The sequence below is a fragment of the Psychrobacter proteolyticus genome, assembly GCF_039762275.1.
Lineage (GTDB): Bacteria > Pseudomonadota > Gammaproteobacteria > Pseudomonadales > Moraxellaceae > Psychrobacter > Psychrobacter proteolyticus_C.
In genome coordinates this window covers 115,343-173,013 of the sequence record NZ_JBDLOB010000002.1, presented here as the reverse complement: position 1 = coordinate 173,013, position 57,671 = coordinate 115,343, and the positions used below count along the sequence as shown (strand labels likewise).

Sequence of the window (57,671 nt, the reverse complement as noted above, 5' to 3'; positions counted from 1 at the left end):
TGTTCACTAACCAGTGATCGGCGTAGTGTTTAGAGATGTAGTATTCTTTTAGGTCTGCAATACCTGGGTTTTCATCCCATTTGTCAGTTTCTAATGAGAAGACCGAACTCAGCATAATATAACGTTTAATACCTTTATCTTGTGCAGCCTGCATTGTTTTTACAGCACCGTGCAAGTCAACTTCTAGGACGTTTTTACCACCAGACCCTGCAACAAAGTAAACAGCCTCAATGTCCTGATCCAGTTGTTTTTCAATAGAGTCTTTACTTGCTGTAATGTCTAAATCTAGCTGGGTGTAATTGTCATTATCAAATAACTTTTCTTTCTGACGAGTCGTGCCAATAACTTGATGCTCATCAGCCAATAACTGCTTAACCAGATCACCGCCCACTCGACCACTTGCACCAACGACTAAAATTTTCATAATCATTCCTATTTTTATTTAAATTCTATTGTTTGAATTATTCAGTAAGTTTATTTATCTTAAAAACCGAATATAGAGTAACAAAGATAGGTAGCACGCTTCGTTATAAAGCGTGCTGATTGGATAGTGTTTGGTTGTAGAGTGTATACAGTTTGCAAGGAAGCAAACGTTGGCTAGATAATGTTATTTAATAGAAGACAGGATGGGTAGGCGTCAGATAGAACGATAAAAAACACTAACGAACCAAGCGATTGAGACCGTCGGCAAAGGCTTTTTTATCTCGATCACCGTAGGGTTTTTGCCCGCTCATTTCTTGCAATTCTAGGACACCAGTACCGCGCATGGTATCCATAAAGTCGCGCATATTTAGCTTTTGCTTGATGTTGTTTTTGTCGTAGACCACGCCGCGCGTCGTCAATACCATACCACCTTTATCCAAAATGTCATTGGCTAAAGGGATATCGCTAGTGATAGCCAAGTCACCAGCTTGTATCTGCTCAACGATATAATCATCAGCTTTGTCGAATCCTGACGGCACGACAGTCATAACAAGTAAGGGCGACTTACGTAGCTTAATCGGCTGATTGGCCACAAATATAGCCATGGTCTTGGTACGTTCAGCCGTCTTAATAATCAAGTCTTTGGCAATCAATGGTACCGAATCTGCATCCACCCATATCTGCATTATTTTTTGGCCTTCTCAGTTTTTGCTGAAGGAGCAGTCAGGCTATCTGCTTGGCTAACTTTAGTGTCTCGTTCATCAGCTGTGGCATCATTTTGAACACTGTTTTTAGCATTACTCTTAGCATCGACATCTGCTTTACTAGGCTGAGTATCTACACTTGCATATTCTTTATCTAGACCAACCTTGTTTGGCAAGATAGCAACCAATTTTGCCATAGCAGGCTCTAAATCAGTCACGTCATTAGGCATCAAGGTGATATGAGCAATCTTGCGATCGTCACGCTCAGCCTTATGATAGCTATGATAATGAGCGCCATCGATATTTAGCACTGCACTGATATCAGGATATTGACCCAGTACATTCACCATAATTGCAGGATGCACGTTGTCTGTATCGCCTAATGGCAAGTTAACCACGGCACGGATATGGTTCTCAAACTGACTGGTGATAGCGCCTTCGATACTCCAGTGCCCAGAGTTGTGTACCCGTGGCGCAATCTCATTCGCCAATATCGCGTTATGACCGCGAGCATCCTTGGTGACGAATAATTCAAGCGCCATAACGCCGACATAGTCCAAATGGTTCATGACTTTGGTAATGGCGTCTGTTGCTTGTTGAAACAGATGACTCGTACCAACAGCAGGTGCTTGAGTTTTGGCCAAAATACCATGGTGATGGTGGTTTTCGACCAAATCGTAACAGCGTACCTGACCGTTTTGCGCTCTTGCTGCAATGATAGAGACTTCACGGCTAAAGTTAATAAAACCTTCAGCGATTAATGGCGCAGGTGTTGGCGTGAGTGACCCTTTACCGCTGACAGCGTCCTTTAAATCTAGCCAAGCAGCCTTAATGTCACTGTCCTGCTTGATAACGAACTGTCCTTTGCCATCGTAACCACCTCGGCTGGTTTTTAGAACGATAGGCAGTCCTAACTCTTTACAAGCGTGCTTAAGCTCAGCTTCAGAATTTACTTCCATAAATGGCACGGTTGCGATATCAAGCGTGTTGAACATCTGCTTTTCTTTTAGACGATCTTGGGCAATATCAAGCGCAATCAGCGGTGGGAACATCCCTTGCTTGCTGCCAGATTTTGACAAGCTAACCAATTGCTCGACCGTAGACGTTGGCGTGTTTTCAAATTCTAACGTAAAGACATCCGCTGCTGCGATAAAGTCTTCTAGTTGGTCGCTATGAAAGACACGACCGTATAAGCTGGCAGGGCATTCTGGATTGTCTTCTAAGAATACGCATTGGTAACCCAATGGCATGGCGGCTTCGGCAAGCATCATACCAAGCTGACCACCGCCTAAAATACCGATGGTACGAATGGTTTGGGTAACAGGATAAGCGTTTGCTGTAGTCATGGCAGGCTCTTTGAATAAAAGTGAATAAGGTGTTTGGTATATAAAAATCTAAAACTCAATGGGTGAAAATAGGAAAAGGTGCACTGTATGCACCTTATCTCTAATCGGAATTGCTTAAAAATATACATTGATAGCTTCAATCGTTAAGCTATAAATATAACAGACGCTGCTATAAAAGTAGGTCGACTTATATCTACCTAAGGATTGATAATACCTGGTGTTGGGCTAGCAAGAATAGTCTCAGTCTGAGACTGGCGCATCTGATCGAGCTTAGTAGCAATCGTATCATCATGCAATGCCAGTACTTGAATTGCAAGTAGGGCAGCGTTATAAGCACCAGCAGCACCAATCGCCAAAGTACCAACAGCGACGCCTTTTGGCATTTGTACGATAGACAGTAGACTATCCCAACCGCTCAGCATAGATGACTTTACAGGGACACCAAAGACAGGTAGCGGCGTTTGACTGGCACACATGCCTGGCAGATGAGCGGCACCACCTGCACCAGCGATGATCACTTGTAGACCATTATCTTTTGCGCTTTTGGCATAATCAAATAATCTGTCAGGCGTACGGTGTGCAGAGACAACTTCACAATCAAAAGCAATGTCAAAGTCTGCAAGCAATTGCACAGCAGCACTCATAGTTGCCCAGTCAGACTGCGAACCCATGATAATGCCGACTTTTGGCTGACCAGCAGGGGAGGTGATTGGACCGTTCTGGTTAGCAGCAGTATTCGTGGTGCTCATGATTGGATATCCTCAAAAAGACCATCATACAAAAATTTTGCTACACTCGTAAAGCCAAGTTTGACTTTTAATACTGGTATGGCGCTAATTGCAGTGATATCACGATTTTATATATGTTTTTCATCGTGATAATGCTGAATAAAGTGATTGACCGTCAATGGTAATGGCTTTTCGGTATCCAGTTGATAGCATGTTAGATAGCCGCTATCTACTGCAGCAGAGTAGTCAGTACAGGCAACTTGTGGACTGAGTGGCTCAGGTGTGCCAGTGAGCCAATAGTGCCCGACGAACACAGGTTTATGAGTTTTTAATGCAAACTCAATATTTTCAGCCAATGCATCAGGCGGAATTTGTGCCAATGCGGACGATGGAGCACGAGACACTTCACGCAGGGTACGTGTATTTAACTCATCTAGCCACCAGCGTACTCGTACTCGTGTACGCTCGGTACCTTCTTTATCTACCATCACAATACCATCAGGTAAGCCCGTTTCAACCCCTTTTAACACTCGCTCCAAAGCGTCAAAGGCGACGGTATCTTCTTTAGCCGTTGCGATTAGACCTGCTGGAGTCAGACAGTTATCATCAGTCAGAAGGGGCTTTAGTATTGCCATGCTATCTGTATCCCAGCAAGCATGCACAAAACAGGCGTAGTCGGTCTCGATCCATAATGGGATTTCATATAAACGCTGCAACCAGTACTCGTGTTGCTCTGAGCCGAATGGTATCTCTGCCAAAAATGCCTCGTGTTGGCGTCTATGGATATCATTGTGCGAACGTAAATACTGGCTAGTATTATCAGGATCACGCGTGGCATAGGCCAATGCATTATATTCATGGTTGCCCATCACTGCATCGGCTACATCGGCATCTAGCATTGCAAAGACAGTCTCTAGCGTAGCTAGTTGCTGCGAACCACGATCGATCAAATCACCGATAAACAAGGCCCTGTGACCTTTTGGCGGCACGAAATGCTGACCGTTATGCTCATAGCCTAACTGATGCAGCAGACCGACCAGTTTGTCTGCATAACCATGTATATCACCGATAATATCTATAATCATAATGTATTACTAAATCTCAAATGTAGAAGTGTACCCTGCGCAAAATAGAGTTTATAAAGTATAGCTGTGTTTAAAGTGATAGCTTTACTATACGTAAAAATGTCTAAAATCCTGGTGATAGCAACGCATTGATAAAGTGCGGTAGTACTTTTGGTTCCAATACGATCGTGGCAATAACGCCAAACGCACCGCCCCACATATGAGCCATGTGGTTGATGTTTGAACCACCGCGTCGATCAGCATAGATACTATAAAATATATAAGCCACGGCAAATAGTATCGCAGGAATAGGAACTACGGCAAAAAGATAAATTCTCTCCCATGGTGCTAGCAAAATAAAAGCAAATAGCACAGCTGATACGCCGCCTGATGCGCCTAAACTCAAATAACTGGCGTTGTTCTTATTTTTCACGTAACTTGGAATCATCGCAACAATAATTGCCAACACATAAAAGACCACAAAACCGTAGCCGAATAAAAACGGCTGATATAGTCCTTCGATAGCACGCCCAAAGAAATACAAAGTAAACATGTTGAAGAGCAAATGCATACTATCAGCATGAATAAAGCCGTGGGTCACAAAGCGATCCCATTGCCCATTGTTGACTGCTGGCGGGTAAAAAATCAATCGATTAAATAGCGTCTTGTTTTGCCAAGCCAATAAGCTGACAATAACGGTAATAATGATAATAAGCGTCGTATGGTTTAACAAAGGAAAATCCTTAGGCCGTGCCTGATATGTGACAATGTTACAAATGACAAGCTACAAATGACAATATTCAAAGCCTAAGCGTTACGGCTGAGTAAAAAATAAGTTTGACGTCTGATCCGTATTAAGTACTAACCATTAGCAATAGACTAATACTAACAGCAGTTGCGATAACGCAAATACCTATTGTGTGACAAAACGATGCTTTTTTATGCGGTTATAGTGAATAATGTAGCAGTGTACCATGCAACATAAGTGAAAATTTTAGAGCGGGGTTAGAGACGAGAGTAGTGTTCATTCATCCGCGCTGCTATTAATCTTTTAGACAAAGAAGCAAAATACACAAGTGATATGGACAAAAATAAAATAAGTGCTTAGTTTTTGCACATTCAAATAAGGCTGATAGAGGCAGTGAAGTATGAACATTATTGACCAGCTAGAAAAAACGGTAACCCCAGCTATAATGGGTAATGATGACAGCAATAATGTCGCCTATGTCAGTCTACTTGAGCAATTTTATGCTGTTTTGGCTGCGCGCCTAGCTGTGCCACAGGTTTACTCACAGCTGCTGCGTACTGATCAAGTAATTACTAGCAGTAATAATGAAAGCCCTTTATTTGGACAAATATGGCAAGATAAAAGCCTGCAAGAGACTATCGTCCAAGAATTGTCAGCCACCCATCACATTGATGAGCAGACAACTGAGCAATTACTAATTAGTGCCGCGCCATTGGCATATCGTGAGTTAAAAGTATTGGCCAATGGGCAGTTTTTGCCAGCATTCTTACAAGAGAAGCAGGCTGCTTTACGTCCATATTTACCTATCTGGGCAGCCGCTGTGATTACTGCTACTCAAGGCGTTAGTCAGCAAATACAAACAGACTTTGGTTCAGATGATGACTATGTGCTAGTACATGTGCCAGTAAGTGACGATATATCGAATAGACTTGATGACGCTACTTTAGATACTGGCATAGCTGGCATAGTCGCACCAATAACAAATAATGATGCAGAAAGTATAGAGCAAATATCAACTGCTGAGCGTACAAACACTGAAGCATTAGATGACAATACGATTGCCAGTAGTGATGCTATTCATGCCAATCCAGCAGCCTATCATCTGGCAGAAAACAGTAACTTGAAGCATGCACAAGTACGCACTCGCAATCAACGAAATGATCTACTAATACGTGTGTTTTTATTAATAGTAGCTCTAGCTGCGCTTGCACTAGCAGCATGGGCATTGTTAGTGAAACCCAATAATGAAATACCAGTAGAAACTGTGGCCACAGTACCTGTTGAACCACCGCCAGCACCCGTGCCTCCTGTACCAACAACGACTCCTGTTGAGATTATTGTCGGTGTAGATAACGGCGGCAACTTGTACACTTGTAGCGCGACCGTTGGCGATGCTGCACTGCAAAGCACGTTACAACAGGCGCTTAATACAAGCTTTGGTGAGCAGGCGAGTATTTGTGAATTGAACATACAGGATGGAGTAGCAACCACAATCGCTAATATGCCTGCGGAGACACTGCCCAATGTCTTGACGATGCTTAGATCAACACCATTTGCACGTTTACATGTGCAAAACGACCGTCTCACTCTGGAGGCACCAGACAATATGCTGCTGCAAAAACTGGTCACAGAAATACGAAGCTTAGTACCAGCGATGGTGGTCGAGAGTACAGCGCCACTGCCGTTGCCTGATAATAGCAACATTGGTGATGCTACGAACAACATGGCAAACGCAAATAATCAGTTTGTAGATGATGGGGCGGGGATTAATAATCAATACAACAATAATGGGGTAAATAGTAACTCTGGCGAATACCAAGCATCGGATGATGATACTGGAGATCGTGTGATACCAACTCCTTTGCCTAACAATAATAGCTTTAATAACGCGCCCAACAATCTGCCTACCAATGGCGCGAGTAATATTCCCAACAACTTTCCTTCGAATAATCAAACGACCAGACCGCCAGGACCTTTTTCACCTTCAGAAGTGGATGAGATGGCAAACACGGTTATCGTTGCTGAACCAGCGCAAGTGAGGTAGTTTTTTATCAGGCACGTTTCTTTATATGACGTGCCTTTTTATATGGCCTATGATTTCAAGTAGCTTGGCTACAGTTACGTGTGCCAACCGAAACATTACTTACTGTATCATTTGCACAACAACGCACAGACTGTGAATAGCAGCTTAAGAATTTTATAATAATCAAAACCAAATAAAGTAGTTTGATGGATTTATCGCTATCATGATTACCTAATACTATAACGATTGAATACAAAAGAATGATATAAACAAAAATTAAGGGGAGAGCCATATTATGGATATTATTAGCCATTTGACACGCACCGTCAGCCCAGCCGTATTGGAAGATGACCGTAGCCCAGCTAAGAAAAATCTACTAGAACAGTTTTATGCCATTTTTGCTGCTCGTCTTGCAGACAACGATACTTTTAGTCGCTTTGCTAATGAAAATATTGCCCGTGACGACAATGCTTTTTATGACCGTGTATGGACAGAAGGGGCACACCGCGACCAAATTTCTCGTGAATTAGCAGGCAAGCATAATGTCGATGCAGCCGCTTCACGTGGTCTGATTGCGATGGCAGCGCCATTGGCTTTTCATGAGATCAAAAGCTTGGCTGGTACTACGCCTGTTCCACAATTTTTGAATGACAACTTGAACAGTTACCAGCATCATATCCCTGCATGGGCGGGTACTGTTTTGTCTGCTAGTGCAGTCGCTGCCACTTCTACTACGGCTGGCACACCGATTTCTGATACCACCAGCACAGCGCCATTGCAAAAAGAAGAAGAGCCAAAAGAGAGCTTTATGAAAGCGCTGCTACCTATTATTGGTTTGATTATCCTAGGTGCATTGGCTTGGGCACTACTCAGAGGCTGTCAAGAAAACCCTGAACCTGTAGCAACACCAGCGGCTACAGTGCAGCAAGGGGCACAAGGTAATGAGGCATTAGCGGTTGCCGGCGCGATTGAGCCTGCATCACTGAGCATCGCAACTGGTGAAAATAGCGAGCTGTATGCTTGTCGTATGAGCGTGGGTGATGAGACACTACAAACTAATGTTATGAACGCTTTGACGGGTGCATTTGGTGACGAAGCCAATAAATGTCGTGCTGACGTTGATGATAACTTTGCAGTAGATATGCCAGCATCTGCTCAGCTGGCAACGATATTACCAATTATCAAAAATGTACCGAATGCGAGCATGATTATCAAAGGCGATAATATTACTGTCAATGCTCCTGATAAAGCCGCGTTGGACAAGTTGGTTGCTGATTTACAAGCAGCTGCTCCTGCTATGACCGTGCAAGCTGAAGGTCCATTAGACCTACAAGGCGAGATTGACGATAGTCTGGCTGCTGCAGATGTGGCGATGACTAATCTAGGTGATAACCCAGATCCACGTGATGTTGCTCGCGCTTTGAGTATTCAGGTGATTAACTTCCAAGTAGATGAAGCGGTTATACCTGAAGTCAATAAGGCGCTGCTAGACCGTGCTGCAGAAATTATCAATAACGTACCTGATATGAAGCTGATGATCGTCGGTCATACGGATAGTCAAGCCTCTGATACCTATAATATGGAGCTGTCTCAGGAGCGTGCTGAGTCAGTGAAAGCGTATCTAGTGTCTAAAGGGGTTGATGCCAGTAAACTAACGACTAAAGGCATGGGCGAATCAGAACCAATCGCAGATAATTCAACCGAACAAGGTCGCTTCCGCAATCGTCGTATCGAATTTATGGTCAATGACGAAGTGGTCAGCGCCAATGATGGCATGATGATAAACGGTGATTCGCTAGATCCAGATATGAACCCATTAGATAGTAACAATGATGATTTGTTACCAGATGGCGATGACGCTACCCAAGGTACTGCGGTAGACCCAAGCAATTAATCTACATGTTCTTATTTTGATTATAGTAGCCGAATGACAAAAACCGCATCTTATAAAGGTGCGGTTTTTTCGTATGCTGCTTGATGATAGTTAAGTAAGCTATTACTTATACAGAGTAGGATCTGTTGATTCTTTAGCCGTCTGAGCATCAGCTTGCGCATTAAAAAAAGTCTGAGTAACATTTTTCTTGGCTTGCTGCCAGTATTCAAATTGCTGGCAAGTAGATCCAAGATCGCCTTGCCATGTTGGGATGTTGCCGCGCATGGTTTTGATACGTTGTTGGTTAGGGTAAGGCAGATCTTGCGCAGCTTTAGCCGCCTCATGAGCAGCCACACGGTCGTTGCACACGAGAGCAATATCACAACCAGCATCAATTGCCGCTTTTACTCGAGCACTGACATCACCAGCCGCCTTTGCACCTGCCATCGATAAATCATCAGAGAAAAGTACCCCGTCAAATTTAAGCTCATCTCGAATGATATCTTGTAGCCAAATTTTGGAGAATCCTGCTGGCTTGTCGTCTACTTGCGAAAATATCACATGTGCTGGCATAAGAGCGTCCAGACTATGTAGCGTTTGAGCAAAAGGTTGCATGTCGCTATTGATGATTTCATCTAAGCTACGCGTGTCAATGGCTTCTGATACGTGCGAGTCAGGAGCGATGGCACCATGACCAGGGAAGTGTTTACCAGTGGTTGCCATACCAGCTGCCTTCATACCACGCATGAACTGTGTTGCAAGCGCAGTGATGGCTTGCGGCTCGTGATGAAAGCTGCGATCACCGATGACTTGGCTAATACCATCTCTATCCAGTACGGGTGCAAAGCTCAAATCGATTCCTACAGCTAGCACTTCAGCCGCCATTAGATAACCGCAATCGTAGGCGCAGCTGAGTGCTTGGCTCGGGTCTTGATTGAATAGCTCACCCAATCGACCCATAGCAGGTAGGGGCGTGAAACCTTCACGTAGCCTTGCGACTCGTCCACCTTCTTGGTCCACACCGATAAGTATATCCTGATTGTGATAACGTATATCGTCGCATAGTGCTCTGACTTGGGCCGCATCTGTGACGTTACGACCAAACAATATTACTCCGCCGACCTGTGCTTGTTTAATCAAGCTGACATCTTCAGCGGTCAAAGCGGTACTATCGATATCTATCATTAAAACGCCGTACATCGTGTGTTCCTTATTATTTTATATATGGTTATATTATGAGGGTGACTGATTATCTATGGCTATCTTATTATGACAGTTATTATTAACTGAGCATAATGTGGCAGATTATTGGGGTCAAATCAATTTGCTAATAGCCATTAGATTCAGTCATCAAATCAATGTTGATAGCCCTCAATTACTATGTATGATAAAAGTGATAGAAAGTTTGGTATGTACAGACGTAGCGTGTAAGATTGCTTATACAGTTTGAGACAGTTCAGTATTTATGCGCGTGATAATATTGATTGATTTTTGACTATATATCAGTATTTAATGATGCATAAAGTATAAGAATAAAAAACACAGTATTTATAGGTCATAACAGATTCGAGCATTTCTAATTCTGATGAATTACCCAATACTACTAACTTCAAATAACTAGGTACATATGATGAAAAAACAACCAGCACAGTGGTTACTCAGTGCAGCGTCAGTGGGCATCGCCGGTATTATCTTAACTCAAAGCTACGGTACTGCAGTCGCCGAGACCAATACGGGAAGTTTTGTTCAGACCCCTGAGCAAAAGGTCACCACCCGTCAAGTAGCCGCCTTGCTGGATCGCAGTCATTATCTCAATCAACCTTTGGATAGTAAGACTGGTAGCGAAATCCTATCGATGTATATCGATAGCCTTGACCCAAACCATACGTTGTTTTTGCAATCCGATGTCGATGAGCTGAAGAAAAAACATGCTGAAGACTTTGGTGCTCGCCTAAAACAAGGTGATCTATCTGCAGGGGTAGAGGTGTTTGATCGTTACCGCAAACGCTCAAATGAGTACTTTGCGATGGCCACCAAGATGCTCAAAACAGACATTGATTTGACAGGTAACGACACAATCATTCTTGATCGCGAAAAACTCGGCCATTTTAAAACCAAAAAAGAGCAGCGCGATTACTGGGAACGTCAGCTAAAGTTCCAGTTGATGAGCATTACCCTCGGTCAAGAAGACGAAAAAGCCAAAGAGAAAGTATTTTTAAGCAATCCAGATATCACACGTGGGCAAGACTTGGTACGTAACGATGAGCGTACACCAAATGAGATTTTGCAAAATCGTTTGTCGCGTCAACAAGAGCAGTTTAAGCGTCTTAAAGATGATGAAATCATGGAAACTATCTTAAATACGGCGATGCTGACCTATGATCCGCATAGTAATTACTATGCACCAATTCAAGCGACGGAACTGCAAATCCAGTCTAGTCTTCAGTTGGAAGGTATTGGTGTCTCTATTCGTCCAGATCGCAAAAATCCAGACTATACTCGTATTGTGACTTTGGTCGATGGTGGTCCAGCCGCTAAGTCGGGTCAAATCAAGCCCAATGACTTGATCGTTGGTATTGCAAAAGATGGCGAAACCATGACGGACGTGGTTGGTTGGTCAACGCGTGAAATTGTTAGCTTGATTCGTGGTAAACGCGGTACATCGGTCACACTGAAACTACGTCAACCTAACACCCCAGATGCTAGCGCCCGTACGGTCACGGTAGTACGTGATATCATCCAGCAAGAAGAGTCAGGTGTCACTCAGCGAGTGGTAGAAGTGCAGCGTCCTAATATTGATAAGACACCAAAACGTATTGGCGTACTTGAGATACCAAGCTTTTATTTAAACTATCGTGCGCGCCGTAATGGTGAAGACTATCGTAGCGTCAGTATCGATACTGAAAAAGCATTAAAAGAGTTGAATAAACAAAATATCGATGGCCTAGTGGTTGATTTGCGCAATAATCCTGGTGGCTCATTAGATGAAGTTGCTAAGATGCTAGGTTTCTTTATCAAGAGTGGACCACTAGTACAGATTCGTGATAATCGCGGCAATATTCAAGTATACCGTGACAACGATGGTGGCGAGCAGCTATATGATGGCAAGATGGCGGTCATTACCAATTTAGCATCCGCCTCAGCCAGTGAAATTTTTGCCGCTGCTATTCAAGACTATGGTCGCGGATTAGTGGTTGGTAGTACGACGACTGGTAAAGGCTCGGCGCAGATTCAGCTCGATAGCTTAGCTTTAGGCTCTGCTACCTTAACTCAGCGTAAATTTTATCGTGTTACTGGCGGTAGTACGCAGAATAAAGGTGTCGTACCAGATGTTGAGCTAGTCAATATCTATGATGATGCAACCTTTGGCGAGCGCGCTCAGAAAAAAGCATTACCTTGGGACACTATCAGAACAGCGCCGTATAAGCCTGAAGGGAAGTTTACCAGTGATACATTAGCGACGCTCAATCAGCAGTCTAAGATTCGCCAACAAAAAGACCCACAGTTTACTTATCTGTCGACGCTAAATGATATTCGTAACATGGATGATGAAAAGAAACCTGTTCGATTAGATATCAATAGCCGCCGAGCCAAAATGCAGCTAATTGAAAAACGCTCATTAGAAGCAGAAAACAAACGCCTTATCGCAACTGGCGAGCGTCCGTACTCTAACTGGAACACTTATCAAGCAGCGATGGACGCAAAATTTGAAGAACGTAGCCGTATGAAAGCCGCTGAACGTCCAGAATTACCAGAGGATGAAGCGTTCATTAATGAGGCAGCTTACCTTATGCTCAGCGCGGAACCTAAGACAATGCTTAGCCCTGAAGAGAAGCTATAATGTGAAGTTATTATAACGTTACGTAATCTATGTAAGCATATGCTTACATAGATTGACGTTTAGACCTCTTACCAACGAAGGGTCAATCTGCGACTATAACTGTACGGCACGATTGAACGAAACGGTTCATTGATACTAGGGATTGGTATCTTAAAGGTCGCACTAGGGATAAGTAGTTTGCTGATTAAGGATGATAAGGCTGGATGCCTGTCAGTTATGAGATGCCCCGGGATTAGGTATCACGTAACGCTAACATGGATGGTTGGTAATAAAAGCCGCATGACGCTTGTCGTTATGCGGCTTTGTTACGTCTGGAGACTAATAATTTTTGTGGCGGATTTTCTAAGTAGATAGTATTCAAGTTGAGTAGCACTGTATACGGAATTAGTATTCAGTTCATAGATGAGCACATCTACATTAATTCAAAACTTACCATGAGATAAACATAAAAAAAGGCCAGTAACCTGATCGGCTACTGGCCTTTTAGGTTAGATGATAAATTTAATAACTTATCATCTAACTATTTTCACTGCACTCTAGAAGAGATTAGTGCTCAACGCCACCTGCACCATGTACATGGCCATGGTTTAGTTCGTCTTCAGTTGCTGCACGTACTTCTTGGATTTCAACATCAAATGTCAAACGCTTGCCAGCCAATGGATGGTTTGCATCAACAGTAACTTCTTGATCGTTTACAGCAGTTACGGTAACCAACATTACTTGGCCGCCAGCTTCTGACTGGAACTGCATACCAGGCTGAATGTCATCAACGCCTTGGAAGTTGTCACGTGGTACGTGCTGTACTGCTTGCTCTTGGTATTCGCCGTAGCCATCAGCAGGTTCAACGACTGCATTAACTTTTTCGCCAGCAGACTTACCTTCTAATTGTGCTTCTAGGCCTGGGATAATGTTGCTGTGACCATGTAGATAAGCAAGTGGCTGACCTTCTGGTGACTGGTCAAGGATATTGCCTTCGTCGTCTTTTAATGTGTAATTGAATTTGACGGCAGTGTCTTTTGCGATAGTAGTCATAAAATATCCTAAATATATCTATGTAAAAAATTAAATACGGTTGCAATAAACCTAAAAAAGCCAATCTGCAAGCCAAAAGGCCACGTCATTAGTCAATTATCATCAGTTTATTAAAGTAACTTTAGCAGTTAGCATCTTTAATTGAGATGGCCCACATAACTTTCAAGGCAAAAAACATAAAAAATGCCAATTAATGCCACAATTTACAATAATAACTGCTATTTTCTATAATTAATGCATAGCTATTGGCTATTCATGGTTTAGGAGTTGCTTTTTTAGAGTAGGACTTCTAGCATAATTATAAAAATAAGGACGAGAGATACGATGACTGCATTTGCCAATACCACTACTAAACAACCAACGAGTAATGTTTCAACCAATCATGATGATACTAAGGCTAAAACCATAACTGATATAAGCTATCAATTTGATTTTGCCCGTTTCTACGAGCACCTGGTCGATGTATCACTGAGCTTTACAGCAGTATCCGATGCGCCGCAGCTTTGGTTACCAGCATGGATACCAGGCAGTTATCTGATGCGCGAGTTTGCTCGAAACATTACTGCGGTACATTATCAAGTAGTAGAGGCTCCAACAGCAGATAGTGACAAGCAGCCAGCGACTTATCGCGCGCAAAAAATTGACAAAAACACATGGCAGCTGCCAGCGGTGCAAGCAGGGCAGACGGTCATCGTCGAGTACGAAGTCTATTGCTATGATTTATCCGTGCGTACGGCCTACGTCGATCAGCAACGACTTTACGGTAATTTCACCTCACTTGCGCTCGCCGTCGAAGGGCAAGAGCAATCACCTGTCCACGTTAGCTTGATTGTGCCTGAGACATTTTTCGCAGACAAAGAAAGTAGCAAAGTACTGTTGGCTTGTGGGTTGGACACTACGCACCTGCAGATTGATCAACAGCAAAAAGGCCGTCAGCAAGCGAACCGTCAGCACATCTATAAGTTACAGGCAGCCAATTATCACGAGCTGATTGATTATCCATTCGAAATCGCAGAACAAGAAAAGTTTGATTTTATTATTCATGATAATGAGCACCAGACGCTACATCATAGCTTTTACCTATCAGGTAAGCAGAATGCTAACCTAGGTCGATTACAGCAGGATATTACTCAGATTTGTCAGACCTACGTAGATTGGTTAGGCGATGCGCCATTTGACGATTATACCTTTATGACCTTTGCCAGTGGTCAAGACTATGGTGGGCTTGAGCATATCAACTCTACTAGCCTTATCACCCCGCGCAATGACTTACCCAGCACTAATGAGCCAAAGTTACCAAGTACAGATTATCAGCGATTTTTAGGCTTATGTAGCCATGAGTATTTTCACTCATGGTGGGTGAAGACGGTGCGTCCTGATGTCATGATCGATGTCGATTTGCGTCGTGAAGCATTTACGCCATTACTTTGGGTATTCGAAGGGTTTACGTCTTATATCGATGATTTTATGTTGCAAGCATCAGGCGTGATTGATAAAGCCAATTATCTGCGACTGCTAGCCGAGCAAATCAATCGCTACTATCAAACCCCAGGGCGTGGCAATCAAAGCGTGGCAGAGTCGAGCTTTGATGCTTGGATTAAACTGTATCGTACCGATGAAAATACAGGCAATGCGGGTATCAGCTACTATAATAAAGGCGCATTGGTAGCTTTATGTCTAGACCTAATCTTACTCAAAAATAGTGATAGTCGTTATCGTTTGTTTGATGTGGTCAAAGCTTTTTATACTCAGGCCAAGCAGAACGACAGTAAGCGGATTGGTATCAGTAGTGCTGACATGGGCTCCGTCATTGAGCAGTTTATGCCGCTAGCAGAATGGGAAGATTTTGAACGCCGTTATGTCAACGGGGTAGAAGAGCTGCCAATTGAAGCGTTGCTAGTGGCAAACGGTGTCAAAATACAAGCGAATACTAAAGAAACCGCTGACAAGCATGTGCCTTGGGGTATGCGATGTAACGAAACGCCAGCTGGACTCAAGGTAAATCGTGTGATGCGAGATAGTATTGCGGCTAAAGCTGGCATTTCAGCACATGACGTTGTTATCGCGATTGACGGCATCAAAGCAGATACGAAACAACTTACCGCCTTGGTTAATAAAGCGCACCCTGTTGAATGCTATTTATTCCGCCGTGATGAGCTAATGTGTGTTCAAGTTCAACCCGAAACGACAAATAAAGTTAAGCAGCGAGATGAGACAACTAGCATGACTGGAGCAGTACCTCCTCATAAAGTAAGCTTACGCTTAGCAAAAGGAGATAAGACTCTAGAGAATGATAATGAACAATTAAAAGGTGAGGCAGGTTGGGAGACATGGCTTAATGTTATGAAACGGTAGCCTCGGTGCTATATCAAATACCTTTCCATACGAAAAACCCTTCCATATAAAAAACCCTCTTTCGAGTAATACTGCTTAGAAGAGGGTTTTTTAAATTACTTTTAATATTTTAGATGTGTCCAAGCAACTTAAATGCTCGATAGGTCAGAGGTTGGAGAGATATACGTTTACTGCTCTTTAGCTCTGTTATCTAGGTTATCTGGATTCTTATTATCGGTAGTTTCAGGCTCAATATTTTCATCTACAGAGCTATCGTCTTCGTTGCTACTTGCAGCCTCAAGCGCAGCAATCCAGTTTTTCATCACATCAATTTCAGTTTGCTGGTTATCAATGACGTCTTGCGCCAACTGACGCATCTCTTCATCTGTCCCATATTCGAGCTGAACTTTTGCCATATCAACAGCGGCAATATGATGCGGTAGCATGCCGCGTGCAAATGCCATATCAGGTACGGGATCAGCCACACCCAAAGTCATTTCGCCATGCATATTTTGCATGCTTTTAGCATATGCTTGCTGCATTTCCACAGTATTTGGCTTAGGTTTGGCAGCATCAGGATGGCTAGCCAGCCACTTGTTTAAGACGTCGATTTCAGCTTGCTGTGCCGTGATGACGTCTTGAGCAAGTTGGCGCATCGCTTCGTCAGTGCCATATTTGAGCTCTATTTTTGCCATCTCTACCGCGCCGCGATGATGTCCCAACATGCCTTTAGCAAAAGCGGTATCAGGATCGTTATAACCCATACCAATCATCATCTCGTCATGCATTCTAGTCATTGATCTCGTATAGTCTCTGAGCATGTCACTCATTTGAGACTCATCACTGATACTGTTATCGCTGTCATTTGTTAGAGTATCATCTGCCATACCGTCATGCTCAGCATGTGGCATATCAGTCACTGACGGTGAGGTTTCTTCCGCAGGATTTGATTGGTTGTCCTCAGTCGTTGGCTGACAGGCGCCCAATACAAGCGCTGCAGAAATGCTAGTGACCAACGAAAGAAAACGACGAGAAGCAATCATGACATATCCCTATTGTGAAAAAACCAAACGATAAATGGATAATACCTATTATACATAATCAATTACGTGCTGAATGTTAGCAGATAAACCTTACCCATTCGAGACACTATGTTTAACAGGTCGTAATATATTAGTGTCAGAGCTTTATATTAGGGGCTAAATAGCCAAACAGTGTGAACTAATCAACAATATATAAACTTAAAACCATCTAAACTAGTTAGAAATACCTAGCTGACGACAATGTTCGCTAGTTAGGTGAACGCGTACAGACTCCCCAACAGCTAACTCACCTAGCTCAAACCCTGCCACCGACCAACGTATCAAACGCAGACAAGGCAGACCGACGTGCGCTGTCATACGTCTGACTTGGCGATTTTTACCTTCGTATATTGTTAGCATTAGCCATGAGTCCGGTACGCTTTTACGCTCACGTATTGGTGGATTACGTTGCCAGAGTACCATCGGTAGCTCATCTTCACTAACGTGTCTGACCTCAGCAGGTAGCGTTTTACCATCTTTTAAAACCACGCCACGTTTAAGCTTATTGATTTGCTCAGCAGTAGGGATTCCTTCTACTTGCACTAAGTAAGTTTTACCTTGTTTGCGCCCTGCATTTGCTTTTGGCGGATGAGTAATTGCTTTGTTAACGCGACCATCATCGGTCAAAATCAGCAAGCCCTCTGAAGTAGCATCTAACCGACCAGCAACTCGCAAAGCCTTATCGGTAAAGTATTGCGATAGGGTGGTGTGGTCGTTATTACTGTCATCTCTGAACTGACTTTGCACGCCGTAAGGCTTATTGAATAAGATGAGACTAGAAGTAGACATAAAATGGTGTTTCCTAGTTTGTGATGGACAATGAATCATTGTAGCGTATGTTTTGTAATGCAGAGCTAGTATTAAGCGACAAGACTAAAGGTGATATATTTAATGTGCTGTATGCCACATGACCTGCTACAAAAGTAGGACAGCGCTTGTATAAATTTGCTGTTATCCTAAATCCGCATTCTAATAGTGGTATTTATATTCTTAATAGAGAAATATCTACTATCTGTAAGCGGCAATCATTGTTTGGGTCTCTATTTTAATTTTTTAGCTTCGAGCTATTTTTCATATCGTTCAAACCAATGCTGCAAGTGTCGTACTCATCAAGGCTTTGCTTAACCGATAAGCACCCAGAGCGTTATAACTATAATAAAACGGTTAGCATAACAAAGTGTCTAGTTCGCTTGCGACGTCCAACATACAACCAAGGAGTATCATCGATGTCATATGATAAGGTTATCGTGCCAAGAGACGGCGAAAAAGTGACCGTAAACGCAGATCTCACATTAAATGTTCCTAACCATCCGATTATTCCGTTTGTGGAAGGTGATGGAATCGGTGTAGATATCACGCCTGTCATGATAAAAGTAGTCAATGCTGCGGTTGATAAAGCGTATCACGGCAAGAAGTCTATCATTTGGATGGAGACTTATCTTGGTGAAAAAGCAGCGAAAGTATATGACGGCGATTATTTGCCAAGCGAGACGCTAGAGATTCTAAAAGACTACGTCATTAGTATCAAGGGTCCATTGACCACGCCAGTGGGTGGTGGCTTTAGTTCGTTAAACGTCGCAGTGCGCCAAAACCTTGACCTGTATGTGTGTCAACGTCCAGTACGTTGGTTTGAGGGCGTACCAAGCCCAGTACAGCATCCAGAGCTGACGGATATGGTTATCTTCCGTGAAAACACAGAAGACATCTACACAGGTATCGAGTGGAAAGCGGGCAGTGATGATGCCAAAAAAGTTATCAATTTCTTAAGAGATGAGATGGGTGTGACTAGTATTCGCTTCCCTGAAGACTGCGGCATCGGTATCAAGCCTGTTTCAAAAGAAGGCTCTCAGCGCTTAGTACGCAAAGCAATTCAGCATGCCATTGATAATGATCTGCCAAATGTGACCCTAGTGCATAAAGGCAATATCATGAAGTTTACTGAAGGCGCATTTAAGGATTGGGGTTATGAGCTAGCGGCAGAGCGTTTTGGTGCAGAGTTATTAGATGGTGGACCATGGATGACCATGAAAAATCCAAAAACAGGTAATGATATTATTATTAAAGACGTCATCGCTGATGCGTTCTTGCAGCAGATTTTGATGCGTCCTGCAGATTATTCTGTAGTAGCAACGCTCAATCTAAACGGTGACTATATCTCTGATGCATTGGCGGCTGAAGTAGGCGGTATTGGTATCGCGCCTGGTGCAAACAAAGGTGGTGCAATCGCTGTTTATGAAGCGACGCACGGTACTGCGCCCAAGTACGCTGGTCAAAATAAAGTAAATCCAGGCTCATTGATATTGTCTGCTGAGATGATGCTTCGTGATATGGGCTGGACGGAAGCAGCAGATCTTGTTATCAGTGGTATCCAAGGGGCGATTGCCAATAAAACAGTCACCTATGATTTTGAGCGTCTGATGCCAGATGCTACCTTACTGAGTACTTCAGAGTTTGGTAAGGCGATTATTAAGCATATGGAAGCCTAAAACTACTTAAACTCTAAGCATTCTATTTTATTACTATGTATTAAAAGCCGCCTGATTATATAGGTGGCTTTTTTTATTTCACTCTTTATAAAGATTGTAGAAAACACAAAAAAACACCTCAACGTTCGAAAACGGTTGAGGTGTTTTTTACTAAGACTTAAACTCGCATAATCGCTTCTGAGTATAAAACCTAAAAGCGATTAGACTTAATGGTTTAAGAGCAATCGCTTAAAATTATAGCGATGCCAACGTCTCGTTAAACAAAGCGCTTGGACGCATTGCTTTCTTAGCCAATTCTTCATCAGCATAGTAGTAGCCTTTAATATCTACTGGCTTGCCTTGAGCTTGGTTAAGTTCTTTAACGATGGCTTCTTCGTTCTCTTTTAGCTTTTGCGCGAATGGTGTAAATTGCGCTTTTAGCTCGCTATCTTTATCTTGCGCTGCAAGCTCTTCTGCCCAGTACATTGCTAGATAGAAGTGGCTACCACGGTTGTCCAACTCGCCAGTTTTACGTGATGGTGACTTGTCGTTTAGTAGCAGTTTTTCTGTTGCTGTATCTAGCGTGTCTGCCAAGATTTGAGCTTTAGCATTGTTGTCGTTGTTTGCTAGATGCTCCAAAGATACCGTCAATGCCAAGAACTCACCAAGTGAATCCCAACGTAGATGGTTCTCTTCTGTCAGCTGCTCAACATGCTTCGGTGCAGAACCACCAGCACCAGTTTCAAACAAACCGCCGCCTTTCATTAATGGTACAACTGATAGCATCTTGGCACTGGTACCTAGCTCTAGGATAGGGAACAAGTCAGTTAGGTAATCGCGTAGGATGTTACCGGTCGCAGAGATAGTATCTAGACCACGAGCAACACGCTCTAGGGTATAACGCATCGCACGAACCTGAGACATAATCTCGATATGTAAGCCAGTAGTATCATGATCTTTTAGATACGTTCTAACTTTTTTGATTAGCTCGTTTTCATGTGGGCGGTATGGGTCTAACCAGAAGATAACAGGCGTATCTGATTCACGAGCACGGCGTACGGCAAGTTTTACCCAGTCTTGGATAGGCTCATCTTTAACCTGACACATGCGCCAGATATCACCTTTCTCAACACGTTTTTCGAGTAATACTTCATCAGTATCAATATCGACGATACGTGCAATACCAGCATCGCTAGACTCAAAAGTCTTGTCATGCGAGCCATACTCTTCAGCTTTTTGAGCCATTAGGCCAACGTTAGGAACGGTGCCCATTGTTTTTGGATCAAAGTTACCATGCCATTTGCAGAAGTTGATCATTTCTTGGTAAATACGCGCAAAGGTAGACTCTGGCATGACGGCTTTACAGTCATACATTTTGCCATCAGCGCCCCACATTTTACCGCCTGAACGAATCATCGCTGGCATAGAAGCATCAACGATTACATCACTTGGAGAATGGAAGTTGGTGATACCTTTTGAAGAGTCAACCATCGCCAGACGTGGGCGATGCTCTTGACACGCATGTAAATCACGCTCAATCTCTTCACGCTTTGAAGCGGGTAGCGTTGAGATCTTGTCGTATAGATCTGCCATACCGTTGTTGACGTTGATACCTAGCTCATCAAAGAATGCGCCATGTTTTTCGAAAGCTTCTTTGTAGTAGATTCTAACCGCATGACCAAAGACGATAGGATGCGAGACCTTCATCATGGTTGCTTTTACGTGTAATGAGAACAAGATACCAGCTTCGCGGCAATCTTCCATTTCACGCTCATAAAACTCTAATAATGCTTTTTTGCTCATGACCATCAGATCGATGACTTCTTTATCAAGCAAAGCAATTTTAGGCTTTAATACTTTTTGAGTACCGTCATCAAGTAACAACTCCATACGTACGGTACGAGCTTTATCTAATGTCATAGATTGCTCGCCATCGTAGAAGTCGCCGCCATGCATGTGTGATACGTGCGTGCTTGACCATTGCTTCCACTCACCCATAGAGTGTGGATGCTTACGTGCATAGTTTTTAACTGCTTTAGGAGCGCGGCGATCTGAGTTACCTTCACGCAGTACTGGGTTCACTGAACTGCCTAAGCTTTTGCCATAGCGCTTGCGTAGCTCTTTTTCTTCGTCAGTTTGTGGATCTTCTGGGAAGTTAGGAATAGCATAGCCTTTGCTCTGTAGCTCTTTGATAGCAGCTTTTAACTGCTGTACAGAAGCACTGATGTTTGGCAGTTTGATGATGTTGGTATTTGGATCTTGAGTCAGACGACCTAGCTCAGCTAAGTTGTCAGGAACACGTTGCTCTTCGGTCAAGTATTCAGGGAATTCGGCCAATATACGCGCTGCAACAGAGATGTCGCTGGTTTCAACTTCAACGCCTGCTGTTTTAGTGAATGCTTCGACAATAGGTAAGAACGACAGAGTCGCCAGCGCTGGGGCTTCGTCAGTTTTTGTATAAATAATTTTTGACATTTTAGTTAGATCTTCCTTTAGGCTGTAGTTAATAATAAAGCTCAAATATAGTGTTGAATATGCGTCAATGATACTATGCAATAATCCATGATATGGTTAGAACAAGTACTTCATATGTAGCTTCTTAGAAATTTTTAAGACAGGTCAGACATTTTCTTTTAATAATATTCATGAAAAAAGCATTTAAAGGCAACACGTTAACGGTCGGTGTAAAATCGCCTAAAAGTGAATCACTGACGCTACATTATAATCAATCCACTATAAATCCGATAGGATGTCAATCGTATACCATGAACTAAGTATACTGTTTTAGCTCGTATCCTATGGTTTCGAATTATACTAAGCTAATAACAACCTTATTCTACCAGTCATCGGCTTCGATATCATCTTTTCCATACAACTACTGTTTTTTCATGACGTTTTATATTGATCTTACTGCCCATGAGCGCAGTCTTGCAAACCACCCGCGTTATCGTTGGTGGTTTTTTATTGGATGCAGATAAGTTTTTGCAAATTGTGACAGCAATGACGTAAAAATTTGCTAGTCTAGGTCATAAATAGATTGGTTATCGATAAATATATCGCGATTATAATAGTGACGGTGAATATGAGTTTAGAGTATGCGCTGATTAATGATACCAGCTGGCAGAGCCAAACAGAGTGGCAGACGTCAGATACCCCTTTTATGTCATTCGCTTTTTGGCAAGCGCTGACTGACACCGGAGCAATTGGTGAGCAGGCAGGGTGGCTACCGATATTTATTTTGGTACATCGTGTCACAGGCGCTACTAGTAGTGCCGATAGTGAAGATAACACCGACACCTTAGTAGACACCGCGGCAGAAAATACATTGCAGCCTGTGGCCATCATGCCAGTGTTTATAAAAGGTCATCATCGCGGTGAGTTTGTATTTGATCATGCATGGGCTGAAGCTTATGCACGCTATGGCGTTGATTATTATCCGCGATTGGTCACTAGCTCACCGTATACACCGATTACTGGTCAAAGGATTTGGTTGGCAAAAGGTGAAACCTTGAATGAAGATATCCTTAAAACAGCCATCGCAGGTATCGATGATATCGCTCAACAAGTGGGCGCCTCAAGCTGGCATGGACTATTTGTGACACCTAATTTGGCCTCTATCGCCACCACATCTATGCCAACTGAAATTAATGTAGAGCTTGCCATAGCGGCTCAAGAAAGCGGCGTAGAGTCAGCTAATATTGAGCTACCGATATTTGAGCGTCAAGGTTGCCAGTTCTTATGGCAAAACAAAGACTTACTTAATGACAGTAAGCCATTTGCAGATTTTGATGCTTTTTTGACGACCTTAAAAGCTAAAAAGCGTAAAACCATTCGGGCTGAGCGCCGTAAAGTTGTCGAGCAAGGCATTAGTTGCCAGCGCAAGTGCGGAGATGCTATTAGCGATGCTGACTGGAAAGCTTTTTATCACTGTTATGTGATGACCTATGCAGTACGCGGACAGCAGCCTTATTTGACGATAGACTTTTTTATGGCATTGGCAGAGAGCATGCCTGAGCATATAATGCTTGCGCAAGCACTCGATGCCAGTGGTGAGATTATCGCGAGTAGTTTGTTCTTATATGATAGACCTGATAGTGACAATGTTGATGGTGACAAGGCTGATGGCGATAATAATGCTACCTTATATGGTCGTTACTGGGGCGCGCTAGGTGAATATGACAGCTTGCATTTTGAGCTGTGCTATTACCAAGGTATTGAGTTTGCTATTGAGCAAGGGTTGATATCTTTTGATCCTGGTACGCAAGGCGAGCATAAGTTGGTACGTGGTTTTATCCCAACCACGACCCATTCTATCCACCGTATCTATGATCCGCGTTTTGTACCGGCGATTAGCGATTTTTGTGCTAGAGATCGGCTACATATGGCGCAGTATCGTCAGCATGCCTTTGAAGCTTTGCCTTTTAATGCTGACAATATGCCTGCATTTGATGGCAGTGCTTCATAGCAGTAATTTATAACGGCAATCAGCTGTGCTCACTTTGCTTCTATTTGCGAACACTTTCTAACTATCAAACATCCTATAAAAAATACTAGCTATAAACTATGACCAGCAATACTCTCAGTTCTACAAGTAGCCTACCTCCTACTGAACTCTTACCTTGGCTAAATGCTGAAGGTTCTCTCACTGCGATATTAGAAGAGAGGGCAGGGCAGCCGCTGCGCGTAAAACGCAGCTTTGAGGGCTATCGTTCGCTGACTTTAGGACAAAAAAAGCAGCTGGGTGTACGAGGCATGATGCTAAATCGTCCAATGCTGGCATGGGTACGGGAAGTGCAGCTATATGGCAATGATGACATGCCATGGGTGCAAGCACAGAGTATCTTTCCTTTAAACAGTCTAAAAGGTCAGTCTCGTCGTCTTCAACATCTGAAAAACACACCTATTGGCTACGTTTTATTTAAGCGTCGCCGTACCTTGCCAAATGAGCGTTTTATCAGTCATACCAGTGACGGTTGGCAACGACAAACGCGTTATGACTGGCATGGTCGTAAGATAATGATTAGTGAAACGTTCCTACCTGCGTTTTTATCTAGCGACCTGTAAAAATATTTTATGCCTAAAACAGCATAAAAGTGCAAGCAAGAGAAAAAACTCAGCGGGTAAATCCTTTATTTTATTGGCTATTTATCTGTGTTATATAGTCATTTAATTCCCTCATCTTAAGGTGAGGTTTTTTTGCGCTCACAGCATAAATTTTCATGTTACACTTAATCTTTCGCGATGATATCGATGCAAATGTACATCGATTTTATTGACGAATCAGTCAAGTTAATAACAGGTCAGTCGCCTGTATTTATTCTTATTTCAATCTTTGCTAATAGACTCCATTCACAATAATGGTCATACCATAAAACAGACTACAAAAAAACAGCGTGCAGAAGTATCAAGCTTACTTCAGCGACGTTGACGCAGTAGTTGTTTTATTGTGGGCAGGCTATAAGCTTCTTTTCAATGACGTTTTTTAATGACAGTCACTACTTAGGACATCACTATGTTTAAAGATATTTCTATCAAAGATTTTGATCCAGTACTTGCTGAAGCGATGGCCGCAGAAAGCGTTCGTCAAGAAAACCACATCGAGCTTATCGCCTCTGAAAACTACTGCTCACAAGCAGTGATGGAAGCACAAGGTACTGACCTTACCAACAAATACGCAGAAGGCTATCCTGGCAAGCGTTATTATGGTGGTTGTGAGCATGTGGATGTGGTTGAGCAATTGGCCATTGACCGTGCTAAAGAGTTGTTCGGTGCAGAGTATGTGAACGTTCAGCCACATTCTGGTAGCCAAGCAAACTCAGCCGTATTTTTAGCATTGCTAGAAGCAAATGACACTGTACTAGGCATGAGCTTAGACGCTGGTGGTCACTTGACGCATGGCGCACACATCAACTTCTCAGGTTTGAACTACAATGCCGTACAGTACGGATTGGTAGATGGCACTGGCCTTATTGATTATGACCAAGTAGAGAGCTTGGCGCGTGAGCATAAGCCAAAAATGATCATCGCTGGTTTCTCAGCGTATTCACAAGTAGTCGACTGGCAGCGTTTCCGTAATATCGCGGACGAAGTAGGCGCGTATCTATTGGTCGATATGGCTCACGTTGCAGGCCTAGTTGCTGGCGGAGTTTATCCAAACCCAGTACCTTTCGCTGATGTGGTCACAACGACGACGCACAAAACTCTACGTGGCCCACGCTCAGGTATGATTTTGTCGCGTGATGAAGTATTGGCTAAAAAGCTAAACTCAGCTGTATTCCCAGGCAACCAAGGTGGCCCGTTGATGCATGTCATCGCAGCAAAAGCAGTTTGCTTTAAAGAAGCGTTAGAAGATAACTTCAAAACGTATCAGCAGCAAGTAGTGAAAAACGCACAAGCTATGGCAAAAGTGGTTCAAGAGCGCGGCTATGAAGTCATCTCTGGTGGTACTGAAAACCATCTAATGCTGATTAGTCTCGTTAAGCAAGAAATGACGGGTAAAGAAGCGGATAAATGGCTTGGTGAAGCACACATCACTGTCAACAAGAACGCTGTACCAAACGATCCAAAATCACCATTCGTGACTTCTGGTATCCGTATTGGTACGCCAGCGATTACTACTCGCGGTTTCAACGAAGCACAAGCGGGTGATTTGGCAGGTTGGATCTGTGACGTACTAGACAGCCGCGGTGATGAAGCGGTTGCTACTGAAGTACGCTCTAAAGTAGAAGCTATCTGTGCAGAATTACCAGTCTATGCTAAAAATCAGTAAACTTTAGAATGGTAATAAAGAAACCGCTAAGCTTTTGCTTAGCGGTTTTTTTGTTATTGCTCTCTATAAATATTAGAGAATTTAACGCAAACCTGTATTGGTACTGCTATTTAGCTCTTTTTAATTATATTTCAGTCTGTTGTTTAACCTGAAAATCACTACCGACATTTTTCGATAAGTGTAGTGATCTTGACTGAGTTCTGGTATTAATTTTAAGGAGCTAAGTTGATGTTTAATGAAGAAAAATGTGTAAATCCCTTTGTTTATACAAAAATATTAGTATATAGTCAGTATTGAAGTTCTAGTAATAATACTAATACAAATTATAATAAATAGTTACACTTTGTATTAGTATCGCTGTAATTGATTGAATAATTATATAAATATTATTTTCAATAGAGGGATTTACATGAAAAAACAATCTTTAGTCGCAACGATGCTATTACTCAGCACGACTCTTGCGCAAGCAGCAGAACAATCAGGTTTAGCAGCATTTGGAGCAGGTCTCGATGGCTTTATGTCCAATATATTTGGCTGGTTCGTCGACCTTATTTTCTTTTCAGTACCTCTTGGAGACGTCAGCTTCCCGCTCATTGTAGGTTGGTTATTAGTTGCTGCACTCGTATTTACCTTTTACTTTGGATTTATTCAGTTTCGCCAAATAGGCTTGTCTCTAGATATCGTCAGGGGCAAATATACCGATCCCAATCCGGCTAATAAAGAAGAAGGCGAGGTCAGCCATTTTCAAGCTTTAGCTACTGCGTTATCAGGTACTGTTGGGCTTGGTAATATCGCAGGCGTTGGTGCAGCACTTGCTATTGGTGGACCTGGCGCTACCTTTTGGATGATTATGGTCGGCCTATTTGGTATGGCGACTAAGTTTGTAGAATGTACGTTAGGTGTCAAATACCGTACGGTACTACCATCTGGCGTCGTATCAGGTGGCCCTATGTACTACCTAAGCCGCGGTATGGCTGAACGTGGTATGGGCGGATTAGGTAAGTTTCTGGCTGTTGGTTTTGCACTTATGTGTATATTGGCGACCTTTGGTGCTGGTAACATGTTCCAGGGTAACCAAGCCTTTGCAGTCATGAGCTCTACTTTTAGCATTCCAACGGATTACAGTGTATTCTTTGGTATTGGCTTAGCATTTTTAGTCGGTATGGTTATCATTGGTGGTATGCCACGCATCGCAACCGTTACCGAAAAAGTCGTACCTTTTATGGCTTTGTTATACATTACTATGGCGGTAATCGTACTGATTGCTAACTTTAATCATATTGGCGCTGCATTTGGCGAGATTTTCTCGGGTGCCTTCACTGGCGCTGGTGTGGCTGGTGGATTTATTGGTGCATTGATTCAAGGTTTGAAACGTGCCACTTTCTCTAACGAAGCGGGTGTTGGTTCAGCCGCTATTGCTCACTCAGCAGTAAAAACCAAAGAGCCTGCTACTGAAGGTCTAGTAGCGCTATTAGAGCCTTTTATTGATACGGTTGTTATCTGTACGATGACGGCACTTGTTATTACTATCTCTGGGGTGAACACTGCCGCAAACTTACAAACCCAAGCGCTTACTGGTGTGGATCTAACCCGTGCAGCCTTCATGGAAACGGCGCCTATCTTCCAGTATTTCCTAGCTGTCGCGGTATTGTTGTTTGCTTTCTCAACGATGATTTCATGGTCATACTATGGTCTAAAAGCTTGGACTTACCTCTTCGGTGAAGGTAAAGGCGGCGAGATGATATACAAACTTATCTTCTTAATCTTCGTTGTTATCGGTACCATCGTACAGTTCAGCTTCGTTATCGACTTCTCAGATGCGGCTCTATTCGCTATGGCGATCTTTAACATCATCGGTCTGTACTTCTTGATGCCAATTGTGAAAAGAGAGGTTAATTCTTTCATAGCTCGTGTGAAAAGTGGTGAAGTTAAAAAGTATAAATAATGGGTTTGATTGAATACTCTATTATAATTTGATAATTAAAAAAGCCCGCCAAGATGAGTCTTGGCGGGCTTTTCGATGGCTGGTATTTGTTATTTACTAGATAGCTATTCAGTTTTGATCTGTGACAGCATCAGCCTACATAAACGGCAACTTCGTAAAAATCTGCAATATCGTGGCATTGACGATATCAACAAAGAACGCACCTACCATTGGTACGATTAAGAATGCTTTAGGTGAAGGCAGATAGCGATCAGTGACTGCCTGCATATTTGCAATTGCAGTCGGTGTCGCACCCATACCAAAACCACAATGCCCCGCTGACAATACAGCTGCGTCGTAGTCTTTACCCATAATTTTAAAGGTAATCAAGTAAACGTAGATAATCATAATGATGGTCTGTACAACCAATATAATTAGTACAGGGCCTGCCAAATCGGTCAATTGCCAAAGTTTTAAAGACAACAATGCCATCGCTAAAAATAGGCTTAAAGACGCATTACCAAGTACATCGATTGAGCGGTCAAACATATCAAAATTAAAGACCATCGTTAGTACATTGCGAATGATGACGCCGCCTGCCAGTGCCCATACGAACGTCGGCAACTCAAACCATGTACCTTCAGCAACGATGGCCATCACATCGGCAAAAGCCAAAGCACCTGCGAATAGTGCCAAGGTTTCGATAGTAGAAGAAGCGGTGATAAAGCGCATGCTATCAGGTCTTTCAAAGATATCTTTATTACTACCTGCAGACTCTTCATCGTGTTTGGTGCTATATAACGACTGTGCACCAGCAACTTTTTCGATATCGCTAGGATTAGGGTTGGCTGGTGTTGGTTTTAGGCCAAGTCGGTTAATCAAGCGACGGGCAACAGGACCACCAACGATACCACCCGCGACCAAACCATAAGTAGCAACCGCAATACCAAGCGTCGTCGCACCGACCACACCATAGTCTTGTTCTAACGTAATACCCCAAGCGCCTGCTGTACCATGACCACCCGTTAGAGCGATAGACCCTGTCACTAGACCGAGCAAAGGATCAAGTCCTAACGCACTTGCCATAGCCACACCAACGACGTCCTGCAGTACAATAAACACTGAAACAACGATGGTAAAAATCAATAATGGTGTGCCGCCTGCTTTTAGCCTACTAAAATCAGCGCTCAGACCGATGGAAGCAAAGAACATCAACATGGTGGCGGTCTGTAATCCTTGATGAAAGTTAAAACTATATCCCCAAACCATATTGAGAGCATAGACAACAATCGCCGCGACCAGACCACCAGCAACCGGTTCTGGAATATTAAAGTCTTCTAAAAACTTGACTCGTCTCACCAAAAACCGCCCAAGCAGCAGCACTAAGGTGGCCAATATCAGGGTGTAATAACCGTTTAAGGTAATCTCCATAGGTTAATCCTTTCTATAAAATAAATTAACCTGAATTCGGGATAAATATGGCTTTATCTCGAATTCAGGTTTCTATGATGACGAATAATTATCGGTGACTATCGGCGGTCAGGCTTGAAATATATAGGCTTTTAACGACTAAATGTCTAACGCATAATCTTCATCCTCAGATGGCACGATGATCCACAATTGTGGTTTGCCAAATTCTCTAAAGGCATCCTCAATGATGCTTTTAAAGACATTGAAGTCCTCAGTGTTTATCCTTTTAACATCTGTCAAATCCAGCCTTAAATGAATTGCTTCACTGTCTGTTAGACAATCCCATGCACTGTCCCAGTTTTGTGAAAAATAACTGGGGAAGTCACAGGCTTTGGCCAAACTCGTCAATAGCTCAGTTTTTTCGAGCGTGTCACCGACGGCTATAGTAACAGCCTGCGCAGGAATGCTAGTACCCAGTGCTGTACCGTTTTGGTTAATGTGGCCTTGATTAACATGGCTTTGATTAACGTAGTGGATGGCTTGGTTCATACTTTCTCGATTCATATCAGCTTTTTTCATATTAAGGCACCTGTAGTCTTTGGAAACTATCATAATGGTCGACAGTCAAGTAATAGACAGTAGGTGGGTTGCCACCTGTGACGATACGCCGTGCGCCGCGATGAGAGACACCAGGGGTGGGTACGGTATATTCGCGGTAGTAGCCTTGTGACTGGGCGGGTAGTCTGCCTTCACGGTTATAAAACGTCGTGCCATCTTTATTTGGATACGGAAACGGGCCTCCTTGCTGAATAAGTGCAATCGTATTATCGACCTGTGCATCACCCGTTATACCAGCACGGGCGACTTGGCTAGTATTGTTAGTAACGTCCTGCGATACCGTTGTCGACTCGATGCTATCAGCAAACAATGTCGAATTTAAATCGCCAAAGAAATAGAAAGCGACGGCGATTATGGCGATGAGGCTAAATAGCGTAGAGCCTAAGCTTCTTTTATTGGGTCTGCTGTTTTGACTGCTACGATTTGAGTTACGAGTGCGTTGATTGCTATTTCTATTAGCATTAGTAGGGGTATAGCTTGGAACATCTGATGCAGTATCTTGGTCAAGGCTCAACGAAGATGAGGTCACTTCAGTGGCTCTTAATTGATTTTTGTCGTTACGGGCACTGTTAAAGTAGACACTTTGACCAACCGTTATAGGCTTCGCCAGTCTTGCTTTGCTAATATGAAAGAACACATCTTCACTTTGATTGTCTACATCGATAAAGCCATAGCCTTTATCTTCGTTCCAGTGCTTAATCTTGCCACTTTGCATGGTCGTACCGCTCCCTATAATTTAAATGCCTTAACTAAAATACTTATGATGCAAACGAAGAAACGCCAGCATAATTGCTGACGTTTCTGATTACTCGTTTCGATAGTAGATGTTGGTATGATTAAGCACGGGTTTCGCCATGACCATAAACGATCCATTTTTGCGACGTCAGACCTTCGAGACCGACAGGGCCACGGGCATGGATTTTGTCCGTTGAAATACCAATTTCAGCACCGAGACCGTATTCAAAACCATCAGCAAAACGGCTAGAAGCGTTAATCATCACGCTGGCCGAGTCCACTTCACGAATGAAGCGCTGTGACTTAGTATAGTTATCAGTGATGATAACATCGGTATGATGGCTACCGTGCGTATTAATATGCTCAATCGCTTCATCAATACCTGCGACCACTTTTACCGCTAGGATAGGAGCTAAATATTCAGTATCCCAATCCTCAGAAGTGGCAGCTGATAAATGACCTTGAAGTTTAGCATTGTCATTTAGGATAGCTTGTGATTTGTCATCAAGACGTAGTTGCATTGCATCATCAGCAGCGACGATGGCCTCTGCTATTTTAGGCAATAGCTCATCTGCGACTGTTTCATCGACCAGTAGCGTCTCCATCGTATTACAAGTGCCGTAGCGATGTGTTTTGGCATTGACGCTGACTTTGATCGCAATATCAGGATCTGCATCACTATCGATAAAGGTATGGCAGTTACCGTCTAAATGCTTAATCACAGGTACTTTTGCATCGTTGCTGATACGCGCAATCAGACCTTTACCACCACGTGGCACGATGACATCGACATATTCAGTCATGGTAATCAGCTCACCAACAGCTGCACGATCGGTCGTCTGTAGCACTTGCACGCTATGTTCTGATAGATCAGTATGGCTAAGACCTTTGATGATGCATTTAGCAATCGCTTGGTTAGATTCAAATGCTTCAGAACCACCGCGCAAGATAATAGCATTGCCTGACTTGAGTGCTAGTGAGGCAGCCTCCAATGTTACGTTAGGACGCGACTCATAAATCATACCGACCACACCAAGTGGTACGCGCATTTTGCCCAAATGAATACCTGATGGCTGATAGGTCATGTCAGTGACTTCACCGATTGGATCAGGAAGGCCAGCGACATCTTTAAGACCTTGTAGCATACCGTTAAATCGTGCTTCGTTTAGCTCCAAGCGGTCGAGGAGTGCACTATCAAGATTGTTTTTTTGACCGTTGTCCATATCGATTTTATTGGCTGCCAAAATATCTTGTTTGGCATTGACCAGTTCATCATGAATGGCCAAGAGTGCTGAATTTTTATCGCCAGTGTTGGCAGCAGCCAGCGCGCGAGAAGCAGCTCTTGCTTGCTTGCCGACAGACTGCATATAGGTCGTAATATCCGTAGTATTCGATTGACTCATAAATTATTTTCCTTATGTGATACAGGTTTTTCATAGCTAAAAGCGCCCAGTTTTATATAGGTAAAAATACCTAAAAAGGCGAAAAATGTCGCAAAAAAAGAAGTTTTGAATGCCTACTGAAATAGCGATAGGTCATTATGCTATTTAACATAGAGCAGATTGGAACGATAGTAAAGATGATTTTGTGAACAGAATCCGCTTTGCAGCGCTCTTGTAGGGGCTTATTTAAAGTAATATTGCTGATGCTAAGCGGTATTTATTAAAGACAATCGCGTTATCAGTACTACACTATATCTTTACGTGTTTTTAACAGAATTGCGCTGTAAATACTAAGGTAGCCGCGAGATATCCTCAGTATAGTAAGCATTAAAACAGCAAGGCTATCAGTAGATAGTACTTAATCTTATTATGATGAGTGATGGAGAACGAACATGGCTACGAAAAATACAACTTATAAAAATTGGTTAACGGTTGGCTTGGTAGCAGGTGCTCTAGCATTAGGCGCTTGTAGCAAAAAAGACGACACACCGATGGAAACTGACGCTGATACTACTGTAGACGCTCAAACTTCTGTAGAAGAAAGTGCAACAGCGAGCGACTCTGATGATGTGGCCGTTGCTAGTGCCGATGATGAGGGTATGGACGTTACCAATAACGATGATGTGGCAGTGGCGACAGCAGAAGATGCGGATATGATAGACGGTACTGAAGACTCAGAGCATGTATCGACGTACTAATCGCATATTATAGAATGAATTAACTACATATTAAATGTACTAAGCACATACTATAAATAGGCAGTTATCAGATAACACAACGTCTCGTATTCTAAAGTGATAAAATAAAGCCCAGAGCGATAAATGCAGTCTGGGCTTTTTTGTACTCGCAGTTTGTTAGAAGCTGATTAACCCGTTGGTTAAATACAATATTTGCCTTTTTACTGCGTAATAAGAGACAATATGGCATTTTTCTCTTTGCCTCATCAGGCATATTACGATAATGCATCTAGATGCTTGTACTATATATACAGATATAGCTCTTATTTTATTCGTGTTTTCACTCATATTTATTGGAAGTCTGCTGAACCATGCTTGATACTGCAAAAAACCCGACTCGGCCTATCGCCCTAGACTTACAAGACATCCATAAAAGCTACGGCTCATTAGAGGTACTTAAAGGGGTATCCCTGACTGCCTATGATGGCGATGTTATCTCTATTTTGGGCTCATCTGGCTCAGGTAAGTCGACGTTGCTGCGTTGTATTAATCTTCTAGAAAACCCCAATCATGGTCGTATCTTGATCGGTAATGAAGAGCTGATGCTAAAACCTGCCAAATCAAGTGAGCTACAAGCAGCAGACGTGAAGCAGCTAGAAAGCTTGCGCGCACGCGTGGGGTTTGTCTTTCAGAACTTTAACCTATGGCCGCATAAGACAATTCTACAAAACATCATCGAAGGGCCAACGCAGGTCTTAAAGATTAAAAAAGACCAAGCGATTAGCGATGCAGAAAAATTGCTCGATAAAGTAGGCCTACTAGACAAAAAAGATGCATATCCTGCGAACTTATCTGGTGGTCAGCGTCAGCGTGTCGCAATTGCCCGTGCACTTGCTATGCAGCCACAAGTTCTACTATTTGATGAACCAACCTCTGCGCTAGATCCTGAACTGGTTAACGAAGTGCTTGCAGTAATGCGCGAGCTAGCAGAAGAGGGGCGTACGATGCTTATCGTTACTCACGAAATGCGCTTCGCCCGTGAAGTATCAAGCAAAGTCGTCTTTTTACACCAAGGTGTGGTTGAAGAAATTGGCACACCTGAGCAAGTCTTTGATAACCCTACCTCTGAACGCGTCAAAGACTTTATGGCATCGCATCGTCCTACTTAGTTATTAGTTTTTTACCTAGTATCATGTCCAATACAGATGGTGGCAACATTCTTGCCGCCATTTGCCCTGCAAACGTAAAATCACTGTAACGTAACCATTGTTGACTGTTTATTGCCCAATGATAACTATGAGTATGCAAAACGTTTGTTTTTGATATTTTACTCAGGTATTATCAAAAGGTTTATAGGCCGTCACGTCTCGTGGCTGTCTGTTATTCTGCTATCTATATTGCTTGTCTGGCAGGGACGTCAGAGAACAAAATATCAGAACCCTAAGTCAGAAAATCCTGTCAAAAACTTATGTAAAACCCATCAGAATTTAAGGAACGTATGATGTCGAATTCTCGCCTACTGTGGTCATCGATGACCGTTACTGCTGCATTGATGTTGAGCGCTTGTAGCCAACCTGCCGATGAAACTACCGATACCAACGCTGACGCCCCTGCAGCAGAAACCACTGGTAAAACCATTCGTATCGCCACTGAAGGCGCTTACCCTCCATTCAACTACACCAACGCTGACGGCAGCTTGGCAGGTTTCGATATCGATGTTGCCAATGCCTTGTGTGATCAAATGCAAGCCAAGTGTGAAATCGTTGCACAGGACTGGGACGGTATCATCCCTGGTCTATTGGCACAAAAATATGATGCGGTGATTGCAGGTATGTCTATCACTGCTGAGCGTCAAGAAAAAGTTGATTTCAGCGAGCCGTACTTTGCCAATACAATGGTATGGCTAACCAATACGGATGGTGGTTTTGATCCTATGGCGATTAAAGACGCAACGCTTGGTGGTCAACGTTCTACTACGCCAGGTGCTTATCTACAGGATAACTACGAAGGCAAAGAAGGCAACACAGTTCAGTTGTATGACAACTATGACAATGCCTATCTAGATCTAAAATCTGGTCGTAGCGATGCCGTATTGGCCGAAAAAGTTTCTGCCAAATCATGGTTAGCAGAAAACGCAGCGGGCTTCGGTATCGTTGGTGATGAAATTGATAACGATGACAATATTGCCATTGCTGTACGTAAAGGTGACTCACTCAAAGCTGACTTTGACAAAGCATTGAGCGAAATCCGTAGTAACGGTGAGCTTGCACGTCTTGAGCAGATGAACTTTGGTCAATAATGACTCACTGAAGATTTGTGCTTAGAACAAGTAACGTTTGATGCGAGTAATGCTTAAAACTGGGCATGTTTCAAATAAACGGTGTTTATAAGCATAAATCAGCAAGCAGTGATGGACGATACAGCTGGTAAATATATTAAGGAATAAAACTTATGACAATTTCAATGAGCAAAAAAGCCTTATGGCTAGCACCGCTTAGCGCAGCAATGCTAATGCTGGCAGGTTGTAACAATAGCTCAGCACCAGCAGAAAATGCTGAAGCTGATACCGCTACTGAAGCGCCTTTAAACATAAAAATTGCGACAGAATCAAGCTATAAGCCTTTTAGTTATACCGATGCAGATGGCAAACTGATTGGTTACGAGATTGAGCTTGTTGACGCACTATGTGCACAAATGAAAGCTGAGTGTGAAGTTATCTCTCAAGATTGGGATGGTTTGATTCCAGGACTTAACGCACAGAAATTTGATGCAGCTATCGCAGGTATGTCTATCACGCCTGAGCGTAAAGAAGTGGTTGATTTCAGTGACCCTTACTTCCATAGCGGTATCATCTTGATCGGTAAAAAAGGTGATGACTTAAGCGTAGAGTCACTAACAGGTCTACCAATTGCCTCACAGCGCTCAACTGTTGCCTCGCAATACCTACAAGACGAGCATGCAGATGCTGATATCAAGCTATACGATACGCAGGACAATGCTTATCTAGATCTAACCTCAGGTCGCGTGCGCGGTATGATGTCTGACAAAGTAACGGGTATTGACTGGTTAAAAACAGACGCAGGCAAAGGCTACGAAGTTAAAGGTGAAGAAATCAGCACCAATGATGACGCAATGGGTATTGCTTTCCGTAAAGGCGATCCATTAATTGCTAAGTTCAATGCAGCATTGGCTGAGCTAAAAGACAATGGCACCTATGATCAAATCACGGGTAGCTATTTTGGTACTAGTTCAACGGCTGCAGCACAAAAAGCGGTGGCAACAACTGATAGTGTCGAAGAAGTAATGGTCGCTGAAGAAGAAGCGCCAGCTAACTAATACGATATCTAGCAGTTTGACTGCCGTTGTTTGAAGACGTGTTGTTTACTCAAGAAAAAACCAAGGATGATCATGAGCAACCATTGTGCCCCAATATGTGCCACGACTGGCAAATCTAACATTACTGTAGCCAGTCGTCTGTCGATGTCATTGTTTGCACTAGCGACGGCCTTTACCGTTGCTGGCTGTAGCAATAGCCAAGAGAGTGCCGCTGATACCAATCCAGAGGCTACCGAAGCAACGGCAGCGTCTACAGGTGATGTATTACGCATCGGTACAGAAGGGGCCTATGCGCCTTTTAACTATACCAATGCCGATGGGACACTGGGTGGTTTTGATGTTGAGATAGCAAATGCACTCTGTGCGGATATGCAGGTAACTTGTGAGATTGTGGCGCAGGACTGGGACGGTATTATCCCTGGTCTAAAAGCGGGTAAATACGATGCAATCGTGGCCGCGATGTCTGTTACTCCAGAGCGTTCGCAGCAGGTGAGCTTTACCGATCCGTACTTTAGCAATGCCTTGGTTTTCTTAGCCAAAAAAGACAGCAGCTTCGACCCTAGTAACAACAGCGATATCGACTCGCATTCTATTGCTGCACAGCGTTCAACCATTTCATCGCAGTGGCTAGAAGACACGTATCCAAAAGCCAATATGAAGCTTTATGATACGTTGAGCAATGCGTTTTTGGATCTCGGTTCAAACCGTGTCGATGCGATGATTTCTGATAAGCTGCCTGCGATAGAATGGCTGAGCTCAAATGCTGGTAGCAAATATGCGCTCAAAGGTGATGAGATCGATATCAATGATAACTTTGCGATAGCAGTACGCCCAGGCGATCCGCTACAAGTAAAGATCAATCAGTCTCTTGCTAATATAAAAGCTAATGGTACTTACGATAAGATCAATCAAAAGTACTTTGCGGTGCCAGCGTCTGCAACGAGCACAGTTGATGAAGACGCAGATACGGATGCAGATGCAGACATTAGCGAGCAACCAGCGACAGAAAACGCTAGTTAATAGCTAACAGTAGTCAAAGATAGCAGTCAAGAAATATTGTTTTGATCAATAAAAGGATATCACCATTATGGTGATGTCCTTTTTTATTTGTCGTTATATCAAAGAATATACATAATAGCCGCCTATCAATTTTACTCAAATTTAGTCGGCTTATTGTATGTCTCTAGAGGCAAGTGTCTGTTTAAGTACGGTTTAGGCGCAGCTTTTACGCGTCAGTATTAACATCACGGCGAGTGAATATGATAAAATCAGCGCTCATTTCTACTGTGTCAATTATCGCAGCGTTAATCGTATTCTTCTGACGTCATTTTTTGACGCCGACCATCCCTATTGATTTGGTATAAAATACGGTGTTTCGCCGCGTTCAGCTATTGATGCTGATTCTTTTAACTCATATTTTGCTAGGGTGTGTCTTCATTTTAAAAATGGTAATAAAAATGAGATAAATTGCAGTCAAACAAGGAAAATAGCGCAAATAATATCGAGATATTAGTCAGCTATTTGACGCCGTTTGGCAAGATTTAGCCGTTTTTAAACCATTTAGATGTCTATCGATTGAATTGAAGACATGCCTTAATTGCTAATATAAAGAGACTGAGTGGATAATCGTGTTTGACTTACAAGGATTTGGCGCGCTTTTATTAAGCGGCGCTACCGTCACCATACAGCTAGCTGTGACCAGTTTGATCATTGGTCTGGCTTTAGGCTTGCTCGGCGCAACCGCAAAGATGTCCAATATCTGGTTGCTGCGTAAACTTGCGACTGTCTATACTGCGACAATGCGCGGTATTCCTGAGCTGCTATTGGTGCTCTTTATTTATTATGGCGGCTCTATCTTATTGATGAGTATCCTCAAAAAGTTCGGCTATAACGACTATGTCGAGATTAGCGCTTTTTGGGGTGGTGTCATGGCACTGTCTATTGCTTTTGGTGCATATGCGACTGAGATTTTTCGCATGTCCATTCAAGAGATTCCAGTAGGGCAGCGAGAGGCTGCGCAAGCGATTGGTATGCGTCCTTTTCAGACTTTTTATCGCATCACTTTGCCGCAAGTGTGGCAGATTGCTTTACCAGGTTTGGGTAACTTATTTTTGGTACTGCTCAAAGATACCGCATTGGTATCGGTCGTGGGTCTCAAGGACATCATGTATCAGTCATCGCGTGCGGCACAGTCTACACAGCAGCCGTTTACCTTTTATATGGCAGCAGCGATTATTTATTTGGGTCTGACCATGTTGATTACTGGCTTTATGATGTGGCTTGAGTGGCGCGCCAATCCTGCGGCACGCTATGCCAAAAAGATAAGCCGTCAATCCACTCACAGTCAATCGACCATAGGGTAGAGGAGAGATACTATGGATTGGAATTGGCAGGTCATTTTTGACCATATCCCTGATTTACTAGGCGGCGCGGTATTGACCGTACAGCTGGTCTTATTTTCAGGTGTGATTGGATTGCTGTTTGGTTTGGTTTTGGCGTTGTTACGCCTGTCTAAGAATTGGGTGGTACAGATACTACCGTTTCTGTATATCTTCTTTTTCCGTGGTACGCCGCTGCTGGTACAGATATTCCTAATTTATTACGGTTTGGGTCAGTTCGAGGCCGTACGCGAGTCGTTCTTGTGGGAGCCAGTACTTAGCCAAGCATATTGGTGTGCCATCATCGCCTTTACCCTGAATACCAGTGCTTATCTAGCAGAGATTATACGCGGTGCGATTCAGACGATTCCGATTGGAGAGCTTGAAGCTGCTGATGCGCTTGGCATGTCAAAATGGCAAAAGCTAACACGTGTGACCTTGCCGCGCGCATTTGGTATTGTGATTCCAGCGTACAGTAACGAAGTTATCTTTATGCTAAAGGGTAGTGCGCTCGCTTCGACTATTGCATTGATGGATATCACAGGTGTTGCTCGTACGATTAGTGCGCGTACCTATACCTTGATGGAGCTATTCTTTGCCGCTGGTATCGTCTATCTATTGCTGTCATGGGTTATCTTGTTTAGCTTTAGAATGTTTGAAAAGCGTATGAACCGTCATGCCAGTTATGTACCACCAGATGTGGTGACCAACACGATTCCATAGTTAGCAGTTAGCAACTAAAAATCGTCAACGTCACTGTAGACAATATAGTAGGGACTGCTGATAGAGTAGCCATCATTTACAGGGAGAGTTTAGTATGAGCCAATCGCCACACGAGTCATTAGCGAACGCCATTGCAGCTGGTGTCAGTGCCGAGCAGGGCGTTATCAATCATAATGAAAGATTGCGTACTTCTATTGGTAAAGTCGTCTGTGTTGGTCGCAACTATGCGGCACATGCTGCAGAGTTGGGCAATGAAGTACCAACCACGCCGATACTATTTATGAAGCCTGCGTCTTCAGTGGTCTCTATCCGTAGTGATGTGGTTCGCCCAAGTCCAGAGTTATTTGGCGAGACTCACTACGAGGCCGAGCTATGTATTCAGCTATCAGCTGATTTATCTATGGCGACGATTGAGCAAGCTCAGCAAGCGATTGGTGGCGTGACACTAGGACTGGATTTGACCTTGCGTGATTTGCAAAGCAAGCTAAAAGAAAAAGGTCATCCGTGGGAGCGTGCTAAGTGTTTTGACGGAGCCTGCGTGCTTGCTGATTGGCTCGACCCACAAGCGTTTGGCAATCTGCAGAATGTACAGTATCAGCTATCTATCAATGATAAGTTAACGCAAGATGGCGATAGTGCCTTAATGCTATTTCCTGTCTATGAATTACTGGTCAATATCAGTCACGCCTTCAGCTTGCAAGCAGGGGATGTGATTATGACTGGCACGCCAAGCGGCGTTGGTGTGTTGCAAGCAGGCGATCAGCTTAAACTAAAACTGGGTGCTCATGAGTGGGTGTCACAAGTACAGTAAGCTTGATTGCAATAACAAACGCATATTAAAAGCCCTGAGCAATTGCTTGGGGTTTTTTGCGTTTGTGCTCTTTATATTAAGCCTGATTATTACGCTATCTTATCTGCTTGATGTGTCTTATTGGCTTAATGGTTCTTAGTTGTCATTGAGCCGACAATTGTCATTATTTTGTCATCTATTGTTCAGCGTACTGTCATAAAGGTTGAGTAGACTTAAGCGGAATTCGTATTTTTATGGTCGTAATTATAAAGCCGCGATCAACTCTCTGCCAATCTAGCCTAATAGCAAGGTGACTGATAATGACATTATTGAACAATGAGCGAACGCTTGCTCACGAAGTAGTTGAAGACTCAAACCCTACTAATAACACTGACTTTCAGACGATTATCAATCGTCGTTTGAACCGCCGTAATATCCTAAAAGGTGGCACAGGGTTGACGGCTGCTGCGTTTTTTGGCGCATTACCTTTGGTCGGTTGTAGTGAAGACGACGATAACAGTATTGCTGGTAATGATGATAATGCCGCTATCCCTGCACAAGGTGATCTAAAGCGTCCTGATACCTTAAAGTTTGAGGCAGTCGCGCATTCAACAGCGGATACGATGACCGTAGCAGCAGGCTACAAGGCAGAGATGATATTACCGCTGGGTACACCGCTGAACTCTGGTATTGAGGATTGGAAAGACAATCGCGAGCAATCAGCAGAGTCGTTTGAATGGCGTATGGGTGACAACCATGATGGGATGTGGTTCTTTGGCAAAAACGGTAATGCTTACGATGCCAAAGCGTCAGAAAACAGTTTGCTAGTCATGAACCATGAATACGTTAATAGCAGTGAGCTTAGCCCATTTGGTTATTATGTCACTCAGGATAACGATGCTGCGCCTATCTTTCAAAACCGTCGTCTCGCAAGCGACGTACGCCGTGAAGTCAACTGTCATGGGGTTTCGGTGGTTGAGTTAACTCGCCGCGCAGATGGTATGGGTTATGAGATGGTACCTGACTCTAAATACAATCGCCGTATTACCAGTAGTACAACAGCACAATTGGCTGGCCCTGTGGCAGGCTCTGCTCTGGTCAAGACTAAGTTTGATCCGACAGGCTATCAGACTCGCGGTATCAATAATAACTGCGGTGCAGGTTTGTCACCGTGGGGTACTTATCTGACTACCGAAGAAAACTTCTTAGGTGTGTTTGCCCGTGGACAAGATGCCAGTCAATTGAGCGCTGGTGATAACTATGCGCGCGAGCGCTACGGTGCGGTGGAGGATTTCCCAGGTTGGGAGTATCTATGGCATACCCCAGAGGCAAAGGATGCCAAGATAGCAGACGAGTTCTCACGCTGGGACATGACCGCAGTCGGTGCCAGTGCTGCTGAAGATTATCGCTACGGCTTTAACACTTTTGGTTATATTACTGAAATTGACCCATTTGACCAAAACTCTATACCGCAAAAACGTACCGCACTGGGCCGATTCGCTCATGAAAACTGCGCGTATGCTCCTGTCGAGCAAGGTAAGCCAGTGGTGTTCTACATGGGTGATGACGCCCGAGGTGAGTACATTTATAAGTTTGTCTCCAAAGCGATGTGGTCAAACTCGGACATCGGCGGCGGACTAAAATCAGGTGACAAATATCTGAATGACGGCACGCTATACGTGGCGGTATTTAACGAAGATGGTAGCGGTGAATGGAAAGCTCTCGTCCATGGTCAAAATGGACTGGATGCTTTCAATAGTGTACTGCCATTCAATGGACAGGATGAAGTACTGGTCTTCGCCCGTGCAGCTGCCGATGCTGCTGGTGCTACTAAGATGGATCGTCCTGAATGGGTATCGGTCAGTCCTATGACAGGCGATGTCTATGTGACATTGACCAATAATAAATATCGTGGCGTACGTGACGACCAGCCTGTCTCAGCCTCCAATCCGCGTAGCTATCAATCAAACGGAAAAGCGCTTGGTAATGACAATGGCCATATCATTCGCTGGGCAGAAGCGGGCGGCGACCATGCCGCAACAAGCTTCGAATGGGATATCTATCTGTTTGGTGCGCCAAGTGATTTATCGGCAGAAAACCTATCTCAATTAAGTGATAATAATGACTTCTCTTCACCTGATGGGCTATATTTTGACCCGCGCGGTGTCTTATGGATTCAGACAGACGACGGCGCTTACACCGATACCAGTAGCTGTATGTTGCTTGCAGCTCTGCCGGGTAAGGTCAGTGATGGCTCGATGACTACTACATCGGCAGGGCAGTCAACCCGAGTCGGCACATCTGCTAGCAATGACAATATTAAACGATTCTTTGTTGGTCCTGAAGGATGCGAAGTAACAGGTATTACCATGGCACCAGATTTTAAGACGCTGTTTATCAACATTCAGCATCCTGGTAACACATGGGGCGCTGTCGCTGGCGGTAGTATTCCTCGCTCAGCGACTGTGATGATTACTCGCGAGGATGGTGATGTCATACTGGCAGAATCATTTGATACAGCTGATAGCACGACATAGATAGATAAGCTATAGGCGAATAATAGAAACAACCAAAATGCTCACAACCATAAAAATCCCAAGTTAAGGCTTGGGATTTTTTATTATCATATTGATTTGATGGCTAACGAGACCGTTTATCAGTAATCTGGCTCTGCTAGTCGTCATCCCGCTCTAAAGTCAAACCATTTACTTCTCTTTGCTGCAGTTACAGGATAATATAGACCATTACTTTTCTCGCTGAATGTGCAAATATTATGAGCAGTCCAAAGGTGTTTTATAACGACAGTGTTAGTGACAGCGACGCTCAAAATGATAGCAGCTACACTCGTACTCATCATGAGCTCGATGCGCATTTTGTCCCAGATGCGAGTGTACCGCTACACAGTCATCTATATGAACAAATCGACCAACTCGAAGCCATCGATATGGATGAACTGGTTAAGCTACTAGCAGATTCAGATGACAGTGATGAAATCAACAAAACCCCTGTATCTTTGGCTGATTTTTTTGAAGGGTTGGCGCAACTTGCTACCATGGGTGTGGTTGAAATTACAGAAATCGTAGAAGCCATCCACCGTGAAGTTATCTTGCGTCCATTGGGGCGCTTCAATGACAAACATTTAAATAAATGGTCGCGCGGATTTACTGGACGTATCTATGGCACGATACGTCATGTCATGCAAATAGTCGGTAATAATCTGGCGTCTGTACTACGCATATACAAAAACCTGATTCTCCAAAAGTCAGTGCAGCCACTACCAGATTCACTAAAAAAGCTGGTCAATGTGCTCAATGGTGTCATGGGTGATCATCTGGTCAATAATCAAAATGCGCTCGCCATTCCGATGATGCTATACACTCAAGATGGCAAGCCACAGAATGAAGTGCTATCAGGCCGTATCGTTATTTTGTGCCATGGTCTATGCATGAGTCATTTAAGCTGGCAAGCCCAAGCGGATAATGATTTAGGTGAGGCCATTCATGTCAGCCAGCCTGATACCACGGTGCTGTATCTGGATTACAATACAGGTCGCCGTATCTCTCGTAGCGGCCGTAAGTTCTCTCAATTGCTACAAACGCTGGTCGATGATAACCCAAATATCAGTCAGATAGATCTGGTCGGACATAGTATGGGCGGCTTGGTTTCTCGCAGTGCACTGTTTTATGGCGAGCAAGACCGTCTAGACTGGATCAAGCGCGTGGGCAACCTTATCACGCTAGGTTCGCCGCATCATGGGGCAGTCCTTGAGCGTATCGGTAATTATGTGCAAGACATCATTGCCAAGCTGCCATTTGCAGGCTCACTGGCCAAGCTCGGTGATATGCGCAGTGCCGGCATTATCGATCTACGTCATGGCAGTATTCGTGATGCGGACTGGAAAGCATTAGAAGGACGTAGCGTCCTACCACAAGACTTCCGCCATCCTGCACGCTTGCCAAGTGGTATTAAAACTTACTTTGTCGCTAGTGCGTTGCTTGAGACGCATTATGATTCTAAGGTAACGGACCTGCTAGGAGACAGTTTGGTATCGGTGGCTTCAGCCTTAGGCGAGGATGACGCTGAGCATGCCTTGTTTGTGCCAGATGGTCATAAAGCGGTATTCTACGGTGTCAATCATATGAACTTAATTCATAGTAGACGAGTACGCGAACAAGTGGTTGAATGGCTACTTGATAATGGTCGAAGTGACTATGCTGGACGTCCGCGCATACATTCTTATCCTAGAAGTTTAGATGTGGCGGTGTAGAGAGTGGTGGGTATTATTTTGAGTTACCTACGCTATATGTACTGCGCGATGATGCTTTTATCCTTGAAGAAAGGGCTATTGAGAAATGTGTCTTTGCTATTAGGCGGCGCACTCATAGTCATTAGTTGTGCCAAGCCAGATGTACACGACCCTAACGCTCAAATTAAAGTCGATGTAAATGGTGACAGTTATGTCATTCCCTTAAACCATATTGTCAGACCAGATACAGGGAGTTACGCCAGCTTTGAGACGGATATGGGTCGCGTTTATTTTTTTTGGCCAAGTGGTCGAGGGCTAAACAACAATGACAAAGATCCAAACATTTTTGAACATGACGACGATATCATACAGTTTCGTTGGGCAGCTAGAAATTCAAAAATTGAAGGTGCTGATATACCGACTAGAATAGATAGTATCAAGCAAGAAGAGAATAGAGATTTGGATAAAGACAATTATGAACTAGAAGCATATATTGGATCAGGCGATAATCCCTTTATATACTATATAGGAGATATTGATCTAAACTCACCTTTTATGATTCGCTGTATGCCTACAGTTGATGAAGACCAAGATAGAATGTGCCAAATGGATTACATGTATCCTGAGTACAACAACTATGTAAGACTTCAGTTTTCAAAAAAACATTTAGCTGACTGGCAGGCAATCAATATCATGGCGATTGATTATATGAAAAAATGGCATCAAGAATAAAGGCAATTCAACGTAAAAGCAGTCATATATTTTAAAATTCCAAAAACAAAAACCCTCAAGCATGACGCTTGAGGGTTTTTTTATAAACATTGACTTATAGTAAGTAAGAAAAAAACTTACTCAGCAAATATTGCTGCTACATCATCTTTATTGAACTTATAGACTTCACCGCAGAATCCGCAGTCCATCTCAAATGTACCGCCTTGCTCTTCGACGATATCTAACGCTTCTGCTTCGCCGATTTGCTCGATTGCCATTTCACACTTCTCGCGTGAGCAAGTGCAACCAAATGATAGAGGCGCAGGCTCAGGTGCCACGATGTTTTCTTCGTGATACAAGCGATAAAGTATTTCGTTAGCATCCAGTGTCGTTAGTTCTTCTGCTTTTACCGTGCGCGTCAATACAGACAAGCGCGTCCATAAATCATCGTCGATACCTGCGTCTTGGTTTTGCTCAACTTCAGACGTTTCTTCAGCAGTACGCGGTAGCATTTGTACCAATATACCACCGGCTTGCAGGCCATCAGATGCCAAGTTAATCAACGTTGGAATCTGTGCTGATTGCTTTTGATAATGTGCTAAGCAGTCCGCTAGATTGTCGTGGCTACGCTCAACGATACCTTGGTATGGTTCACCACCATCAGGCTGAATATTGATAAATAATACGCCTTGTCCCATCGCCCCAAGCTCAGCAAAGGCTTCTTTGGCATGGATCATATTGTCCCACGCTTGTACTTGCTCATCCGTTTCGCCTTTCCAGCTAGCAAGTGCACGAATGATACCGTCTTGATCGCATTCTGCCATCGCCCAGTTCAGTAAACTGTCACTGTCTGATGACTGCAACTGAATAGATAGGCGACCGTTGATTTTGACCGTACTGATTAGCAAACTCGCTGCGGTCAGCATCTCACCCAATAAGCGTTTGATGGCTTCAGGATAGGGCTTTTGCGCAATCGTACTCGCGTAGCTGCGTGATAGGCGTACCACATCACCGCGCACGGGAGAGTCTTCAACAAAGAAACGTTGGCGAATGTCGTTGCTGCCATGGTTGCCAGTAGTTTGGCTGTCCGTATTTGGGACTTGGATATCTTGAGTCATAAGTCATTTGTAGTATAGAGAAGTTGTTTGCTTTATGGGGATTACTGCCGATTTATCAATCTCACTTAGTAGACTGTTTTGACGATTATAAGCAGCGAAGGTTAATAATAGGCTTAAAAAACCAAGCAGCTGTTTGTACAAAGTTCTGAGTAGATAGCCGCTATGAGCCAACATTTTATAGCCAGGATATAAATATATTCATAAATATGTACTCTCTCAAAAAAAATTCACCCTCTACTGCAAATTTGTTGTACAGTAACATTAAGTTGCATTGTGATAAACAACAGCAACAACCGTACGGATGCGGGGCAGTCGGGTCAATCAGGCCTATGTCGTCCAAGCACTCACTCAATCTTGCGATAAAAGGATGTATTTCATGACATACTCATTTTCCAAACCGTTGACTTTAGCTGCTGTTATGGCATTAGGCTTAGCGGGATGTAATAACAGCAGCCAGACCAGCACTGATGCGCCAGCAGATGATGCAGCGACGACAGAAACCACGACCAACGGTACGCTACAGAAAATCAAAGACTCTGGCACTATTGTCGTCGGTCACCGTGATTCCTCTATTCCTTTCTCTTATATCGCTGATGATCCTAACCAACCGATTGGCTATGCTCACGATTTGGAAATGAAAGTGGTTGAAGCCGTTAAGCAAAAGCTAAACATGCCAGATCTTAACGTTCGCTATAACCTAATTACTTCGCAAACTCGTATCCCATTGGTACAAAACGGCACGGTAGATTTTGAGTGTGGCTCAACAACCAATAACGAAGAACGTCAAAAGCAAGTCGCATTCTCAAACGGTTTCTTTGAAATTGGTACGCGTCTGTTGACCAAAAAAGACTCTGGTATTCAAGATTTTGAAGACCTAAAAGGCAAAACCTTGGTAACGACAGCAGGTACGACTTCAGAGCGTTATATCCGTCAGTACAACGATGATAATAAAATGGATACCAATATCATCTCAGCAAAAGATCATGGCGAAGGCTTCCTAATGCTAGAAAATGGTCGCGCTGATGCCTTTATGATGGATGATGTATTGCTCGCGGGCGAAAAAGCCAAAGCAAAAAATCCTGATGAGTGGGTAATCGTCGGTACGCCGCAATCGTTTGAAATCTATGGTTGTATGATGCGTAAGGATGATCCTGAATTCAAAGCTGTGGTCGATGAAGCACTTGCTAATGTCTTTAGCTCAGGCGAAATCAATAGCATTTATGACAAGTGGTTCTTGAACCCAATCCCACCAAAGAACGTCAATCTAAACTTTGAGATGTCAGACAACTTAAAGGCCTTGATTGCCAATCCGCATGACAGCGCTCAGCCTAAAGAAGCAGCAGCGCAGTAAGGCTCATTGTCCCTCAACATAGCTTGCCTATACGTTCAGATAGCCAGTATTTTATTTGACGTATAGGCTTATCAATCGTTGCTCGGAGAGACAACCATGAATTATAGCTGGAACTGGGGTGTGCTCTTTGAGCAGACTGGTATTGGCAACGAGCTCTATATCCATTGGATGATCACAGGTCTTGGCTGGCTGCTATTGATTGGTAGTATCGCATGGGCCATTGCGATGGTCGTCGGTACTATCTTCGGTATCATGCGTACTTTGCCCAACAAGACCGCTCGTGCAATCGGTACGGCTTATGTGACATTTTTTCGTAATATTCCACTGCTGGTTCAACTGTTCTTTTGGTTTTATATCGCGCCTGGCTGGCTCACGCCGACGATACAAGAATGGTGGTATAAGGATTTGTCTCCGAATACCTCAGCCATGTTATCAGCCAGTATTGGTCTTGGCCTATTTACCGCTGCTCGTATTGTTGAACAGGTACGGACAGGTATTGAGTCATTACCAGATGGACAGATTAATGCGGCCTATGCGTTAGGATTTAGCATTCCACAAGTCTATAAAGAAGTACTGCTACCGCAGGCATTTCGTATTATCTTGCCACCGCTCAGCTCTGAGTTGACCAACTGTTTCAAAAACGCTTCTGTGGCCTCGCTTGTGGGGGTAATGGAGCTGATTAGCCAAACCAAAACCATCAGCGAATATACTCAAAATAGTATCGAGATATATACTTACGCGACGATTATTTACTTGGTTTTCAACTTATCCTTAATCGCTATTATGGGATTGATTGAACGTAAATTGCGTGTGCCTGGGCTTATTGCGGGAGGTCAGAAATGAATATGACCGAATTGGCAACAGCCTATCCTGGTTTGATGGGTGGCATGCTTACCACTTTAAAAGTACTGTTTTTGGCTATTTTGGGCGGTATTAGTTTAGGAACTGTACTGGCATTGATGCGTTTGTCAGGTATCAAAGCGCTTGAGATTCCAGCTAAACTATACGTCAATTACTTTCGCTCCGTGCCGCTGCTATTGGTACTGCTATGGTTTTATTTTGCCGTACCGATGATTTATCTTTGGGTAGCGGGTAAGTACCTGCAACTCGATGCTGCGTTTGCTTCTTGTGTGGTCGCATTTATGATGTTTGAGGCGGCTTACTTCTCAGAAGTGGTACGTGCTGGTATTCAATCGATTGGTAGCGGGCAGGTCAATGCGGCAAAAGCGCTCGGTATGACTTATGGGCAGACCATGCGTCTGGTCATCTTGCCACAAGCCTTTCGTAAGATGCTGCCACTGATTTTGCAGCAATGTATTATTTTATTCCAAGATACGACGCTGGTATTTGCCATTGGTTTGACCGACTTTTTCCGCGCAGCCTACGTTCGCGGTGAGCTAATGGGATTACTCACGCCGTATATCTTAGGTGCTGGTGCTGTCTATTTTGTGATTAGCTTAAGTGCCTCTATTGGCGTGCAACAATTACAAAAGCGTTTGCGGTTTTAGTATAGCTATTTTGATACGCCTATCGCTTGCTCTTTTGAGTGTTGAGAGCTTAGATTGAGCGTTTGATTTACCTTTTTTAAATAATGATTATCGAAAATAATGTGGTTAGGAGCCAGTGATGAGCAATGCTGATACGTACTTAAATGCCTTTGGCGGGCTGGTTACCAATAGTGGTCATGCTAGTGATGAGATGGTCATTGAGATATCCAATGTCAGCAAATGGTATGGAGACTTTCAAGTACTGACTGACTGTACGGCGCATGTACATAAAGGTGACGTCGTTGTTGTTTGTGGTCCATCGGGCAGTGGTAAATCAACTTTGATTAAGACAGTTAATGGACTTGAGCCTTTTCAAAAAGGTGACATCATGGTCAATGGTATCTCTGTCGGTGATCCAAAGACCAACTTGCCCAAGTTACGTAGCCGTGTTGGCATGGTGTTTCAGCATTTTGAGTTGTTTCCACATTTAACTATCATTGATAATTTGACTGTGGCACAAATCAAAGTGTTGGGTCGTAAAGAGTCTGAGGCCAAACAAAAAGCGATGGCCTATCTAGACCGTGTTGGTCTGACGGTACAAGCGGCGAAATATCCAGCAGAACTCTCTGGTGGTCAGCAGCAGCGCGTCGCGATTGCACGAGCGTTGGCCATGGATCCAGTCGCAATGCTATTTGATGAACCAACCTCCGCGCTTGATCCTGAGATGATTCAAGAGGTGCTAGATGTGATGGTTGAGCTGACTCGTGATGGTATGACCATGATGTGCGTGACGCATGAAATGGGCTTTGCCAGTCAGGTGGCCAATCGTATTATCTTTATGGATGAAGGGCATATCGTAGAAAACTGTAGTAAGGATGAGTTTTTTGAAGGGGCAAAAAGTGACCGTGCGCAGATGTTCTTATCGAAGATTTTAAATCATTAAATACACTCTGATTTACGATTTTTTATAGCAGTGTTGCTAATATGAAGACGTGTTCTAAAGCTTACTTTTCTTTCCCCTGCTAATAATTATCTAAAGCGCCCTATTAAAGACAGTTAAACGCTATCTTTAATAGGGCGCTTTGTATTTAGCTTTTTTTGTATAGCCATTTGAACAACAATTTAGAGCCTATAATGTTTACACACAAGGAATTTAAATAAGATAGCTTTGAGACTATAAAGCTGCTGAAAATAGAGCGGGAATAGTCGCAGGATTAGAGAGGTTGCAAACGGCAAAGGCAGATGAAATGGCTCATCTTATTAATCAAACAAGTTTGAAAAGATAGTAGTCATAATATAGATGAGTTTAATTTAATTTAACGCTATCAACTTAATTAGGATTGAATATGACGCTAAAACGAACCGTCGGCATACTAATGTTCAATGAAGTAGAGGTGTTGGACTTTGCAGGACCTTTTGAGGTGTTTTCGTTGGCTGAAAATGCTACCAGTACTAGTGATGATAAGCACTTTAAGGTTATTACTATTGCTGAGCATCAAGCCACAATATCCGCTAGAAACGGTCTACAAGTCATTCCTGACTATGGTTTTGCCAATCATCCAGACATTGATGTCTTAATCGTCCCCGGTGGGTACGGTGCTGAAAAAACAGAAATATATAATAAGGTGGTAATTGATTGGATTAACACTCAAGCAAGTTTGGCAGAGCTGACGCTTTCAGTGTGTACAGGAGCGTTGCTGTTGGCTAAGGCAGGTTTGCTAACTGGTAAGTCAGCAACCACGCACTGGATGGATTTGGATAATTTAGCATCTTATCCTGATATCGATGTGATCTCGCATACGCGTTTTGTAGATGCTAGTGATGATACTTGTAATGTCGTTACATCAGCGGGGATAAGTGCAGGCATCCATGCAAGTCTATACTGTATAGAAAAATTAATAGATAGTGAAACCATGCGTGCAACAGCACATCGCATGGAGTTCGATATTGACTAAGTGAATTGCTAGATAGGTGAGTGAATGGCTGTTTACTGATACAATAGCGGTCAATATTTTTGATAACTAAAATAATTCATAAACCATGTTGGAGTTTATATGAGCGTAGAAAACTTATCTGTAGCATCGAGTACAGCAGCAAAAAAAGGTGTGGTTATTATTGGTGCAGGACTGGCAGGCTGGCATGTCATTGATGCCATTCGTGCCAAAGACACAGAGATTCCAATTACTCTAATCACGGCTGATAGTGGAGACCGTTATCATAAGCCGATGTTGACGATGGCAATCAGCCAAAACAAACGAGCATCAGATTTGGTACGGGCATCTGGTAGCGAAGCGGCGAACATAGCAGAAGTGACGTTGCTAGCCAATACGCAAGTGACAGATATTGATCCAGTGAGCCAAACCGTACAGGTACGATCTACTGCACAGTCAGATGATGCGCTGACGACTATTGGCTATGAGAAAATGGTACTAGCGATGGGCGCGCATCCTATCTTCCCTAAAAGCCTTCCGCAAGATTTGGTCTGGCATGTCAATCATATCGAGCGTTTTAGTCAGCTACAAGAAAAGCTAGCAACAGGTAGCCAGCACGTTGCGATCGTCGGTGCTGGTATGGTGGGTACAGAAATCGCAGAAGACCTGCTCAAGGCTGGTCATAAAGTAACGCTCATTGATTTAAACGATGCACCGCTTTCACAGATGCTACCAGCCAAAGCGACCGCACGTATCGCCAAAGCGATCGAGTCGCAGGGTATTCAATTCTTAGGTGGTTATCAAGTATCAGCTGTCACTCGTGTTAATGACGATGACGATAACAACGACAGCGAAGATACCGAGAAACTACGAGTAGACTATGCCCCATTATCATCGGATGCAGATAATACTGATACTCAGCCGCTCGAGCCATTGATTGTAGATCATGTGATTGCCAGTACAGGTCTGACAGTCGATGAGCAATTACCTGCGGCGGCTGGTGTGGAATTCGATCGCCGTACAGGTATCGTGGTGGATGCAGCGACGTTGCGTACCAATGCAGCGAATATCTATGCCATCGGCGACTGTATGTCTATCAACGGGGTTGCTTGTCGTTATGTTGCGCCATTACGCGCGCAGGCTGCGACTATCGCTGATGATATCTTAGGTCATGAACACAGTGGTTATGATCATAAGCCACCAATGATTCGCCTAAAAAATAAAGCTGTCTCTGTGATGGTGACGGGTGTACCGCAAGCAGTGGGCAATTGGCAAGTGAAGACTGAGAATGATGATGAGCTAATCATGGATTTGCTTGATGACAATGAAGCCGTTAGCGCAACGGTAACGATTAAAGCGCCTGCAGTTCCTAAAGCATAACGATTGCAATACCGTCTTTTGAAAAACTAATAAAAGCACATCATTTATAAGTAATGTCCTTTATTAGATGCTTTCCAGACAGTTTAGTTAAACGACAGTATTGATGATTGAGCCAGCCCATTGCTTATGATGTGGCTGGCTTTTTTGTGTCAAATATCTGCCATGATTCTATGTTACCTTTTAATAATTAGAAAGGCAGACTGTCTAATTAAATGATACATACTGTATTGATATTGTTGACAGGCTTTCATTGATGGCGTTATAGTAGCTAAATGTTATGTAAGACCTGCCCAAGGAAGAAGGTTTGCACGCAGGCTATCAATAAGTGCTATTTATAAATGATATAAAAAGTAAAACGAAAGGACTCGTTATGACTCAAACTCCTGATCTCGATTCGACTCGCGTTGACTTCGATACTATTTTAAACAACATTCCTAGTATCAATATGGGCGCACGCTCAGCCAATGCACCACTTACTCAAAGCTATGACAAAGGTCCTGATGTACCGCTGATTGAAGCGACAATCGGTGACTTTTTTGATGCTATTGTCTCCAAATATCCTGAGCGCGAAGCACTGGTCATCCGCCATCAAAATATCCGCTGGACATATCGTGAGCTACAGCAGCAAGTGAATCAGCTAGCCAGTAGTATGATTGAGATGGGACTAGAAATTGGCGATCGTATCGGTATTTGGTCGCACAACAATGCTGAATGGTTGCTCATGCAATTGGCTACAGCAAAAGTTGGCGTTATCCTCGTTAATATCAATCCTGCCTACCGCACTTTTGAGTTGCAATATGCCTTAAATAAACTGGGCTGCTCAGCGCTGGTACTTATGCGTCATTTCAAAACCAGTGACTATGCCAGTTTAATCCGTGAGCTATGCCCTGAGATTTACCATAAAGATTACACTCAGCTTGATTTGGTTGAGATTCCGACGATTGAACGTATCATTTGGATTGATGAGCCAGAGTCGGATGAGACCTTCGGTTTTATGCAAAAATTCTCTGCGTGGATGAGCGAGGGCGATGCCAATGATCCGCGTGTTGCTGAGCGTCAAGCCCAGCTTAAAAACACTGATGCTATCAATGTACAGTTCACCAGTGGTACGACAGGTACGCCAAAAGGTGCAACCTTAAGCCATCGAAACATCTTAAATAATGGCTACTTTATCGGTGAGGCCATGAACCTTACCGAAGAGGATAGGCTGTGTATTCCAGTGCCCTTGTATCATTGTTTTGGCATGGTGCTTGGTAATCTAGCGATTCTCACGCATGGCGGTTGTATCGTATATCCAAACGACGGCTTTGAGCCATTGACCGTATTGCAGGCAGTCGAAGAAGAAAAGTGTACAGGTCTGCACGGCGTGCCAACGATGTTTATCGCTGAGCTTGACCATCCTGAATTTGAAAACTTTGATTTGTCTACCCTTCGCACGGGTATCATGGCTGGGTCTAGCTGTCCGATTGAAGTCATGCGCCGCGTCATCGATAAGATGCATATGAGCGAAGTCACCATTGCCTATGGCATGACAGAGACCAGTCCTGTATCTTGCCAGACCAATGAGCATACGCCACTTGATAAACAGGTCTCGACGGTAGGACTGGTACAGCCTGCGCTTGAGGTTAAAGTCGTCGATACAGAAACAGGTGAAATTGCCCCGCTAGGTGAGACAGGTGAGCTGCTTACGCGAGGCTATTCAGTGATGAAAGGCTATTGGGGCAGCCGCTTTAAAACGCGTGAGGCCATCCAAGATGGTTGGATGCATACGGGTGACTTGGCTACGATGGATGAAGATGGCTACGTAAAAATCGTCGGCCGTAGTAAAGACATGGTGATTCGTGGCGGCGAAAATATCTATCCAGTAGAAATTGAAAATTACCTCTATCGTCACCCAAAGATTCGTGATGTACAAATCGTGGGTATACCAGATGAGCGTTATGGTGAAGTGCTGGCAGCGTGGATTATTCCAAAAGAACCTGGCTGCTTGACTGAACAAGAAGTACGCGAGTTCTGTAGCGAGCATATCGCTCACTATAAAGTGCCGACTTACTATCGCTTTGTGACTGAATATCCAATGACCATCACTGGCAAAATTCAAAAATATAAAATCATTGAGCAAATGAAAGAAGAGTTGGGTTTGTAGTAAGCTTGCTTATCTGCTCTAAAAAATAAAAGACTAACCATATTCATTTCACTATAAAAGTATTACAGCGTTAACCTCGCTTGAAGTATCACACATACATCTGCACTCGGTTGCCTTGTACTACTTTTAAATTGAATCGACTATATGTGAGCAACGCTTAAAAATAGTAGTTAGTATCATTTATATAAAAAGCTACTCACATCTACGTATCTATCTATGTATAAGAAAAAAAGGGATATCATGAGCGCTATCATAACCAGTAAACTGAGTCCAAACTCAAGCGATTTTCAGCAAAACAGTGCCGCGATGCAAGAGATAGTCGATGACTTGTATGTACACTTGCGTAAAGTTGCCCAAGGTGGCTCAGAGCGCGCACGAGCCAAGCATTTAGCGCGTGGCAAGTTGTTACCACGTGAGCGCGTCGAGCGTTTATTGGATGTAGGCACACCGTTCCTAGAAGTGGCACCGATGGCTGCACATGATATGTATGGCGAAGAGATTCCAGCGGCTGGTGTTATTGCGGGTATCGGTCGTATCAATGGTATCGAGTGTATGATTGTCTGTAATGATGCCACGGTAAAAGGCGGCACATACTATCCAATGACCGTCAAAAAGCACCTACGTGCGCAAGAAATTGCGCAAGAAAACCATCTGCCATGCGTTTATCTGGTTGATTCAGGTGGTGCAAACTTACCGAACCAAGATGATGTGTTCCCTGATAAAGAGCATTTCGGTCGTATCTTCTTTAATCAAGCAAATCTGAGTGCGGCAGGCATTCCACAGATTGCTGTGGTCATGGGTAGCTGTACGGCTGGCGGTGCCTATGTGCCTGCCATGAGTGATGAATCTATTATCGTCAAAGAGCAAGGCACTATCTTTTTGGGTGGTCCGCCACTGGTAAAAGCAGCAACGGGTGAAGAGGTTACCGCAGAAGACTTGGGCGGCGGTGATGTACATACTAGACTATCAGGTGTGGTCGATCATCTAGCGCAAAACGATACGCACGCACTATCGATTGCCCGTAATATCGTCAGTCATCTCAATCGCCCTACAAAAAATATTCCTAATCAAATCACACCGCGTCCGCCACGTTATGATGCCAAAGAGCTCTATGGTGTGATTCCAACGGACAAGCGCAAGCCATTTGATATCAGAGAAATCATCGCGCGTATCGTTGATGATAGTGCCTTTGATGAGTTTAAATCGCGTTTTGGTACGACGCTAGTCTGCGGGTTCGCTCATATCGAAGGGATGCCTGTTGGGATTATTGCCAATAACGGCATCTTGTTCAGTGAGTCAGCGCAAAAAGGCACGCACTTCATTGAGCTGTGCTGTAAACGCAAAATCCCATTAGTATTCCTCCAGAACATTACTGGCTTCATGGTGGGTCGTAAATACGAAAACGAAGGTATCGCTCGTCATGGTGCCAAGATGGTAATGGCGGTGGCTAATGCCAAAGTACCAAAATTCACAGTTATCGTCGGTGGCTCGTTCGGCGCTGGTAACTACGGTATGTGCGGTCGTGCTTATAGCCCGCGTTTCTTATGGATGTGGCCAAATGCGCGTATCTCTGTCATGGGCGGCGAGCAAGCTGCATCAGTACTGGCGACGGTCAAACGTGATAACTTTGATCGCAAAGGTGAAGCGTGGAGTGATGAAGACGAAGCCGCATTTAAAGCGCCGATTCGTGAAATGTACGAAGAGCAAGGTCATCCGTATTATGCCACCGCACGTATGTGGGATGACGGCGTAATTGATCCTGCTGATACGCGTAATGTATTGGCGTTAGGACTAAGCGCGGCTTATAACGCGCCGATTGAAGAGACGACGTTTGGTGTCTTTAGAATGTAAGCGTTCTAAGGTCTTCCCATAATAAGCGACCGCTGTGTCAACTTCATTTGAAGTACGATTGGTACATCTACGCTTAGTCTTTGTACTTGGTTTCCTTGTATTAACATTATTATGGATTGACCAAGAGTTTGTTTAAGTATTTACATAAAAAATATAGAGAAAGTTATGCAAAAAGACAGTGATAAAAATTACAAAAGCCTATTGGTTAACGTTGAGCAGCACGTGGCGACAGTGACGTTAAATCGTCCTGAGATACGTAATGCCTTTAACGATGAAATGATAGCTGAGCTGACCGATGCATTCAGTACGCTTGGTGCTGATGATGAGGTACGTGTCATTGTGCTAGCGGCTGCTGGCAAGGCATTTTGTGCAGGCGCTGATTTGAATTGGATGCGTGCCATGGCGGATTATAGCTATGAAGAGAATCTAGCGGATGCTGATAAATTGGCGCAAATGCTTAAGACTATTTATGAATGTCCTAAGCCAACAGTTGCGGCTATTCAAGGCGATGTTTATGCAGGAGGCATGGGTTTGGTTGCTGTTTGTGATGTGGCTATCGCCGTTAAGATTGCTAACTTTTGCCTCAGCGAAGTCCGTTTAGGGTTAGCCCCTGCTACTATCAGTCCTTATGTTATCCGAGCGCTAGGCGCTAGAGCATCGCAGCGTTATTTCTTAAGTGCTGAAGTGTTTGATGCCAAAAAGGCGCGTCAGCTTGGTTTTATCCATGAGCGTGTTAGCGAAGAATGGCTGGCCGATGAAGTGGCTGCGTTCTGTAACAAGGTCGTCAAAAATAGCCCTGACGCGGTAAAAACCTGCAAACAGCTATTACACGATGTCGCTGGTGCACCTATTACAGATGAGCTGATTTCTGACACGGTCAAAGGTATTGCTGATATCCGCTCATCAACACAAGGCCGCGAGGGTGTACAGGCGTTTTTGCAAAAACGTAAACCTGATTGGTTAACGGCAGACTAACTAGTAGCAG

General features: G+C 43.6%; 45 protein-coding genes (1 of these 45 cut by a window edge). 29 read left to right on the top strand and 16 right to left on the bottom strand.

What is annotated here, in order from left to right:
- The 6 genes from ABFV72_RS03760 to ABFV72_RS03735 all read right to left on the bottom strand — a co-directional run.
- Nucleotides 1–424 carry the 5' portion of an NAD(P)H-binding protein gene (locus ABFV72_RS03760; protein WP_347162490.1) on the bottom strand. The gene continues 218 nt to the left of window position 1, outside the view, so only the first 424 of its 642 coding nucleotides appear in the window; it begins with the start codon at nt 422–424; the stop codon falls past the left edge of the window.
- A 235-nt stretch (nt 425–659) separates the two neighbouring features.
- Entirely contained in the window at nt 660–1,109 is a 450-nt protein-coding gene (locus tag ABFV72_RS03755; protein ID WP_102093310.1) for a YaiI/YqxD family protein, read from the bottom strand.
- Nucleotides 1,109–2,473, bottom strand: a complete 1,365-nt coding sequence (locus ABFV72_RS03750) for a 5-(carboxyamino)imidazole ribonucleotide synthase (RefSeq protein WP_347162489.1) — start codon at nt 2,471–2,473, stop codon at nt 1,109–1,111. Before ABFV72_RS03750 ends, ABFV72_RS03755 begins: the two co-directional genes overlap by 1 nt.
- A 197-nt stretch (nt 2,474–2,670) precedes the next feature.
- Nucleotides 2,671–3,222, bottom strand: a complete 552-nt coding sequence (purE, locus tag ABFV72_RS03745) for a 5-(carboxyamino)imidazole ribonucleotide mutase (protein WP_347162488.1) — start codon at nt 3,220–3,222, stop codon at nt 2,671–2,673.
- 107 nt (nt 3,223–3,329) lie between these two features.
- Nucleotides 3,330–4,286 carry a metallophosphoesterase gene (locus tag ABFV72_RS03740; protein WP_347162487.1) on the bottom strand — a complete coding sequence of 319 codons (957 nt, stop codon included), beginning with the start codon at nt 4,284–4,286 and terminating at the stop codon, nt 3,330–3,332.
- A 103-nt stretch (nt 4,287–4,389) separates the two neighbouring features.
- Nucleotides 4,390–4,998: a rhomboid family intramembrane serine protease gene (locus tag ABFV72_RS03735; protein WP_057758273.1), complete on the bottom strand. Its 609-nt coding sequence runs from the start codon at nt 4,996–4,998 to the stop codon at nt 4,390–4,392.
- A 415-nt stretch (nt 4,999–5,413) separates the two neighbouring features.
- Here ABFV72_RS03735 and ABFV72_RS03730 point away from each other — a divergent pair, with 415 nt between their 5' ends.
- Entirely contained in the window at nt 5,414–7,057 is a 1,644-nt protein-coding gene (locus ABFV72_RS03730; RefSeq protein ID WP_347162486.1) for a hypothetical protein, read from the top strand.
- Between the two features lie 274 nt (nt 7,058–7,331).
- Nucleotides 7,332–8,930 (top strand): OmpA family protein, encoded by a 1,599-nt coding sequence (locus ABFV72_RS03725; RefSeq protein ID WP_347162485.1) that lies wholly within the window; start codon nt 7,332–7,334, stop codon nt 8,928–8,930.
- Nucleotides 8,931–9,032: 102 nt separating this feature from the next.
- On the opposite strand, the gene nagZ is transcribed toward ABFV72_RS03725, so the two are convergent.
- Complete coding sequence (nagZ, locus tag ABFV72_RS03720) at nt 9,033–10,109, bottom strand: beta-N-acetylhexosaminidase (protein WP_347162484.1); 1,077 nt, start codon at nt 10,107–10,109, stop codon at nt 9,033–9,035.
- A 430-nt stretch (nt 10,110–10,539) separates the two neighbouring features.
- Here nagZ and ABFV72_RS03715 point away from each other — a divergent pair, with 430 nt between their 5' ends.
- Nucleotides 10,540–12,750, top strand: a complete 2,211-nt coding sequence (locus ABFV72_RS03715) for a carboxy terminal-processing peptidase (protein WP_101205548.1) — start codon at nt 10,540–10,542, stop codon at nt 12,748–12,750.
- 546 nt (nt 12,751–13,296) lie between these two features.
- Here the strand turns inward: ABFV72_RS03715 and ABFV72_RS03710 are convergent.
- Nucleotides 13,297–13,782, bottom strand: a complete 486-nt coding sequence (locus ABFV72_RS03710) for an FKBP-type peptidyl-prolyl cis-trans isomerase (protein WP_057758283.1) — start codon at nt 13,780–13,782, stop codon at nt 13,297–13,299.
- A gap of 324 nt (nt 13,783–14,106) precedes the next feature.
- Here ABFV72_RS03710 and ABFV72_RS03705 point away from each other — a divergent pair, with 324 nt between their 5' ends.
- Nucleotides 14,107–16,137, top strand: coding sequence for a M61 family metallopeptidase (locus ABFV72_RS03705; protein ID WP_347162483.1), 2,031 nt, complete (start codon nt 14,107–14,109; stop codon nt 16,135–16,137).
- A 167-nt stretch (nt 16,138–16,304) separates the two neighbouring features.
- Here ABFV72_RS03705 and copM read toward each other — a convergent pair whose 3' ends face one another.
- Complete coding sequence (copM, locus tag ABFV72_RS03700; RefSeq protein ID WP_347162482.1) at nt 16,305–17,159, bottom strand: CopM family metallochaperone; 855 nt, start codon at nt 17,157–17,159, stop codon at nt 16,305–16,307.
- Between the two features lie 213 nt (nt 17,160–17,372).
- On the bottom strand, nt 17,373–17,987 hold the full coding sequence (locus ABFV72_RS03695; RefSeq protein WP_347162481.1) for a pseudouridine synthase: 615 nt from the start codon (nt 17,985–17,987) through the stop codon (nt 17,373–17,375).
- Nucleotides 17,988–18,424: 437 nt separating this feature from the next.
- On the opposite strand from ABFV72_RS03695, the gene icd reads away from it, so the two are divergent.
- On the top strand, nt 18,425–19,684 hold the full coding sequence (gene icd / locus ABFV72_RS03690) for an NADP-dependent isocitrate dehydrogenase (protein ID WP_201568397.1): 1,260 nt from the start codon (nt 18,425–18,427) through the stop codon (nt 19,682–19,684).
- A gap of 234 nt (nt 19,685–19,918) precedes the next feature.
- Here icd and ABFV72_RS03685 read toward each other — a convergent pair whose 3' ends face one another.
- Nucleotides 19,919–22,138: an NADP-dependent isocitrate dehydrogenase gene (locus tag ABFV72_RS03685; RefSeq protein ID WP_191114679.1), complete on the bottom strand. Its 2,220-nt coding sequence runs from the start codon at nt 22,136–22,138 to the stop codon at nt 19,919–19,921.
- A gap of 607 nt (nt 22,139–22,745) precedes the next feature.
- Here ABFV72_RS03685 and ABFV72_RS03680 point away from each other — a divergent pair.
- The 4 genes from ABFV72_RS03680 to ABFV72_RS03665 all read left to right on the top strand — a co-directional run bounded on the left by ABFV72_RS03680 (nt 22,746) and on the right by ABFV72_RS03665 (nt 28,377).
- On the top strand, nt 22,746–24,128 hold the full coding sequence (locus tag ABFV72_RS03680; protein ID WP_347162480.1) for a GNAT family N-acetyltransferase: 1,383 nt from the start codon (nt 22,746–22,748) through the stop codon (nt 24,126–24,128).
- Between the two features lie 98 nt (nt 24,129–24,226).
- The gene (locus ABFV72_RS03675) at nt 24,227–24,727 is read left to right on the top strand and encodes a chorismate--pyruvate lyase family protein (RefSeq protein ID WP_347162479.1); all 501 of its coding nucleotides are present in this window, start codon (nt 24,227–24,229) and stop codon (nt 24,725–24,727) included.
- 448 nt (nt 24,728–25,175) lie between these two features.
- The gene (gene glyA / locus ABFV72_RS03670; protein WP_347162478.1) at nt 25,176–26,432 is read left to right on the top strand and encodes a serine hydroxymethyltransferase; all 1,257 of its coding nucleotides are present in this window, start codon (nt 25,176–25,178) and stop codon (nt 26,430–26,432) included.
- 409 nt (nt 26,433–26,841) lie between these two features.
- Nucleotides 26,842–28,377 carry an alanine/glycine:cation symporter family protein gene (locus ABFV72_RS03665; protein WP_347162477.1) on the top strand — a complete coding sequence of 512 codons (1,536 nt, stop codon included), beginning with the start codon at nt 26,842–26,844 and terminating at the stop codon, nt 28,375–28,377.
- A 135-nt stretch (nt 28,378–28,512) separates the two neighbouring features.
- Here the strand turns inward: ABFV72_RS03665 and gltS are convergent, their stop codons facing one another.
- The 4 genes from gltS to ABFV72_RS03645 form a co-directional block, all read right to left on the bottom strand.
- The gene (gltS, locus tag ABFV72_RS03660; protein ID WP_347162476.1) at nt 28,513–29,787 is read right to left on the bottom strand and encodes a sodium/glutamate symporter; all 1,275 of its coding nucleotides are present in this window, start codon (nt 29,785–29,787) and stop codon (nt 28,513–28,515) included.
- Between the two features lie 138 nt (nt 29,788–29,925).
- Entirely contained in the window at nt 29,926–30,345 is a 420-nt protein-coding gene (locus ABFV72_RS03655; RefSeq protein WP_347162475.1) for a barstar family protein, read from the bottom strand.
- 1 nt (nt 30,346) lies between these two features.
- Nucleotides 30,347–31,099, bottom strand: coding sequence for a ribonuclease domain-containing protein (locus tag ABFV72_RS03650; protein WP_347162474.1), 753 nt, complete (start codon nt 31,097–31,099; stop codon nt 30,347–30,349).
- Nucleotides 31,100–31,220: 121 nt separating this feature from the next.
- A complete protein-coding gene (locus ABFV72_RS03645) occupies nt 31,221–32,522 on the bottom strand; it encodes a glutamate-5-semialdehyde dehydrogenase (protein ID WP_347162473.1) in 1,302 nt (433 codons plus the stop codon).
- Nucleotides 32,523–32,953: 431 nt separating this feature from the next.
- Between ABFV72_RS03645 and ABFV72_RS03640 the strand changes: the two genes are divergently transcribed.
- The 11 genes from ABFV72_RS03640 to ABFV72_RS03590 all read left to right on the top strand — a co-directional run bounded on the left by ABFV72_RS03640 (nt 32,954) and on the right by ABFV72_RS03590 (nt 45,443).
- Nucleotides 32,954–33,259, top strand: a complete 306-nt coding sequence (locus tag ABFV72_RS03640) for a hypothetical protein (protein ID WP_347162472.1) — start codon at nt 32,954–32,956, stop codon at nt 33,257–33,259.
- 350 nt (nt 33,260–33,609) lie between these two features.
- Nucleotides 33,610–34,407, top strand: coding sequence for an ABC transporter ATP-binding protein (locus ABFV72_RS03635; RefSeq protein WP_347162471.1), 798 nt, complete (start codon nt 33,610–33,612; stop codon nt 34,405–34,407).
- A 329-nt stretch (nt 34,408–34,736) separates the two neighbouring features.
- Complete coding sequence (locus ABFV72_RS03630; RefSeq protein WP_179799075.1) at nt 34,737–35,537, top strand: transporter substrate-binding domain-containing protein; 801 nt, start codon at nt 34,737–34,739, stop codon at nt 35,535–35,537.
- 152 nt (nt 35,538–35,689) lie between these two features.
- Nucleotides 35,690–36,574, top strand: a complete 885-nt coding sequence (locus ABFV72_RS03625) for a transporter substrate-binding domain-containing protein (protein ID WP_347162470.1) — start codon at nt 35,690–35,692, stop codon at nt 36,572–36,574.
- Nucleotides 36,575–36,646: 72 nt separating this feature from the next.
- The gene (locus tag ABFV72_RS03620) at nt 36,647–37,594 is read left to right on the top strand and encodes an ABC transporter substrate-binding protein (protein WP_347162469.1); all 948 of its coding nucleotides are present in this window, start codon (nt 36,647–36,649) and stop codon (nt 37,592–37,594) included.
- Between the two features lie 608 nt (nt 37,595–38,202).
- Nucleotides 38,203–38,937 (top strand): ABC transporter permease, encoded by a 735-nt coding sequence (locus ABFV72_RS03615; protein WP_057758316.1) that lies wholly within the window; start codon nt 38,203–38,205, stop codon nt 38,935–38,937.
- A gap of 12 nt (nt 38,938–38,949) precedes the next feature.
- Complete coding sequence (locus tag ABFV72_RS03610; protein ID WP_101205569.1) at nt 38,950–39,675, top strand: ABC transporter permease; 726 nt, start codon at nt 38,950–38,952, stop codon at nt 39,673–39,675.
- A gap of 181 nt (nt 39,676–39,856) precedes the next feature.
- Nucleotides 39,857–40,486, top strand: a complete 630-nt coding sequence (locus ABFV72_RS03605; RefSeq protein WP_431192076.1) for a fumarylacetoacetate hydrolase family protein — start codon at nt 39,857–39,859, stop codon at nt 40,484–40,486.
- Nucleotides 40,487–40,785: 299 nt separating this feature from the next.
- Nucleotides 40,786–43,002, top strand: coding sequence for a PhoX family protein (locus ABFV72_RS03600; RefSeq protein ID WP_347162467.1), 2,217 nt, complete (start codon nt 40,786–40,788; stop codon nt 43,000–43,002).
- A 236-nt stretch (nt 43,003–43,238) separates the two neighbouring features.
- Entirely contained in the window at nt 43,239–44,732 is a 1,494-nt protein-coding gene (locus ABFV72_RS03595; RefSeq protein ID WP_347162466.1) for an alpha/beta fold hydrolase, read from the top strand.
- A gap of 48 nt (nt 44,733–44,780) precedes the next feature.
- On the top strand, nt 44,781–45,443 hold the full coding sequence (locus ABFV72_RS03590) for a hypothetical protein (protein ID WP_347162465.1): 663 nt from the start codon (nt 44,781–44,783) through the stop codon (nt 45,441–45,443).
- Nucleotides 45,444–45,559: 116 nt separating this feature from the next.
- On the opposite strand, the gene ABFV72_RS03585 is transcribed toward ABFV72_RS03590, so the two are convergent.
- Entirely contained in the window at nt 45,560–46,540 is a 981-nt protein-coding gene (locus ABFV72_RS03585) for an Hsp33 family molecular chaperone HslO (protein WP_347162464.1), read from the bottom strand.
- A gap of 376 nt (nt 46,541–46,916) precedes the next feature.
- Here ABFV72_RS03585 and ABFV72_RS03580 point away from each other — a divergent pair, with 376 nt between their 5' ends.
- From ABFV72_RS03580 to ABFV72_RS03540, 9 genes are all read left to right on the top strand, one after another.
- Nucleotides 46,917–47,891: a glutamate/aspartate ABC transporter substrate-binding protein gene (locus tag ABFV72_RS03580; protein WP_180958124.1), complete on the top strand. Its 975-nt coding sequence runs from the start codon at nt 46,917–46,919 to the stop codon at nt 47,889–47,891.
- 96 nt (nt 47,892–47,987) lie between these two features.
- The gene (locus ABFV72_RS03575; RefSeq protein WP_057758328.1) at nt 47,988–48,734 is read left to right on the top strand and encodes an amino acid ABC transporter permease; all 747 of its coding nucleotides are present in this window, start codon (nt 47,988–47,990) and stop codon (nt 48,732–48,734) included.
- Nucleotides 48,731–49,399 (top strand): ABC transporter permease subunit, encoded by a 669-nt coding sequence (locus ABFV72_RS03570; protein WP_101205580.1) that lies wholly within the window; start codon nt 48,731–48,733, stop codon nt 49,397–49,399. The genes ABFV72_RS03575 and ABFV72_RS03570 overlap by 4 nt, the downstream gene beginning before the upstream one ends.
- Before the next feature lie 190 nt (nt 49,400–49,589).
- Nucleotides 49,590–50,321 (top strand): amino acid ABC transporter ATP-binding protein, encoded by a 732-nt coding sequence (locus ABFV72_RS03565; protein ID WP_057762314.1) that lies wholly within the window; start codon nt 49,590–49,592, stop codon nt 50,319–50,321.
- Between the two features lie 403 nt (nt 50,322–50,724).
- Nucleotides 50,725–51,333 (top strand): DJ-1/PfpI family protein, encoded by a 609-nt coding sequence (locus ABFV72_RS03560; RefSeq protein ID WP_347162463.1) that lies wholly within the window; start codon nt 50,725–50,727, stop codon nt 51,331–51,333.
- Nucleotides 51,334–51,432: 99 nt separating this feature from the next.
- A complete protein-coding gene (locus ABFV72_RS03555) occupies nt 51,433–52,689 on the top strand; it encodes an FAD-dependent oxidoreductase (protein WP_347162462.1) in 1,257 nt (418 codons plus the stop codon).
- Between the two features lie 370 nt (nt 52,690–53,059).
- On the top strand, nt 53,060–54,835 hold the full coding sequence (locus ABFV72_RS03550) for an AMP-binding protein (RefSeq protein WP_347162461.1): 1,776 nt from the start codon (nt 53,060–53,062) through the stop codon (nt 54,833–54,835).
- A gap of 240 nt (nt 54,836–55,075) precedes the next feature.
- On the top strand, nt 55,076–56,686 hold the full coding sequence (locus ABFV72_RS03545) for a carboxyl transferase domain-containing protein (protein WP_347162460.1): 1,611 nt from the start codon (nt 55,076–55,078) through the stop codon (nt 56,684–56,686).
- A 165-nt stretch (nt 56,687–56,851) separates the two neighbouring features.
- Nucleotides 56,852–57,661 (top strand): enoyl-CoA hydratase/isomerase family protein, encoded by an 810-nt coding sequence (locus ABFV72_RS03540; RefSeq protein ID WP_347162459.1) that lies wholly within the window; start codon nt 56,852–56,854, stop codon nt 57,659–57,661.
- Nucleotides 57,662–57,671 lie beyond the last annotated feature (10 nt).

Excerpts from the sequence above, each read along its gene's own strand:
- ABFV72_RS03755 (WP_102093310.1), bottom strand. The coding sequence starts at position 1,109 with ATGCAGATATGGGTGGATGCAGATTCGGTACCATTGATTGCCAAAGAC.
- ABFV72_RS03750 (WP_347162489.1), bottom strand. The coding sequence starts at position 2,473 with ATGACTACAGCAAACGCTTATCCTGTTACCCAAACCATTCGTACCATC.
- purE (WP_347162488.1), bottom strand. The coding sequence starts at position 3,222 with ATGAGCACCACGAATACTGCTGCTAACCAGAACGGTCCAATCACCTCC.
- ABFV72_RS03740 (WP_347162487.1), bottom strand. The coding sequence starts at position 4,286 with ATGATTATAGATATTATCGGTGATATACATGGTTATGCAGACAAACTG.
- ABFV72_RS03730 (WP_347162486.1), top strand. The coding sequence starts at position 5,414 with ATGAACATTATTGACCAGCTAGAAAAAACGGTAACCCCAGCTATAATG.
- ABFV72_RS03725 (WP_347162485.1), top strand. The coding sequence starts at position 7,332 with ATGGATATTATTAGCCATTTGACACGCACCGTCAGCCCAGCCGTATTG.
- nagZ (WP_347162484.1), bottom strand. The coding sequence starts at position 10,109 with ATGTACGGCGTTTTAATGATAGATATCGATAGTACCGCTTTGACCGCT.
- ABFV72_RS03715 (WP_101205548.1), top strand. The coding sequence starts at position 10,540 with ATGAAAAAACAACCAGCACAGTGGTTACTCAGTGCAGCGTCAGTGGGC.
- ABFV72_RS03710 (WP_057758283.1), bottom strand. The coding sequence starts at position 13,782 with ATGACTACTATCGCAAAAGACACTGCCGTCAAATTCAATTACACATTA.
- ABFV72_RS03705 (WP_347162483.1), top strand. The coding sequence starts at position 14,107 with ATGACTGCATTTGCCAATACCACTACTAAACAACCAACGAGTAATGTT.
- copM (WP_347162482.1), bottom strand. The coding sequence starts at position 17,159 with ATGATTGCTTCTCGTCGTTTTCTTTCGTTGGTCACTAGCATTTCTGCA.
- ABFV72_RS03695 (WP_347162481.1), bottom strand. The coding sequence starts at position 17,987 with ATGTCTACTTCTAGTCTCATCTTATTCAATAAGCCTTACGGCGTGCAA.
- icd (WP_201568397.1), top strand. The coding sequence starts at position 18,425 with ATGTCATATGATAAGGTTATCGTGCCAAGAGACGGCGAAAAAGTGACC.
- ABFV72_RS03685 (WP_191114679.1), bottom strand. The coding sequence starts at position 22,138 with ATGTCAAAAATTATTTATACAAAAACTGACGAAGCCCCAGCGCTGGCG.
- ABFV72_RS03680 (WP_347162480.1), top strand. The coding sequence starts at position 22,746 with ATGAGTTTAGAGTATGCGCTGATTAATGATACCAGCTGGCAGAGCCAA.
- ABFV72_RS03675 (WP_347162479.1), top strand. The coding sequence starts at position 24,227 with ATGACCAGCAATACTCTCAGTTCTACAAGTAGCCTACCTCCTACTGAA.
- glyA (WP_347162478.1), top strand. The coding sequence starts at position 25,176 with ATGTTTAAAGATATTTCTATCAAAGATTTTGATCCAGTACTTGCTGAA.
- ABFV72_RS03665 (WP_347162477.1), top strand. The coding sequence starts at position 26,842 with ATGAAAAAACAATCTTTAGTCGCAACGATGCTATTACTCAGCACGACT.
- gltS (WP_347162476.1), bottom strand. The coding sequence starts at position 29,787 with ATGGAGATTACCTTAAACGGTTATTACACCCTGATATTGGCCACCTTA.
- ABFV72_RS03655 (WP_347162475.1), bottom strand. The coding sequence starts at position 30,345 with ATGAAAAAAGCTGATATGAATCGAGAAAGTATGAACCAAGCCATCCAC.
- ABFV72_RS03650 (WP_347162474.1), bottom strand. The coding sequence starts at position 31,099 with ATGCAAAGTGGCAAGATTAAGCACTGGAACGAAGATAAAGGCTATGGC.
- ABFV72_RS03645 (WP_347162473.1), bottom strand. The coding sequence starts at position 32,522 with ATGAGTCAATCGAATACTACGGATATTACGACCTATATGCAGTCTGTC.
- ABFV72_RS03640 (WP_347162472.1), top strand. The coding sequence starts at position 32,954 with ATGGCTACGAAAAATACAACTTATAAAAATTGGTTAACGGTTGGCTTG.
- ABFV72_RS03635 (WP_347162471.1), top strand. The coding sequence starts at position 33,610 with ATGCTTGATACTGCAAAAAACCCGACTCGGCCTATCGCCCTAGACTTA.
- ABFV72_RS03630 (WP_179799075.1), top strand. The coding sequence starts at position 34,737 with ATGATGTCGAATTCTCGCCTACTGTGGTCATCGATGACCGTTACTGCT.
- ABFV72_RS03625 (WP_347162470.1), top strand. The coding sequence starts at position 35,690 with ATGACAATTTCAATGAGCAAAAAAGCCTTATGGCTAGCACCGCTTAGC.
- ABFV72_RS03620 (WP_347162469.1), top strand. The coding sequence starts at position 36,647 with ATGAGCAACCATTGTGCCCCAATATGTGCCACGACTGGCAAATCTAAC.
- ABFV72_RS03610 (WP_101205569.1), top strand. The coding sequence starts at position 38,950 with ATGGATTGGAATTGGCAGGTCATTTTTGACCATATCCCTGATTTACTA.
- ABFV72_RS03600 (WP_347162467.1), top strand. The coding sequence starts at position 40,786 with ATGACATTATTGAACAATGAGCGAACGCTTGCTCACGAAGTAGTTGAA.
- ABFV72_RS03595 (WP_347162466.1), top strand. The coding sequence starts at position 43,239 with ATGAGCAGTCCAAAGGTGTTTTATAACGACAGTGTTAGTGACAGCGAC.
- ABFV72_RS03590 (WP_347162465.1), top strand. The coding sequence starts at position 44,781 with ATGATGCTTTTATCCTTGAAGAAAGGGCTATTGAGAAATGTGTCTTTG.
- ABFV72_RS03585 (WP_347162464.1), bottom strand. The coding sequence starts at position 46,540 with ATGACTCAAGATATCCAAGTCCCAAATACGGACAGCCAAACTACTGGC.
- ABFV72_RS03580 (WP_180958124.1), top strand. The coding sequence starts at position 46,917 with ATGACATACTCATTTTCCAAACCGTTGACTTTAGCTGCTGTTATGGCA.
- ABFV72_RS03575 (WP_057758328.1), top strand. The coding sequence starts at position 47,988 with ATGAATTATAGCTGGAACTGGGGTGTGCTCTTTGAGCAGACTGGTATT.
- ABFV72_RS03570 (WP_101205580.1), top strand. The coding sequence starts at position 48,731 with ATGAATATGACCGAATTGGCAACAGCCTATCCTGGTTTGATGGGTGGC.
- ABFV72_RS03565 (WP_057762314.1), top strand. The coding sequence starts at position 49,590 with ATGGTCATTGAGATATCCAATGTCAGCAAATGGTATGGAGACTTTCAA.
- ABFV72_RS03560 (WP_347162463.1), top strand. The coding sequence starts at position 50,725 with ATGACGCTAAAACGAACCGTCGGCATACTAATGTTCAATGAAGTAGAG.
- ABFV72_RS03555 (WP_347162462.1), top strand. The coding sequence starts at position 51,433 with ATGAGCGTAGAAAACTTATCTGTAGCATCGAGTACAGCAGCAAAAAAA.
- ABFV72_RS03550 (WP_347162461.1), top strand. The coding sequence starts at position 53,060 with ATGACTCAAACTCCTGATCTCGATTCGACTCGCGTTGACTTCGATACT.
- ABFV72_RS03545 (WP_347162460.1), top strand. The coding sequence starts at position 55,076 with ATGAGCGCTATCATAACCAGTAAACTGAGTCCAAACTCAAGCGATTTT.
- ABFV72_RS03540 (WP_347162459.1), top strand. The coding sequence starts at position 56,852 with ATGCAAAAAGACAGTGATAAAAATTACAAAAGCCTATTGGTTAACGTT.